This is a genomic window from Streptomyces sp. NBC_00667 (assembly GCF_036226825.1).
GTDB lineage: Bacteria > Actinomycetota > Actinomycetes > Streptomycetales > Streptomycetaceae > Streptomyces.
Genome location: NZ_CP109023.1, coordinates 226,636 through 284,306, shown reverse-complemented (window position 1 = coordinate 284,306; position 57,671 = coordinate 226,636). Strand labels below are relative to the sequence as shown.

Sequence of the window (57,671 nt, the reverse complement as noted above, 5' to 3'; positions counted from 1 at the left end):
GGCTTGGACCAGGTCGAACGCCTGGTAGCGGGTGCCGGGGTGGTCGGCGGCGACGGTGTCCGGGTCGCGGACGTCGGCCTTGCCCAGTTCGAGGAAGTGGCCGCCGCGGGGCAGCAGCCGCAGGGAGGCGTCGACGTATTCGCCGGCGAGGGAGTTGAGGACGATGTCGACGCCCCGGCCGCCGGTCGCGGCGAGGAACTCGTCGGCGAAGGCGGTGGTGCGGGAGTTGGCGATGGCGCCGTCGGTGAGGCCGAGGCCGCGCAGGGTGTCCCACTTGCCGGTGGAGGCGGTGGCGTACACGGTGAGGCCGTGGTGGCGGGCCAGTTGCAGGGCGGCCATGCCGACGCCGCCGGCGGCCGCGTGGATCAGCAGGGACTGGCCGGGGGTGGCCCGGGCCAGGCGGGTCAGGGCGTACTGGGCGGTGAGGAACACGGCGGGGACGGAGGCCGCTTCGGCGTAGGTCCAGCCTGCCGGTATCGGGACGACCATGCGGTGGTCGGCGACGGCGTAGGGGCCGAAGCCGCCCGTCCACATGCCCAGGACCCGGTCGCCGGGGGAGACGGAGGTGACGCCGGGGCCGGTCTCGGTGACGACGCCCGCGCCCTCGGCGCCCATGACGCCTTCGCCGGGGTACATGCCCAGCGCGATGAGGGTGTCGCGGAAGTTGACTCCGGCGGCCCGGACGGCGATGCGGACCTGGCCCTCCTCCAGGGGTGCCAGGGTGTCGGGGGCGGGGGCGAGGCGCAGACCCTCCAGGGTGCCGGTGCCGCTGGTGGCGAGCCGCCAGGCGGGGGTCGCGGCGGGCGGTACGAGGAGGTCGCCGCGCGGGTCGGTGTCGCCGGCACGGGCCAGGCGGGGGACGCGGACGGCGCCGCCCCGGACGGCGAGCTGCGGTTCCCCGGAGGCGAGGGCGGCGGTGAGGGCGGCGGCGTCCCAGGCGCCCGGGTCGAGGTCGAGGAGGGTGAAGCGGCCGGGCTCCTCCGACTGGGCGGAGCGGATCAGGCCCCACACGGTGGCGGCGGCCGGATCGGCGGTGTCCTCGTCGGGGGTGGTGGAGACGGCGCCCCGGGTGAGGAGGGTGAGGGTGGTGCCGTCGAGCCGGTCCCCGGCGTCGAGCCAGGCCTGGGCGAGGTCCAGGGCCCGGTGGGCGACGGTGTGGGCGGTGCGCGCGTCGGGGCGGGGGTGGTGCGGGAAGGACACGGCGACGGTGTCGGGGGCCCGGCCGGTGGCGGTCGCGTCGAGCAGCGCGGGCAGGTCGGGGTACCAGTCGCAGGCGCCGCCGGTGGCTTCGAGGGCGGCGATGACCTTGGCGTGGTCCTCGCCGACGACGGCGACCCGGCGTACCGGCAGGGTGTCGGCGGCGGGCAGCTGCGGCCAGGTGACCTCGTACAGGGCGCCCCCGAGGCGGGCGCGGCCGCCGGTGGCGGCGAGCTGTTCGGGGGAGACGGTGCGCACGAGGAGTTCGGCGATGTCGAGTACGGGGCGGCCGGCTTCGTCGGTGCAGGTCAGCCGGACGGCTTCGGCGCTGACGGGGTGGATGGTGACGCGCAGCCGGCCGGCGCCTTCGGCGTGCAGGCGGACGCCGCGTACGGCGAACGGCATGCGGGCCTGGCCGTCGTCGGGGAAGAACGCGCCGAGGCTCATGGCCTGGAGGGCGGCGTCCAGGAGCGCGGGGTGGATGCCGTAGCCGGCGGACGTGTCGGCGGTGCGTTCGGGCAGGGCGACTTCGGCGTGGACGGCGGCGCCGTCGAGCCAGCCGTCGCGGTAGCCCCGGAAGTGGGGGCCGTAGTCGTAGCCGCGTGCGGTGAACTCCGCGTAGAAGGCGTCGGGTTCGCGGCGTCCGGCGGGCCGGGCCGCGGCGGGGGGCCAGGGCGCGGCGGCCGGGGCGGGCGGCTCTTCTGCGGCGGGGGCGAGTACGGCTTCGGCGTGGCGGTGCCAGGGCGCGCCGGGGTCGGCGTCCGCCTCGCGCGAGTGGACGGTGAGGGTGCGCCGGCCGTCCTCGGCGGCGGCGCCGACGAGCAGCCGCAGTTCGACGGCGCCGTCGTCGGGCAGGACGACGGGGGCCTGGAGGATCAGCTCGTCCAGGCTGCCGCAGCCGGATTGCCGGCCCGCCCACAGGGCGAGGTCGACGAGTGCGGCGCCGGGCAGCAGGACGGTGCCGAGCAGGGTGTGGTCGGCGAGCCACGGCTCGGTGTCGGCGCCGAGGCGGGCGGTGTAGACGACGGAGCCGGATTCGGGCAGTTCCACTCCCCCGCCGAGCAGGGGGTGGCCGGCTTCGCGCAGGCCGATGGAGGCGGCGTCGCCGCGCCGGGCGGGGGCGTTGTACCAGTAGCGCTCGCGCTGGAAGGGGTAGGTGGGCAGGTCGACGCGGCGGGAGCCGGCGCCGAACAGGGCGTCGGCGTCGATCTCGACGCCGGCGACGTGGGCGGCGGCGAGGGCCGTGGCGAACCAGCGGGCGCCGCCCTTGTCACGGCGCAGGGTGCCGAGGACGGAGGCCCGTGCGCCGGTGTCTGCGACGGTCTCCTGGAGGGAGGTCGCGAGCATGGGGTGCGGAGCGGGTTCGAGGAAGACTTCGTGGCCGTCGGCGAGGAGTGCGCGGGTGGCCTGTTCGAACTCGACGGGTTCGCGCATGTTGCGGTACCAGTACGCGGAGTCGAGGGCGGCGGTGTCGAGGAGGCCGCCGGTGACGGTGGAGTAGAACGGGATGTCGCCGCTGCGCGGGGCCACCGGCGCCAGGACCTCCAGGAGGTGCTCCTTGAGGGCGTCGACCTGCGCGGAGTGCCCGGCGGTGTCGACGCCGGGGATGGCCCGGGCGTGGACGCCATCGGCGGTCAGCTCTTCCAGCAGTTCGTGCAGGGCCTGCGGTTCACCGGCGACGGCGGCGGTGCCGGGGCTGTTGACGGCGGCGATGGACAGCCGGTCGCCGAACCGCTCCAGGCGCGGGCGCAGCGCCTCGGGGCCCAGGGACACGGCGATCATGCCGCCCTTGCCGGCGAGGGTGAGCCAGGCCTGGCTGCGCAGGGCGACGATGCGCGCGGCGTCGTCCAGGCTCAGGCCTCCGGCCACGTACGCGGCGGCGATCTCGCCCTGGGAGTGGCCGACCACGGCCGACGGGTGGACGCCGAGGGAACGCCAGGTGGCGGCTAGCGACACCATCATGGTGAACAGCACGGGCTGGACGACGTCGACGCGGCTGAGCGAGGGTGCGCCGGGCACCTGGCGCAGGACGTCCATGACGGACCAGTCGAGGTGGGCGGAGAGCGCCGTGTCACAGGCGAGCGCGGTGTCGCGGAAAGCCGGTGAGCGGTCGAGGAGCCCTTCGGCCATGGCGGGCCACTGGGAGCCCTGGCCGGGGAAGACGAACGCGACGCGGTCGCCGGGTCCGGCGGTGCCGCGGAGCGCGGCGGGGTGCGGCCGGTCCTGGGCGAGGGAGGCCAGGGCGTCGAGGAGTTCCTCGCGGCTCTCGCCGATGACGGCGGCCCGCTGGTCGAAGCGGGAGCGGGCCGTCAGCAGGGTGTACCCGGCGTCGGCGGGGTGGAGCGCGGGATTGTCGACGAGTCCCGTGCGCAGGCGGGCCGCCTGCGCACGCAGCGCGGGTTCGGAGCGGGCGGACAGCAGCAGCGGGACGGTGACCTCCGCCCACGGGTCGCTCTGCTCGCCGGGGTCCGTGGCGGGGGAGGCGGCCGGGCGGGGGGCCTCCTCCAGGATGACGTGGGCGTTGGTGCCGCTGATGCCGAAGGCGGAGACGGCGGCGCGGCGCGGGGTTTCCCGCTGCGGCCAGGGGAGGTCGTCGGTGAGCAGCGCCACCGCGCCGGAGGACCAGTCCACGCGGGGGGTGGGCTCGTCGACGTGCAGGGTGCGGGGCAGGGTGTCGCCGCGCAGCGCCAGCACCATCTTGATGACGCCCGCGACTCCGGCGGCGGCCTGGGTGTGGCCGATGTTGGACTTCACGGAGCCGAGCCACAGGGGGGTGTCGGCGGGGCGCCCTTCGCCGTAGGTGGCGAGGACGGCCTGCGCTTCGATGGGGTCGCCGAGTTCGGTGCCGGTGCCGTGGGCCTCGACGGCGTCCACGTCGTGCGGTTCGAGGCCGGCGTCGGCGAGGGCCTGGCGGATGACGCGCTGCTGGGAGGGGCCGTTGGGGGCGGTGAGGCCGTTGCTGGCGCCGTCCTGGTTGACGGCGGAGCCACGGATGACGGCGAGGACGGGGTGTCCGTTGGCTTCGGCGTCGCTGAGCCGCTCCACGACCAGCATGCCGGCGCCTTCGCCGAGGGCCACGCCGTCGGCGGACGCCGCGAAGGCGCGGGAGCGGCCGGTGGGCGACATGACGCGCTGGCGGGAGAACTCGACCAGCATCTCGGGGGTGGACATGACGGTGGCGCCGCCGACGAGGGCCATCGCGCATTCGCCGCGCCGCAGGGACTGGACGGCGAGGTGCAGGGCGACCAGGGACGCCGAGCAGGCGGTGTCGACGGTGACGGCCGGGCCTTCGAGGCCGAAGACGTACGAGAGCCGCCCGGACATGACGCTGGCGGAGTTGCCGGTGCCGAGGTAGCCGTCGAAGTCCTCGTCGCCGTTCTGCAGGAGCGGCATGTAGTGCTGGCCGTTGGTGCCGACGAACACGCCGGTGCGGCTGCCGCGCAGCACGTCCGGGTCGATGCCGGCCCGTTCCAGGGCCTCCCAGGAGGTCTCCAGCAGCAGCCGCTGCTGCGGGTCCATGGCGAGGGCCTCGCGGGGGGAGATGCCGAAGAACTCGGGGTCGAAGTCGGGGGCCTCGTGCAGGAACCCGCCCTCGCGGACGTACGTACGGCCCTTCGCCTCCGGGTCGGGATCGTAGAGGCCGTCGAGGTCCCAGCCGCGGTTGGCCGGGAACGGGGTGATGGCGTCACCGCCGTCGCGCACCAGCCGCCACAGCTCGTCGGGGGTGTTGATGCCGCCGGGGAAACGGCAGGCCATGGCGACGACGGCGACGGGCTCGCCGTCCCCTCCGGCGGGGGCGGTGGTGAACGGGCCGGCCGTGACGGGCTCGGGGTCGGCGCCGGCCGCCAGCTCGTGGAGGTGACGGGCGAGGGCCGCGCTGGTCGGGTGGTCGAAGACGAGGGACGCGGGCAGGCTCAGCCCGGTGGCCTCGCGGAGCCGGTTGCGCAGTTCGACGGCGGTCACGGAGTTCACGCCGAGGTCCTTGAACGCCCGGTCGGGGGCGATGTCCTCGGGCGAGGTGTGGCCCAGCGCGGCGGCCACCTGCGCGCGCACCAGTCGCAGCAGTTCCCGTCGCTGTTCCTCGGCGGGCCTGCCCCGCAGGCCCGCCGCGATCTTGGTGTCGGCGGCGGTCCGGGCCGCGGCGGCTTCCCGCTCGGCCGCGCGCAGCGCCCGTACGGCGGGCAGTTCGTCGAGGAGCGCGGAGGGCCGGGCGGCGGTGTACGCGGCGGCGAACCGCTCCCAGTCGACGTCGGCGACGGCGAGGCCGCTCTCGCGGCGCGCGAGGGCCGAGTCCAGGACGTCCAGGGCCCGCTCGGGATCGAGGAACGACAGGCCGGCACCGCGGATCCGGTCGGCGGCGGGCCCGGTGAGGGCCCCCCGCCAGGGGGTCCAGGCGACGGACGCGGCGGGCAGGCCGCGGCCGCGCAGTACGTCGGCGAGCGCGTCGAGGTGGGCCGTGCCGGCCGCGTAGCCGCCCTGGCCGGCCCCGCCCCACACCCCGGCGACGGAGGAGAAGAGGACGAACGCGTCCGGTGCGGAGCCGCTGTCCGCCAGGATCTCCGCCAGGCGGACGGCCAGGTCGGTCTTGGCGGCGACGGCGGCGGCGAAGCCCTCCGTCGTGGTCCCGGTGAGGGTGGCGGGCGAGGCGGGCGGCGGGACGACGTACAGGGCCGAAGGGGCGTACCGGCCGAGCAGTTCCCGCAGTTCCCGGTCCGAGGCGGGGTCACAGGGCGCGAGGGTCACGCGGGCCGCGAGGGAGCCGTCGAGTTCCCGGGGGAGGCCGTCGGCCGGTCCGGCGAGGACGACCCGGTCGGCGCCGGCGGCGAGCAGCCGGCCGGCCAGGGGGGCGGCCACGGCCGCGAGGTCACCGATGACGAGTACGGTGCCGCGCGCGGCGGTGGGCGCGGAGGAGCGGCCGGCGTCGGCCTGGACGAGGCGGCGCCCGTAGGTGCCGGAGGGCCGCACGGCGACCTGGTCCTCGGCGCCCGGGGCGGCGAGGACGGCGGCGATCTGCTGCCAGGAGCGCGCGTCGGGCCGGGCGGGCAGGTCGAGGAGACCGCCCCACAGGGCGGGCAGTTCGAGGGCGGCGACCCGTCCGAAGCCCCAGAGCTGGGCCTGCGCGGGGGACGGGGTCTCGGCGGGCGACACGGCGACCGAGCAGGAGGTCACCGCCCAGAGCCGGGCCGTGGTACCCGCGTCGGCGGCGGCCTGGGTGAGGGCGAGGGTGGCGGCGACGCCGAGCGGCAGGCCCGCGTGTTCGGGGTGCGGGCCGTCGGCGAGGGCCAGCAGCGACAGGATCCCGGCGAGCGGGGGGCCGTCCGGGCGGTCGGCGGCTTCGGCGAGCCGGGCGCGCAGGAGGGACCGGTCGGCATGGGCCGGGTCGAGGGTGAGCGTCTCCACGGTGGCGCCGAGGGCGGCGAGGGCCTGGCGGGCGGCGTCGGCGTGGTCGGCGGCGGCCGGGGAGTCGGGGGCGGCCGGGGAGTCGGGGGCGACGAGCAGCCAGCGCCCGTGCAGGCGGGCGGCCGGGTCGTCGGTGCGCAGGCTCTTCCACTGGACGCGGTACGCGAGGGAGTCCCGCGGGGCGACCGCCGCCGCCTGGGTGGCGGGGGCCGGGGGAAGCCAGTAGTGGGTGCGCTGGAAGGCGTAGGTGGGCAGGTCGACGGGCCGGGCGCCGGTGCCCTCGAAGAGGGTGGCCCAGTCGATGTCGACGCCGCGGACGAAGAGTTCGGCGGCGGAGGTCAGCAGCCGCTGGAGCCCGCCCTCGTCGCGGCGCAGCGACCCGGCGGCGAGGACCTCGGCTCCGGTGGCCTCTGCGGTCTCCTGGATGCCCATCGTCAGGACGGGGTGGGCACTGGACTCCACGAAGGTGGTGAAGCCCTTGGCGGCCAGGGAGCGGATCGTTTCCTCGAAGCGGACGGGGTTGCGCAGGTTGCGGTACCAGTAGGCGGCGTCGAGGGTGGTGGTGTCGGCGAGTTCGGCGGTGACGGTGGAGTAGAACGGGACGTCGGCCCGGCGCGGGGTGATCGGGCCGAGGACGTCGAGGAGTTCCGCTTCGATCCGCTCCACATGTGCGGAGTGGGAGGCGTAGTCGACCGGTACCTGACGGGCCCGGATGTCCTCCGCCTGCGCGGCAGCGACGAACTCCACGATGGCATCGGCGTCACCCGCGACGACCGTGCTGGAGGGGCCGTTGACGGCGGCGATACCCAGCCGCCCCGACCACGCCTCCAGCCGTGCCTCCACCTCAACCAGAGGCAGAGGAATCGACGCCATGCCGCCCAGCCCGGCCAGTTCCCGGCCGATCACTGCGGCACGGAGGGCCACCACCCGGGCCGCGTCCTCCAGTGACAGCGCGCCGGAGACGGCGGCAGCGGCGATCTCGCCCTGCGAATGCCCCACGACCGCATCCGGCACCACACCCAGGGAGCGCCACAGCGCGGCCAGCGACACCATCACCGCCCACGTCACCGGCTGGACCACATCCACCCGGTCCAGCGAACGGCCCTCCCGCACCACCTGGACCACGTCGAAGTCCACGAACGGCGCCAGCGCGTCCGCGCACTCCCGCAACCGCGCCGCGAACACCGGCGAGGACTCCAACAGCCCCGCACCCATCCCCACCCACTGCGTCCCCTGCCCCGGGAACACCAACACCCGACGGCCCGGGGTGCCTGCGACGCCCTCCACGACCGTCGGTCCCAGGGTGACCGAGCGGTGTTCCAGCATCGAGCGGCCGGTCGCGAGGCTCAGGGCCACGTCCAGGGGACGGAGGGCGGGGTTCTGCTCCAGGTGCGCGTCCAGGCGGGCGCTCTGGGCGCGCAGTGCGGTCTCGGACTTGGCGGTGAGGACGAGGGGAACGACCGGCAGTTCCCGCTCAGCGGACTCCACCACCGACTCCACCACCGGAGCCTGCTCCAGGATCACGTGCGCGTTCGTCCCGCTCACCCCGAACGACGACACACCCGCACGACGCGGACGCCCCACCTCCGGCCACGCCCGCTCCTCCGTCAAGAGAGAGACAGCACCCGCCTCCCAATCCACCTGCGACGACGGCACATCCACATGCAGGGACTTCGGCAGCCTCCCGTGCTCCAGCGCCATCACCATCTTGATGACACCACCCACACCCGCAGCAGCCTGCGCATGCCCGATGTTCGACTTCAACGACCCCAACCACAACGGCTCACCGTCCACCGGCCGCTGCCCATACGTCGCCAACAACGCCTGCGCCTCGATCGGATCCCCCAACCGGGTCCCCGTACCATGCGCCTCCACCACATCCACATCAGCCACACCCAGACCGGCACTCTCCAACGCCGCCCGGATCACCCGCTGCTGCGACGGACCGTTCGGCGCCGTCAACCCATTGCTCGCACCGTCCTGGTTCACCGCCGAACCCCGCACCACCGCCCACACCCGATGACCCCCGGCCACCGCGTCAGACAGCCGCATCACCAGCAGCATCCCCACACCCTCGGCCCAGCCCGTACCGTCCGCCGCATCCGAGAACGCCTTCACCCGGCCATCCCCCGCAAGCCCCCGCTGCTGCGAGAACTCCACGAAGGTGGAGGGCGTGGCCATGACGGTGACGCCGCCGGCGAGTGCGAGGTCGCACTCCCCCGCCCGCAGCGACTGGGCGGCCAGGTGCAGGGCGACGAGGGAGGAGGAGCAGGCCGTGTCGACGGTGACCGCCGGGCCTTCCAGGCCCAGAGCGAAGGAAATGCGGCCGGAGACCACGCTGCCGGAGGTGCCGGTGCCGCCGTAGCCGCCGGCGTCGTCGCGTGCGGCGGGGCGGTCGGTGCCGTAGTCGTGGTACATGGCGCCGACGAAGACGCCCGCGCGGGATCCCCGCAACGACGAAGCCGGAATACCCGCCCGCTCCAACGCCTCCCACGACGTCTCCAACAGCAACCGCTGCTGCGGATCCATCGCCACCGCCTCACGCGGCGAAATACCGAAGAAGTCCGCATCGAACTCCCCCGCCTCATGCAGGAAACCACCCTCCCGCACATACGAACGCCCCGGAACACCAGGCTCCGGATCAAAGAACGACTCCACGTCCCACCCACGGTCACCCGGGAACGGAGACACCGCATCCACACCCGACGACACCAGATCCCACAAACCCTCCGGCGAGCCCACCCCACCCGGGAAACGACACGCCATCCCCACGATCGCCAGGGGTTCGGTGCTCCGCTCCTCGGCCTCGCGGAGGCGTGCTTGCGTCTCGTGCAGCTCGGTCATGGCGCGGCGGAGGTACTCGCGGAGCCTGGCCTCGTTGCCCGTGGTGGAGTCCTGGCTGGTGGCGTCGTGAGCGGACACGGCTCTCCCCTGGAGGTGTTCGGTGCAGGGCTTCAAATGGCGCGGAAGCCGCTGTCGAGCAGCTGGAACAGTTCGTCGTCGGAGGCGGAATGGAGTAGTTCGGTGACGGTGCCGGCAGCAGGGCCGGCGGGGGTTTCGGTGTCGGTGCGGGTGTCGGAAGCAGCGGCTTCCGGCGGGGCGGTGGTGGTCGCCACGCCGAGCCCGGCCAGCAGGGCGGACAGCCGGTCGGCGACCTTCCCGCGGGCGTCGTCGTCCAGGTCGGCCCGGGCGGTCTCCTCGCCGAGCCTGCCGATGAGGGCGAGCAGGGAGGCTTCCGCTCCGGGCAGTTCCCCGTCGATGTGCTCGGCGAGGGCCAGGGGCGTCGGGTGGTCGAAGACGAGGGTCGCCGTGAGCCGCAGGCCGGTCTCGGCGCCGAGCCGGTTGCGCAGTTCGACGGCGGTGAGCGAGTCGAAGCCGGCTTCCCGGAAGCTGCGGTGGACGCCGACCTCGGTCGGGCCCGCGTAGCCGAGTACGACCGCGACCTCGGTCCGTACGAGGTCCAGGACGAGCGCGGAGCGTTCGGCCCGGGGCAGACCGGCGACCCGGTCGGCGAGTGTCGGCCGGGGCTGCTCCGGCCCGCGGTCCGCGGCCGGCGAACCGGCTCGGACCGTGCCCGCCGCGCGGCGGGTCGCCTGCTCGGCGAGCGTGCGCAGGACGGGCGGCAGGGCGGTGCGGTCGGCGGCGGGGTCGATGCGCAGGGGCAGCAGGACGGCGTCCGGGCGGGTGCAGGCGGCGTCGAACAGGTCGAGGGCCTCGGCTTGCGGGAGGGCGGTGATGCCACTGCGGCGCAGTCGGGCCGCGTCGGTCTCGCCGAGGGTGCCTGCCATGCCGGCGCCCGCCCAGGGGCCCCAGCCGAGGGAGACGGCGGGCAGGCCCTGGCCGTGGCGCCAGGAGGCGAACGCGTCGAGGTAGGCGTTGGCGGCGGCGTAGGTGGACTGTCCGGCGCTGCCGAGGAGTCCGGCGGCCGAGGAGAACAGGACGAACGCGTCGAGTTCCAGGCCCCGGGTCAGGTCGTGGAGGGCGAGGGCCGCGTCGGCCTTGGGCCGCAGGACGGCTTCGAGGCGCGCGGGATCCTGCGCGGTGAGCAGACCGTCGTCGAGGACGCCGGCCGTGTGGACGACCGCGGTGAGCGGGCGCTCGGCGGGGATCCGTGCGAGGAGCGCCGCGAGGGCGGTGCGGTCGGCGGCGTCGCAGGCGGCGAGTTCCACGGTGTGGGCGCCGGCTTCGGTGAGCGCGGCGGCCAGTGCGGCGGCGCCCGGGGCGTCGGGGCCGCGCCGGCTGGTCAGCAGCAGGTGGCGTACGCCGTGTGCGGTGACCAGCCTGCGGGCCACGGCGGAGCCCAGGCCGCCGGTGCCGCCGGTGATGAGGACGGTGCCGTCGGGGTTCCAGGCGGCGGCGCCGGGCGCCGTGGTGACGCGGGCGACGCCGGGGGCGTGGGGGGTGCCGGCGCGGAGGGCGAGCTGGTCGGCGCCGTCGGCGCGGGTCAGGGCGGCGGGCAGGGCCGCGTACGAGGCGGGCTGCTCGTCGGTGTCCACGAGGGCGAACCGGCCGGGGTGTTCGGTCTGGGCCGAGCGGATCAGGCCCCAGGCGACGGCGGCGGCGGGGTCGGTGACGGGCTGTCCGGGGCCGGTGGTGACCGCCTGGTGGGTGAGGACGGTCAGCCGGGATCCGGTCGGGCGGTCCGCGGCGAGCCACTGCCGGGCGAGGGCGAGGACGCGGCGGCCCACGGCCTGCGGGCCGTCTCCGCGCTCTTCACCCTCTTCGCCGTCTGCGCCGTCTGCGCGGGCGTCTCCGCGCAGGTCGGCCACGGCGTGGACGGGCCCCGCCGGTACGTCGGCGAAGGGTGCGTCGGGATCGGCCGCGGTCCGGACGTCCGCTCCGGCGGCGGTCAGGGCGTCGGCCAGCGCCGGGGCGGGGTCGCCGAGGAGCAGCCACGTGGTCCCGCCGGGCTGTCCGGGGTCGGTGGCCAGCGGGGTCCAGGTGGGCCGCAGCAGCGGCGCGGAACCGGTGCCGGCAGCGGCGGCGGCGGCGATCCGGTCGGCCCGGACCCGGCGCAGGGCCAGGGAGGCGGCGGCGAAGACGGGCCGGCCCTCGGGGTCGGCGGCGCTCACGGCGTAGGCGTCGGGCCCGGCCGGGGCGATCCGTACCCGCAGGGCGTCGGCGCCGTGGGCGTGCAGGGCGGCTCCGGTCCAGGAGAACGGTACGAGCCCGTGGGCGTCGGGCCGGGCGGCGGTGACGGCGTGCAGGGCGGCGTCGAGGAGGGCGGGGTGCAGGCCGTAGCCGGCGGCGTCGGCGCTCTCCTCGGGGCGCAGGGCGGCGTACGCGAAGACTTCGTCGCCCCTTCGCCAGGCGGCCCGCAGGCCCTGGAACGCGGGTCCGTAGCCGATCCCGGCGGCGGCGAACCGCTCGTACTCGGCCTCGACGGCGACGGGTTCGGCGCCCTCGGGCGGCCAGGTGCCGGTGAGCGGGGCGAAGGTGTCGTCCGGGGCCGCGGCCGGGCCGGGTGCGGTGCGGCCGGTGGCGTGCGGGGTCCAGTCGTCGGCGCTCGACCCGGTGCCGGAACCGGCTGCGGCGGAGTGGATCCGCAGGGGGCGCGTCCCGTCGGCGTCGGCGGCGCCGAGGTGGACGCGCAGCCGTACGGGCGCTTCGTCGGGCAGCACGAGCGGGCCGTCGAAGGTGAGTTCCGCGACCCGGTCCCCGGTCGTGGAGGTGGCCTTGAGGGCGACTTCGAGGAGGGCCGTGCCGGGGACGACGACGCGTCCGGCGACGGTGTGCCCGGCGAGCCAGGGGTGGGTGCGGGTGGACAGGGTCGTCGTCCACACCGTGCCCTGGCCGTCGGGGAGTTCGACGCGGGCGGCGAGCAGCGGGTGTCCGGCGGTGTCGACCCCGGCGGCGGCCAGGCCGTCCCCCTGCGCGGGGGCGGGGGCGTCGAGCCAGTAGCGGGAGCGCTGGAAGGCGTAGGTCGGCAGTTGTGCGGTGAGCTCCGCGTCGGCGGCGGGGTGGGGGGCGGGGGCGGTCCGGGCGCCGAGTCCGTGGACGTGGGCGGCGGCCATGGCCTCGGCGAAGGCCCGCGCCCCGGGCTTGCGGCGGCGCTGCACGGCGATCGTGCGCACGGGGGCGGTGTCCCGGTCGTGGTCGCGGCCGAGGCTCTCGTCATGGCCGTGGCCGAGGTCGTCGTCGTGGTCGAGGATCGTGCGGGTCATGGCGGTGAGGACCGCGTCGGGGCCCAGTTCCAGGAAGCTGTCGACGCCTTCGGCGCGCAGGGCGCGGACGCCGTCGAGGAAGCGCACCGGACGGCGCGCGTGGCGGACCCAGTGGTCCGCGGTGCGCAGGTCCTCGCCGGTGGCGAGCCGTCCGGTCAGGTTCGACATGACAGGAATCTTGGGCGGGTGGTATTCGAGACCGCGAGCGATCGTTTCGAACTGTGTCAACATGCCGTCCATGTGCGGCGAGTGGAAGGCGTGGCTGACGGTCAGCCGCCTGGCGGCGCGGCCGCGGCTCTTCCAGTACTCGACCAGTTCCGCCACGTCCGGCTCGTCGCCCGCGACCACCACGGCGGCCGGCCCGTTCACCGCGGCGAGGTCGATCCGCGCCTCCCGGCCCGCGAGCTGCGGCCGTACCTCGTCCTCTCCGGCCTGGAGCGCGGCCATCGCCCCGCCGCCGGGCAGTTCGCCCATCAGCCGGCCGCGTGCGGCGACGAGCCGGGCCGCGTCCGGCAGGCTGAACACGCCGGCCACGTAGGCGGCGGTGAGCTCGCCGACCGAGTGGCCGGCGACGGCGTCGGGGCGGACGCCGCGCGAGGTGACGAGCGCGTGGAGGGCCGCTTCGAGGGCGAACAGGGCGGGCTGCGTGTACTCGGTGCGGTCGAGCAGTCCGGCGTCCGGCGTCCCGGGTGCGGCGAACATGACCGTGCGCAGGGGGCGTTCCAGGTGGGGGTCGAAGGCGGCGCACAGCTCGTCGAGGGCGGCCGCGAACACCGGCTCGGCGGCGTACAGCTCGCGGCCCATCCCGGGACGCTGGCTGCCCTGGCCGGTGAAGAGGAAGGCGGTACGCCGGCTGCCGGTGGCGGCCCGGCCGGTCACCACCAGGCCCGTGTCCGGGCGGGCGTCGTCGGCGAGGGACTCCAGACCGCGCAGCAGGGTCCCGGCGTCCTCGCCGAGGACGACCGCGCGCTCGGGGAAGGCGGTGCGGCGGTGGGCCAGTACGGAGGCCACGGCGGCGGGGTCCGCGGGCCGGGCGGCCAGGTGGTCGGCGAGCCGGCGGGCCTGGGCGCGCAGGGCGGGCACGTCCCGGGCGGAGAGCGCCCAGGCGATGGGGACGGGCGCGGCCGACGCGTCGGACGCTGCGGCTCCGTCTTCGGCTCGGGCTGCGGCTCCGGCTCCGTCTTCGGCTCGGGCTCCGGCTCCGGCTCCGTCTTCGGCTCGGGCTCCGGCTCCGGCTCCCGCTCCCGCGGGCTGCTCGGCGGCTTCGAGGATGACGTGGGCGTTGGTGCCGCTCGCGCCGAACGCGGAGACCCCGGCGCGGCGGGGGCCGTCGGCGCGCCGGGGCCAGGGGGTGGTCTCGGTGAGCAGGGTGACCGCGCCGGCCGTCCAGTCGATCTGCCGCGACGGCTCCTCGGCGTGCAGGGTCTTGGGCAGGACGCCGTGGCGCAGGGCCAGGACGGTCTTGATCACCCCGGCCACCCCGGCGGCGGCCTGGGCGTGCCCGATGTTGGACTTGAGGGAGCCGAGCAGCAGGGGCGCTCCGGCCGGGCGGGCCTGGCCGTACGTGGCGAGCAGGGCGTGCGCCTCGATGGGGTCGCCGAGGCCGGTGCCGGTGCCGTGCGCTTCCACGGCGTCGACCTGGTCGGCGGTGAGCCCCGCGTTCTCCAGGGCGGCGCGGATGACGCGCTGCTGGGCGGGCCCGTTGGGGGCGGTGAGGCCGGCGCCGGTGCCGTCCTGGTTGACGGCGGAGCCGCGGAGGACGGCCAGTACGGTACGGCCTTCACGGCGGGCGTCGGACAGCCGCTGGAGCAGCAGCATTCCGGCGCCCTCGCCGAAACCGGTGCCGTCGGCCGAGTCGGAGAAGGCCTTGCAGCGGCCGTCGGGGGCGAGCCCGCGCTGACGGGAGAAGTCGATGAACATGGTGGGCGTGGACAGCACGGTCGCTCCGCCCGCGAGCGCCAGGTCGCACTCTCCGGCCCGCAGGGCCTGCGCGGCGAGGTGCAGGGCGACGAGCGAGGACGAGCAGGCGGTGTCGACGGTGACGGCCGGTCCGCGCAGGCCGAAGGTGTAGGAGACGCGGCCCGAGGCGACGCTGCCCGCGCTGCCGTTGACGAGGTAGCCCTCCAGGCCTTCGGGGATGCGGGCGCCGGGGGTGTGCGGGACGCGGGAGCCGTAGTCGTCGTACATGACCCCGGCGTAGACGCCGGTGCGGCTGTCACGGACGTCGTCCCGGGTGAGGCCGGCGCGTTCGAAGGCCTCCCAGGCGGTCTCCAGCAGCAGCCGCTGCTGGGGGTCCATGGCGAGGGCCTCGCGGGGGGAGATGCCGAAGAACTCCGGGTCGAAGTCGGCGCAGTCGTAGAGGAAGCCGCCTTCCCGGGCGTAGCTGGTCCCGGGGGCCCCGGGGTCGGGGTCGTAGAGCGCCTCCAGGTCCCAGCCGCGGTCCACGGGCAGGCCGGAGATCGCGTCGGTGCCCGACCGCAGGAGCTCCCAGAGGGCCTCGGGGGTACGGACCCCGCCGGGGAGGCGGCAGCTCATGGAGACGATCGCGATGGGCTCGCGGGCGGCTTCCTCGACGGTGCGCAGCCGTTCCCGGGTGCTGACGAGTTCGGCGGTGACCCGCTTGAGGTAGTCCCTGATCTTCGCCGAGTTGTCGGCGGGGGCGGGGGTGTCGGCGTGGGAGAGGGGGGTGCCCGTCACAGCTGCTCCTCGATGAAGGCGAAAAGTTCGTCGTCGTCGGCCGAGTCCAGCCGCGCTCCGGCGGCGGCCTGGTACGGGTCCGCGGTGGCGGCGGGATGCGCCGCCGGGAGGCCGCCGACGGCGGCGACGAGTGCGGCGAGCCGCCGCCGGAGGGTCTCGCGGCGGATGTCGTCGCCGGCCATGCCCGCGACGGCCGCCTCCAGGGCGTCGAGCCCGGCCAGGGCCGCCTCGCCCGCCTCCTTGCCGCCGTCGGCCGCGGCGCGCAGTTCCGCGTCGATGTGCTCGGCGGTGGCCTGGGCGGTGGGGTGGTCGAAGACGACCGCGGCGGCCAGCCGCAGTCCGGTGGCGGCGTTGAGGCGGTTGCGCAGCTCGACGGCGGTGAGTGAGTCGAAGCCGATCTCGCGGAAGGCGCGGGCGGGTTCGACCGCCTCGGGGCCGGTGAAGCCGAGTACGGCGGCGACCTCCGTCCGTACAAGGGCGAGCAGTTCCCGGCCGCGGGCGGCGGCGTCGAGTCCGGCGAGGCGCCGGGCCAGTGCCTGCGCCGCGCCGCCGTCGCCGCCCGGTCCGGTCGCGCCGGCGGGCGGCGCGGTGGCGGCCGCGCGCGGCGTCCCGGCGGCGGCCGGGACCAGGGCCCGCAGCAGGGCCGGTACGGCGTCGGGCCCGTGGGCGGCCCGCTCGCGGCGCAGGGCCGGGACGTCCAGGCGCAGCGGTACGAGAAGGGCGTCGGGGGCGGCGAGGGCCCGGTCGAAGAGGGCGAGGCCCTGCGCGTTGTCCATGGGCGCGATGCCGGAGCGCCGCATGCGGCGCAGGTCGGTGTCGGAGAGGTGCCCGGTCATTCCGCTGGCCTCGCCCCACAGTCCCCAGGCGAGGGATACGGCGGGCAGCCCGGCGGCCCGGCGGTGCTGGGCCAGGGCGTCCACGAAGGTGTTCGCGGCGGCGTAGTTGGCCTGCCCGGGGCGGCCGAGGAGTCCGGCGGCGCCGGAGAACAGCACGAACGCGGACAGGGGCAGGTGGGCGGTGAGTTCGTGCAGGTGCAGGGCCGCGTCCGCCTTGGGCCGCAGTACGGTGTCCAGCCGCTGCGGGGTGAGCGTGGTGACCGCGCCGTCGTCCAGGACTCCCGCGGCGTGGATCACCGCGGTCAGCGGGTGGGCGGCGGGGATCCCCGAGAGCAGCGCCGCCACCGCGGAGCGGTCGCCCGTGTCGAGGGCGCTGATCTCCACCCGGGCGCCGAGCGCCGTCAGTTCCGCTTCGAGGGCGGCGGCCCCTTCGGCGGCGGGTCCGCTGCGGCTGGCGAGCAGCAGGCGCCGGGCCCCGTACGAGGTGACGAGGTGGCGGGCGACGAGCCGGCCGAGCGTGCCGGTGGCGCCGGTGACCAGGACGGTCCCCTCGGGGTCGAACGGCCGCGCGGCCCCGGCGGTCACCGCTTCGGCCCGGCCCAGGGCGGGCGCGTACGCCTGCCCGTCGCGCAGCGCGAGCTGCGGCTCCCCGGTGGCGAGCGCGCCGGCCAGCGCCGCCGCCGATGAGGGGGCGCCGTCCGTGTCCACGAGGGTGAACCGGTCCGGGTGCTCGCTCTGCGCGGACCGTACGAGGCCCCACAGTGCGGCGGCCGCGAGCCCGGCCGGGGACTCCCCGGGCGTGGTGGCGACGGCCCGTTCGGTCAGCACGACCAGCCGGGTCGCGGCGAACCGCTCGTCCTGCCCGAGCCACTCCTGGACCAGGGCCAGGCCCCGCGCGGTGAGTTCGCGTACCTCACCGGGCGCGGGCAGAGGTGCCTGCGCACCGGCGGCGGCCCCGGCCAGGGCCGGGAAGGTGACGACGACGGCGTCCGGCGCGGGGGCGCCCGCGTCCATCGAGGCCACCAGCGCCGCCAGGTCGGGGTGCGCGGCTTCGGGCCCCCCGATCCCCAGGGGGTCCGGGCCGACCACGGCGGTGCGGACGGCCGGCTCCCGGCCGACGGCGGCGGGCCGCCAGTCGACCCGGTACAGGGGCAGGTCCGCGTCGGCCGCACCGAGCAGCGCGTCCAGCCGTTCCCGGGGGACGGGCCGCATCACGAGCGCGTCGAGCGTCAGCACGGGCGCACCGGTCAGGTCTACGGCCTCCAGCGAGACGGCGCCCTCGCCGGTCCGCGCGAGGCGCACGCGCAGCGCGTCGGCGCCGGTCGCGTGCAGGGTCGCGCCCTGCCAGGCGAACGGGAGCAGTACGGAACCGGCGGGCACGGCGAGGAGGTCACCGGCCAGCCAGGGCTGGAGCGCGGCGTCCAGGAGTGCCGGGTGGATACCGAAGTGGGCGGCGTCGGCCCGGGCGCGGTCGGGGAGACGGACTTCGGCGAAGACCTCGCCGGGACGCCGCCACAGCGAGGCGACTCCGGCGAAGACCTCCCCGTACTCGTAGCCGAGGTCGGAGAACCGCGTGTAGACCTCGTCCGGCTCCACGCGCTCGGCACCGGCCGGCGGCCAGGCCTCCGCCGCGGCCCATTCGGCCGGGACGGCCCGGGCCGGGACGGCGGGAGCGGCGTCGGCCGGGCGGAGAACGCCGTCGGCGTGCCGCGTCCACTCGGCATCGTCGTCCTCGGGGCGGGAGTGCAGGGTCACCCGGCGGCGCCCGCTCTCGTCGGGGACCGCGACCCGTACCTGGATGCGGACCCCGCCGCGGCCCGGCAAGACCAGCGGGGCTTCGAGCCCGAGTTCCTCCAGTCCGGCCGAACCCGTCGCGGCGGCCGCGTGCAGAGCCAGCTCGGCGAAGGCGGTGCCGGGCAGCAGGGTCCGGCCGGAGACGGCGTGATCGGCGGTCCACGGCTGCTCGGCACGCGAGATCCGCCCGGCGAACAGCACCTCCCCGCCGGCGGCGAGCGGCAGGGCGCCACCCAGCAGCGGGTGCGTCTCCCAGTCCATCCCGAACCGCGCGGCGGCGGCGTCGCCGACACCGGCGGGGGAGGTCGGCGCCCAGTAGTGGGAGCGCTGGAAGGCGTACGTCGGCAGGTCGGCCAGACGGGCGCCGGTGCCCTCGAAGAGTGCGGCCCAGTCGATGTCGACGCCGCGCACGAACAGCTCGGCGGCGGAGGTGAGGAACCGCTCCAGGCCGCCTTCGTCGCGTCGCAGCGAACCGACGGCGAGTACGTCGGCGGTCTCCTGGATGCCGATGGTCAGGACGGGGTGGGCGCTGGACTCCACGTAGGTCCCGAAGCCGTCGGTGACCAGTGCGCGGACGGTCTCCTCGAAGCGGACGGGCTGGCGCAGGTTCCGGTACCAGTACCCGGCGTCCAGCACCGGTTCGGTCAGCAGTCCGCCCGTCACCGTCGAGTAGAAGGGGACCTCGGGCCGGCGGGGGGTGATCGGGCCGAGGACGTCGAGGAGTTCCGCTTCGATCCGCTCCACGTGCGCGGAGTGCGAGGCGTAGTCCACCGGCACCTGACGGGCCCGGATGTCCTCCGCCTGCGCGGCGGCCACGAACTCCACGATGGCATCGGCGTCACCCGCCACGACCGTGCTGGAGGGGCCGTTGACGGCGGCGATACCGAGCCGCCCCGCCCATCCCGCAAGCCGTGCCTCCACCTCAACCTGAGGCAGAGGAACGGACGCCATGCCGCCCAGCCCGGCCAGCTCCCGCCCGATCACCGCCGCACGGAGGGCCACCACCCGGGCGGCATCCTCCAGTGACAGCGCACCCGACACGGCGGCAGCAGCGATCTCGCCCTGCGAGTGACCGACGACCGCATCCGGGACGACACCCAGCGACCGCCACAACGCGGCCAGGGACACCATCACCGCCCACGTCACCGGCTGGACCACATCCACCCGGTCCAGCGAACGGCCCTCACGCACCACCTCGACCACGTCGAAGTCCACGAACGGCGCCAACGCCTCCGCACACTCCCGCAACCGATCGGCGAACACCGGCGAGGACTCCAACAGCCCCGCACCCATCCCCACCCACTGCGTCCCCTGCCCCGGGAACACCAACACCCGACGGCCGGTCTCACCGGCCACCCCGTCGACCGTCGTGTCCCCGAGGACCACCCGCCGGTGCTCGAACACCGACCGGCCCGCGGCGAGGGTGAACCCGGCGTCGAGCAGCCGTACGTCCTCGCGCCCCAGGCGCTCGCGCAGCCGTTCGGCCTGCTCGTGCAGACCGGCGGCCGTCCTCGCCGACACCACCAGCGGCACGACCGGCATCTCGCGCACCGCCGCTTCGGCCGGTGCTTCGGGCGCCGCTTCGGCGGTGGGTTCGGCGGCCGGTTCCGTGGTCGGTTCGGCGGCCGGTTCGGTGGTCGGGGCCTGCTCCAGGATCACGTGGGCGTTGGTCCCGCTGACGCCGAACGCCGAGACGCCCGCACGCCGGGGCCGGTCGCCCTCGGGCCACTTCCGCGTCTCGGTGAGCAGCGATACGGTGCCCGCGCTCCAGTCCACCTTCGAGGACGGCGCGTCGACGTGCAGGGTCTTCGGCAGCATCCCGTGCCTGAGCGCCATCACCATCTTGATGACGCCGCCCACCCCGGCGGCCGCCTGCGGGTGACCGATGTTGGACTTGAGCGACCCGAGCCACAGCGGCCGTTCGGCGGGCCGCCGGCCGTAGGTCGCGAGCAGCGCCTGCGCCTCGATGGGGTCGCCGAGGCGCGTGCCCGTACCGTGCGCCTCCACGACGTCGACGTCCTCGGCCCCGAGACCGGCGTGTGCCAGTGCCTGGGCGATGACGCGTTCCTGGGAGGGGCCGTTGGGGGCGGTGAGGCCGTTGCTGGCGCCGTCCTGGTTGACGGCGTCGCCACGGATGACGGCGAGTACGGGGTGGCCGTTGCGCCGGGCGTCCGAGAGCCGCTCCACGAGGACCATGCCGGCGCCCTCGGCCCAGCTGGTGCCGTCGGCGGCGTCGGCGAAGGCCTTGCTGCGGCCGTCGGCGGCGAGGCCGCGCTGGCGGGAGAACTCCACGAAGAGTCCGGGCGCCGCCATGACGGTGACACCGCCGGCCAGGGCCAGGTCGCATTCACCGGCCCTGACCGCCTGGGCGGCCAGGTGCAGGGCGACCAGCGAGGAGGAGCAGGCCGTGTCGACGGAAAGGGAGGGGCCTTCCAGGCCCAGTACGTAGGAGATGCGGCCGGACACGACGCTCGCGGACTTCCCGGTGAGCAGGTGCCCCTCGTGTTCCTCCGAGGCCTCGTGGAGCCTGGAGGCGTACTCCTGGTGGGTGAGGCCCGCGTAGACGCCGGTGCGGGTTCCGCGCAGCGACCGGGGGTCGATGCCCGCCCGTTCGAGGGCCTCCCAGGAGGTTTCCAGGAGGAGCCGCTGCTGCGGGTCCATGACCAGGGCCTCGCGGGGGGAGATCCCGAAGAAGTCGGCGTCGAACTCGGCGGCGTCGTACAGGAAACCGCCTTCGCGGACGTACGTCGTACCGCGTCGGCCGGCCTCGGGGTCGGGTTCGTAGACGTCGTCCAGGTTCCAGCCGCGGTCCAGGGGCGCGGCCCCGATCACGTCCCGCTCGTCCATGACCAGGTCCCACAGCGCCTCCGGGCTGTCGGCGCCGCCGGGGAAGCGGCAGGCCATGCCGACGATGACGACGGGGTCGTCCTCGCCGCCGGAAGCGACGGCGGCAGCCGCGGCGGGGGCCGTAAGCGGCGCGGCCGCGGCGTCGGCGCCCAGGAGCGTGCCGAGCAGGTGGGCGGCGAGGACGGACGGGTTGGGCCGGTCGAAGACGACGGTGGCGGGCAGGTTGAGCCCGGTGGCCCGGGTGAGGCGGTTGCGCAGCTCGAGGGCGGTGAGGGAGTCGAACCCGGCGTCCTTGAAGGCCCGGTCGGGCCGGATGGCGTCGGTGCCGGGGTGCCGCAGCACCGCGGCGGCCTCGGTCCGGACCAGTTCCACGAGGACGCGGCTGCGTTCGGCTTCCGGGAGCCCGGCGAGCCGCCGGGCCAATCCGTCGGCGGGTCCGGCGGCGGAGTCCGCGGCGGCACGCCCCCGCTCCTCCTCCAGGGCGCGCCGGGCCTCGTGCACCGTGTCGAAGAGGTGACCGGGGCGGAGGGCAGCGGTGCGGGGGGCGAACTCCGCCCAGTCGACGTCGACCACGGTGACGCAGACGTCCCCTTGGTCGAGGGCGCGGTGCAGGGCTTCGATGCCTTCCTCGGGGTCCATCGCCCGGATGCCCCGGCGTCCCAGGCTCTCCTCCCCCGCGCCTTCGGCCATGCCGCGCCCGCCCCACAGGCCCCAGGCGACGGAGGTCGCGGGCAGGCCTTGGGCGCGGCGCTGTTCGGCGAGTACGTCGAGCGAGGCGTTGGCGGCGGCGTAGGCGGCCTGGCCGCCGTTGCCCCAGGTGCCGGTGACGGAGGAGAAGAGGACGAACGCGTCGAGTTCGAGCCCCCGCGCACGGGTGAGTTCGTGCAGGTGGCGGGCCGCGTCGGCCTTGGGAGCGGCGATCTCGCGGAAGCTGTCGCCGGAGATCGTGCCGATCACACCGTCGTTGAGGACGCCGGCGGTGTGGAAGACGGCGGTCGGCGGGTGGGCCTCCAGGAGCGCGTCGAGCGCGGTGCGGTCTGAGACGTCGCAGGCCGCGAGGGTGACGTCGGCGCCCAGGGCGCGCAGTTCGGCGGCCAGTTCCAGGGCCCCGGGCGCGTCGGGACCGCGCCGGCTGGTGAGGACGAGGTGCTCGGCCCCGTTGCGCACGAGCCAGCGCGCGACGTGGGCGCCGAGCGCGCCGGTGCCGCCGGTGACCAGGACGGTGCCACGGGCGCGCCAGCGGCCGCCGTCCGTCGCGGCGGCGACGGCAGTGGCGGCGGCGACACGGCTGATGCGGCGCCCGTACGTGCCGGAGGCGCGGACGGCCACCTGGTCCTCGCCATCGGTACGGGCGAGGGCCGCGGCCAGCCGGTCCCAGGCGCGGGCGTCGGGCTGAGCGGGGAGGTCGACGACGCCGCCCCAGAGGGCGGGCAGTTCGAGGGCGGCGACCCGGGCGAAGGCCCACACCTGGGCGCCGATGTCAGCCGGAAGCTCACCGGGGGACACGGCGACGGCCTCGCGGGTCAGGGCCCATACGCGGGCGGAGCCGGGGGCGGCGTCCTGAGCGGCCTGGACGAGCGCGAGGGTCGCCGGGAGCACCTCGGGCGAAGACAGGAGGGAGAAGAGGGAGAGGATGCCGGTGGGGGCGTCGTCGCCGTGGGTGGTGAGGGCGGTGAATCGCGCGGCCAGCGCGGTACGGGTGGCGGTGGCCGGGTCGACGGCCAGCCGCTCGGCGCGGGCACCGTGACGGGCCAGCGCCGCCTCCACCGCCTCGACCAGCTCGGCGTCCAGACCGTGCGGGACGACGAGCAGCCACCGGCCGTCGAGCCGGGACGCCGAACCACCGGACAGGCCCTTCCACGTGGCACGATAACGCCACGCATCGACACCATCAGCAGCAGAAGAAGCAGGCGCGTGGGCCGGGGCGGAAGGCTCCAGCCAGTAATGCGCACGCTGGAACGGATACGTCGGCAGATCCACCCGACGGGCACCCGTCCCCTCGAACACAGCCGCCCAGTCGACCTCCACACCACGCACGAACAGCTCGGCGACAGAAACAAGGAACCGCTCCAGGCCGCCCTCGTCACGGCGCAGCGAACCACCCGCCACGACATCGGCCGTCTCCTGGATCCCCATCGTCAGCACCGGGTGGGCACTCGACTCGATGAACGTCCCGAAACCCTTCGCCACCAACGAACGGATCGTTTCCTCAAAACGCACGGGCTGGCGCAGGTTCCGGTACCAGTAGGCGGCGTCGAGGGTGGTGGTGTCGGCGAGTTCGGCGGTGACGGTGGAGTAGAACGGGACGTCGGCCCGGCGCGGGGTGATCGGGCCCAGCACCTCCAGCAGCTCGGCTTCGATCCGCTCCACATGTGCGGAGTGCGAGGCGTAGTCGACCGGCACCTGACGGGCCCGGATGTCCTCCGCCTGCGCGGCAGCGACGAACTCCACGATGGCATCCGCGTCACCCGCCACGACCGTGCTGGAGGGGCCGTTGACGGCGGCGATACCCAGCCGCCCCGCCCATCCCGCAAGCCGTGCCTCCACCTCAACCAGAGGCAGAGGAATCGACGCCATGCCGCCCAGCCCGGCCAGTTCCCGGCCGATCACGGCGGCACGGAGGGCCACCACCCGGGCGGCGTCCTCCAGTGACAGCGCGCCGGAGACGGCGGCAGCGGCGATCTCGCCCTGCGAATGCCCCACGACCGCATCCGGCACCACACCCAGGGAGCGCCACAGCGCGGCCAGCGACACCATCACCGCCCACGTCACCGGCTGGACCACATCCACCCGGTCCAGCGAACGGCCCTCCCGCACCACCTGGACCACGTCGAAGTCCACGAACGGCGCCAGCGCGTCCGCGCACTCCCGCAACCGCGCCGCGAACACCGGCGAGGACTCCAACAGCCCCGCACCCATCCCCACCCACTGCGTCCCCTGCCCCGGGAACACCAACACCCGACGGCCCGGGGTGCCTGCGACGCCCTCCACGACCGTCGGTCCCAGGGTGACCGAGCGGTGTTCCAGCATCGAGCGGCCGGTCGCGAGGCTCAGGGCCACGTCCAGGGGACGGAGGGCGGGGTTCTGCTCCAGGTGCGCGTCCAGGCGGGCGCTCTGGGCGCGCAGTGCGGTCTCGGACTTGGCGGTGAGGACGAGGGGAACGACCGGCAGTTCCCGCTCAGCGGACTCCACCACCGACTCCACCACCGGAGCCTGCTCCAGGATCACGTGCGCGTTCGTCCCGCTCACCCCGAACGACGACACACCCGCACGACGCGGACGCCCCACCTCCGGCCACGCCCGCTCCTCCGTCAAGAGAGAGACAGCACCCGCCTCCCAATCCACCTGCGACGACGGCACATCCACATGCAGGGACTTCGGAAGCCTCCCGTGCTCCAGCGCCATCACCATCTTGATGACACCACCCACACCCGCAGCAGCCTGCGCATGCCCGATGTTCGACTTCAACGACCCCAACCACAACGGCTCACCGTCCACCGGCCGCTGCCCGTACGTCGCCAACAACGCCTGCGCCTCGATCGGATCCCCCAACCGGGTCCCCGTACCATGCGCCTCCACCACATCCACATCAGCCACACCCAGACCGGCACTCTCCAACGCCGCCCGGATCACCCGCTGCTGCGACGGACCGTTCGGCGCCGTCAACCCATTGCTCGCACCGTCCTGGTTCACCGCCGAACCCCGCACCACCGCCCACACCCGATGACCCCCGGCCACCGCGTCAGACAGCCGCATCACCAGCAGCATCCCCACACCCTCGGCCCAGCCCGTACCGTCCGCCGCATCCGAGAACGCCTTCACCCGGCCATCCCCCGCAAGCCCCCGCTGCTGCGAGAACTCCACGAACAGACCGGGTGCGGCCATCACCGAGACGCCGCCCGCGAAGGCGAGGTCGCATTCGCCGGAGCGCAGGGACTGGGCGGCCAGGTGGAGGGCGACGAGGGAGGAGGAGCAGGCCGTGTCGACGGTGACCGCCGGGCCTTCCAGGCCCAGGGCATACGCGATGCGGCCGGACATGACGCTGGCCGTGTTGCCCGTGAGGAGGTAGCCCTCGTAGCCCTGGGCGGGCTCGTACAGCCGGGGGCCGTACTCCTGCGACATAGCACCGACGAAGACGCCCGCGCGGGATCCCCGCAACGACGAAGCCGGAATACCCGCCCGCTCCAACGCCTCCCACGACGTCTCCAACAGCAACCGCTGCTGCGGATCCATCGCCACCGCCTCACGCGGCGAAATACCGAAGAAGTCCGCATCGAACTCCCCCGCCTCATGCAGGAAACCACCCTCCCGCACATACGAACGCCCCGGAACACCAGGCTCCGGATCAAACAACGACTCCACGTCCCACCCACGGTCACCCGGGAACGGAGACACCGCATCCACACCCGACGACACCAGATCCCACAAACCCTCCGGCGAGCCCACCCCACCCGGGAAACGACACGCCATCCCCACGATCGCCAGGGCGTCCCCGTCCTCCACCGGCCGGCGCTCGCGACGCTGCTCGGGGGCGGCGGCGGGCTCACTGCCGGCCTCGGCGGCGGCCGCGTCCCGGATCATGCGGGCGACGGCGAGCGGGGTCGGGGCGTCGTAGATGAGGGTGGTGGGCAGGCGCAGTCCGGTCGCGGCCCGGAGCCGGTTGCGCAGCTCGATGCCCTGGACGGACTCGAAGCCCTGCTCCTTGAAGGTGTGCTCGGCGGTGACGGATTCGGCGGTGGGGTAGCCGAGCACTCCGGCCGCGTGGACGCGCACCAGGTCCAGGACGTGGTCCAGTTGCTCGTCGGCGGACCGGCCGCGCAGCTCGCGGCTGAGCAGGGTCTCGGCGGTGTCGGCGGCGGGCGTGGCCGGCTTTTCGTCGTCGGCGCCGGAGGTGAGCCAGTGGTGGGTGCGCTGGAAGGCGTACGTCGGCAGGTCGGTCAGACGGGCGCCGGTGCCCTCGAAGAGGGCGGCCCAGTCGATGTCGACGCCGCGTACGAACAGCTCGGCGGCGGATGTCAGCACGCGCTCCAGACCACCGTCGTCGCGGCGCAGCGAGCCGGCCGCCAGGACGTCGACGCCCGCCGCCTCCGCGGTCTCCTGGATGCCGATCGTCAGGACGGGGTGGGCGCTGGACTCCACGTAGGTACCGAAGCCGTCGGCGAGCAGCGTGCGGAGGGTTTCCTCGAAGCGGACGGGGTTGCGCAGGTTCCGGTACCAGTACGCGGCGTCCAGCACCGGCTCGGTCAGCAGTCCGCCCGTCACCGTCGAGTAGAAGGGGACCTCGGGCCGCTGCGGCCGGATCGGGCCGAGGACGTCGAGGAGTTCGGTTTCGATCCGCTCGACGTGCGCGGAGTGGGAGGCGTAGTCGACCGGCACCTGACGGGCCCGGATGTCCTCCGCCTGCGCGGCGGCGACGAACTCCACGATGGCATCGGCGTCACCCGCCACGACCGTGCTGGAGGGACCGTTGACGGCCGCGATACCCAGCCGCCCGTCCCATCCCGCAAGCCGTGCCTCGACCTCAACCAGAGGCAGAGGAATCGACGCCATCCCGCCCAGCCCGGCCAGCTCCCGCCCGATCACCGCCGCACGGAGGGCCACCACCCGGGCCGCATCCTCCAACGACAACGCGCCGGAGACGGCGGCAGCAGCGATCTCGCCCTGCGAATGCCCCACCACCGCATCCGGCACCACACCCAGCGACCGCCACAGCGCGGCCAGGGACACCATCACCGCCCACGTCACCGGCTGGACCACATCCACCCGGTCCAGCGAACGGCCCTCCCGGACCACTTCGACCACGTCGAAGTCCACGAACGGCGCCAACGCCTCCGCACACTCCCGCAACCGCGCCGCGAACACCGGCGAGGACTCCAACAGCCCCGCACCCATCCCCACCCACTGCGTCCCCTGCCCCGGGAACACCAACACCCGACGCCCGGTCTCACCGGCCACCCCGTGGACGGCGGACCGCTCCAGCCGGGTCAGGAATTCCTCCCGGTCGGCCGCCAGGACCACCGCGCGGTGGCCGAAGGTCGTGCGGGCGGCGGCGAGGGTCCAGGCCACGTCGGCAAGTTCCAGCTCCGGGCCGTGCTCGACGCATGCGCTGAGCCGTGCGGCCTGGTCCCGGAGACCTTCGGCGGTGCGGCCGGAGACGACGAAGGGAAGCACGGCCAGCCGTCGGCCGGACACGGCGGCCGTTTCTGCCGTCGGGGCCTCTTCGAGGACGAGGTGGGCGTTGGTGCCGCCCATGCCGAAGGAGGAGACGCCGGCGAGGCGGCGCCGCCCGGGCTCCTCGGTCCACGGTTCCAGCTCGGTCTGGACGCTCAGGTTCAGCTCGTCGAGCGGGATGTCCGGGTGGGCGCTGGTGTAGTTGAGGCTCGGCGGGAGTTCGCCTTCGCGGACGGCGAGCACGGCCTTGAGCAGGCCGACGAGTCCGGCGGCGCTTTCGAGGTGGCCGACGTTGGTCTTGGCGGAGCCGACGGCGAGGGGGGACCCGGTGCGGGCCGTGCCGAGGACGGCGCCGAGGGCCGCGGCTTCGACGGGGTCGCCCGCGCGGGTGCCGGTGCCGTGGAGCTCCACGAAGCGGACGTCGCCGGGCCGGACACCGGCCCGTTCGTAGGCTTCGCGGAGCACCGCTTCCTGGGCGGCCCGGTCGGGGGTGGTCAGGCTCGGGCCGCCGCCGTCGTTGTTGACGGCGCCGCCCTTGATGACGGCGTGCACGGGGTCGCCGTCGGCCAGCGCCCGGCGCAGCGGCTTCAGTACGACGGCGGCACCGCCCTCGCCGCGTACGTAGCCGTTGGCGCGGGCGTCGAAGGTGTGGCAGCGGCCGTCGGGGGAGAGCGCCCCCATGCTCTCCATGAGGGAGGTGCTCTCGTCGGCCAGGATGAGGTTGACGCCGCCGACGACGGCGAGTTCCGTCTCGCCGCGGCGCAGGCTTTCGCAGGCGAGGTGTACGGCGACGAGCGAGGAGGACTGGGCGGTGTCGACGGCCATGCTGGGGCCGCGCAGTCCGAGGAGGTAGGAGAGGCGGTTGGCGGCCATGGCGCGGTACCGGCCGGCCGCGCTGTAGCCGCCGGCGGGGGCTTCGGTGCGCTGGGCGAGGGTGGCGTAGTCGTCGGAGGCGATGGCGACGTACACGCCGGTGCGGGTGCCGGAGAGCCGGGCGGGGACGATGCCGGCGTGTTCCAGGGCCTCCCAGCCGAGTTCGAGTACGAGTCGCTGCTGGGGGTCGGTGGCGGCCGCCTGGGCCGCGCTCATCGCGAAGAATTCGGAGTCGAATTCGCCGTGGCCGTCCAGGGCCGCGCGCCAGGTGCCGTCTTCCTGCCGGGTGACGGACTGGCGGCCGTTGCGCAGGAGTTCCCAGAATTCCGCCGGGTTCGCCGCTCCGGGCAGTCGGCAGGACATCCCCACGACGGCTATGTCGTTTTCACCCACGTGCTGCTCACCGGTCTTGGGGGTCATTGGTTCTCCATGGCCAGGGACGAGACGAAATTCGAGGAATTCGCGAGAGCGGGAAGGGCCGGGCGTGCCGCGGGCGTGGTCACCAGGCGACGGGGAGTTCCACGGGTCCGCGGACGAGCATTCCCTCGTGCCAGGCGAGTTCGTCGGCGGGGACGGCGAGCCGCAGGCCGGGGAGCCGGGTGATGAGGGCTTCGAGGGCGCACTGGAGTTCGGCGCGGGCCAGTGGTGCGCCGAGGCAGTAGTGGGGGCCCTGGCCGAAGGCGATGTGCGGGTTGTTCGTGCGGTCGAGGACGAGGTCGGAGGCGTTCTCGAAGACGCTTTCGTCGCGGTTGGCGGAGGCCAGGGAGTAGACGACGGCTTCGCCGGCGCGGAGGGTGACGCCGCCGATCTCCACGTCTTCGGTGACGATCCGGGTGGGGCCGACGCTGGCCCACAGGGGGACGACGCGCAGGAGTTCCTCGACTGCGGTGGGTACCAGTTCGGGACGGGCGCGGAGTTCCTCGTAGCGGCTGCGGTCGCGCAGCAGGAGGGCGACGTGGCCGGCGAGCTGTCCGGCGGTGGTTTCGTGCCCGCCGATGAGCATGCCGCCGACGAGCATGAGCAGCTCGTTCCCGCTGAGCTGCCCGCCTTCGTCGTGGGCTTCGACGAGGGCGCTGAGCAGGTCGTCTTCGGGCTGGGCACGCCGTTTGGCTACGTATCCCCGCAGGTAGTCGGCGTACTGTTCGGCGGCTTCGGCGACTTCCTGTTCGGTGTAGCGGCTGCTGGACATGAGGGCTTCGGTGAAGGCGCGGAAGACGTGCCGGTCCTCGTGGGGGATGCCGAGCATTTCGCAGATCACGGCGGTGGGCAGCGGCAGGGCGAGGCGCTGGACGAGGTCGGCGGGACCGCCGTCGGCGATGAGTCCGTCGATGAGGCCGTGGGTGATCTCGGCGATACGGGGGCGCAGCTCGGCGACGCGGCGGGCGGTGAAGGCGCGGGAGACCAGGCGGCGCAGTCGGGCGTGGCTCTCGGGGGGCATGCCCATGAGGCCGACGGAGTCGAGGCCGCGGGGGGCGGCGCGGGGGACGTCGCGGTCGGCGCCGGCGTGCATGCTCAGGCGCGGGTCGGCGGAGGCCTTCTTGATGTCGGCGTGGCGGGTGAGGAGCCAGGCTTCGCCGCCGTAGGGCATGCGGACCCGGACCACGGGTTCGCCGGCCCGCAGTTCGGCGTAGGCCGGGTCGAGTTCGAGGTCGACGCGGTCACCGAAGGGGTACGTCCGGACGGATCCGGCGGCGGCATGAGGGCAGGTCATGGCTGAATCTCCTCTGTACGCGGACCTTTGCCACCCAACAACAGCGCGCCGTCGTCCCCGCGAGGATGAATTGGATTATGTCAACTCGGCCCTATTCACCTCGGACGTTCGAGCGCCGGTCGAGTTGAATTCCATGGTGATTTGAGGAGACCGGCGCAGGGTCGGGCCACGAGGTTGAGCCGTCGGACACTGTGTCAAGTCCGCACTTGCGCCGTCCGACCGGTCCCCGTAATTTCCGTTGCATCGACAAGCCATATCCATTTTTGCTTCGAAAGGCTGGCTCGATGGCGCATATCGCCTTCTTCATTCTCCCTGCGGCGGGTCATGTGAATCCGACGCTGTCCGTGGCGCGGGAGCTCGTCGCGCGCGGCCACCGGGTCAGCTACGCCCTGTCGGAGAACTACGCCGAGCGGGTGCTCGCGACGGGCGCGGAGTTCCTCCCGTACCCGATGGACCAGGACCGGTTCCTGGCCACGATGGTGCCGCAGCAGGACTCGGCCGCGTACACGGACCAACAGGAGTTCGTGAACATGATGAAGTGGATGCTGGAGCTGACGCGGCAGACGCTTCCGGGTTTCGAGGCGCACTTCGAGGACGCGCGTCCGGACGTGTTCGTGTGCGATCCGTCCTCGTTCTGGAGCGGGCACATCCTCGCCGCGAAGTGGGGCGTACCCGTCATCCGCAGTACGCCGACGTACGTGGCGAACGAGCACTGGTCGCTGCACCCGCCGGTGGACACGGCCGAGGAGCAGCAGGAGAACCCGGAGACGGGCGAGCTGTTCGGGGTGATCGCGGAGCTGCTGGCCGAGCACGGTGTGGACAAGAGCATCGGCGCGTTCGCGGACGAGGTCCACTCGGGGCCGGCGCTGGTGTACCTGCCGCGGGCGTTCCAGTACGCGGGGGACACGTTCGGCGAGGAGGTCGGCTTCGTCGGCCCCTGTACGAGCGCGAACAGTTTCCACGGCGCGTGGGAGGCACCGGCCACGGGCCGGCCGCTGGCGCTGATCAGTCTGGGCACGCTGTACAACAAGCAGCCCGCCTTCTTCCGCGCGTGCGTCGAGGCGTTCGCGGACCTCGCCTGGGACGTGGTGATCGCGCACGCCGGCGGGGTGGATCCCGCTGAGCTGGGTGAGGTTCCGGCGCACGTGCAGGTGCACGAGTTCGTTCCGCAGGGCGAGGTGCTGCGGCACGCCACCTTGATGATCAACCACGGCGGTACGAGCACCGTGCTCCAGGCCGTCTCCGAGGGTGTGCCGGTGATCTGCGTTCCGCAGATGGCCGAGCTGCACGCGACCGCGACGCGGGTCGAGCAGCTCGGTGTGGGCGCCAAGATCCTGCGCAAGGACATCTCGCCGGAGCGGATCCGCGAGACCGTGCTGGCGGTCGCCGGTGACGGGAAGGTGCGCGACGCGGTGGCGCGGCTGCGCCACGAGATCGAGTCGGCGGGCGGTCCCGCGGCCGCCGCGGACGCGATCGAGCGGCTGGTGGCGCCCGTTCCCGCCGGGGCCTGACCCCGCGCCCGACCCCTCCTCCCCTCCCCCCCCCACTTCTGCCGTACCAGAGCTGAGGAAGCCTTCATGACGACACAGACCACGGACCTCGCCGCCCAGGACGAGGCGGCCTCGGAAGCGGCCGCCTCGGACGGGGCGGCCCAGGAAGGGGCGCCGGCCGCCGAGGCGCCGCACCCGCTGGCCCAGCCGGAGGGCGCGAACGCAGAGCAGCTGCTGGAGTGGTTCGCGCGCGCCCGTGCCGAGGCGCCCGTCTTCTACGACTCGACGCGCTTCGCGTGGCAGGTGTTCTCGTACGAGGACTACAACACCGTCTCCACGAACCCGCAGATCTTCTCCTCGGACTTCTCCCCGGTCTTTCCCGTCCCGGAGGAGCTGGCGCTCCTGATGGGCCCGGGAACCTTCGGCGGCATCGACCCGCCCAAGCACGGCCCCCTGCGCCGCCTGGTCAGCCAGGCGTTCACGCCGCGCCGGATGGCGGCGCTGGAGCCGCGGATCGAGGAGATCACCCGGGAGCTGCTCGCGGGCCTGGAGGGGCGGACGGAGATCGACGCGGTCACGGACCTCGCGTACCCGCTGCCGGTGACGGTGATCGCGGAGCTGCTGGGGGTGCCGGCGGCGGACCAGGACCTGTTCCGCGAGTGGGTCGACGTCATCCTCAACAACGAGGGGATGGAGTACCCGAACCTCCCGGACGACTTCGCGGAGACGATGGGTCCGGCCATCAAGGAGTGGGCCGCGTACCTGTACGCGAAGATCGCCGAGAAGCGGGCGGAGCCGACCGACGACCTGATGAGCGGACTCATCGAGTCCGAGGTCGAGGGGCGGCGGCTGACGGACGAGGAGATCGTCAACATCGTGGCGCTGCTGCTGACGGCGGGCCACATCTCCAGCGCCACGCTGCTGGCCAACCTGCTCATCGTCCTGGACCGGCATCCGCAGGCGCAGGCCGAGCTGCGGGCCGACCGCTCGCTGATCCCGGGCGCCATCGAGGAGACGCTGCGTTTCCGCGGCCCGTTCAACAACATCTTCCGGCTGCTGACGCAGGACACCGACATCCTGGGCGTGCCGATGAAGGCCGGCCAGATGGTGACGGCGTGGAGCGCCTCGGCCAACCGTGACGGCGCGCAGTTCCCGGACCCGGACACCTTCGACATCCGCCGGTCCGCGAACAAGCACATGGCGTTCGGGCACGGCATCCACCACTGTCTGGGCGCGTTCCTCGCGCGGATCGAGGCGAAGGTGTTCCTGAACCTGTTCTTCGACACGTTCTCCTCGTTCTCGGTCGGCCACGACCGGGCGGAGTTCTACGAGGCCGACGAGCTGACCGCCCGCCACCTGCCGGTCTCCGTCGTCCGCGGCTGAGGCGTCCGCGCCCAGGAACCCGACCGGGTCCGGACCAGGCAACGAGGGAGCGCGATCGCATGGCCGTGGGCATCACCACAGAAGCGAAGGTGGGCAGGGTCAAACCTTGTGCCTTCATCGACTTGGAGCAGCACAACGACGAGCGGGGCAACCTGTCGGTCGTCGAGTCCGAATGGACGGCGGGCTTCCCGATCCGGCGGGTGTACTACCTGCACGACCCGGACCCGGGTTCCTCGCGGGGCGGCCACGCGCACCGCGCGCTGGAGCAGTTGATCATCGCCGTGCACGGCAGTTTCACGATCACCGTGGACGACGGGGAGCGGCGGGCGCGGTACGCGCTGGACGACGCCGGCCGGGGCCTGTACGTCGGCCCGATGGTGTGGCGGGACCTGAGCGACTTCTCCGAGGGCGCGGTCGCCCTGGTCCTGGCCTCGCTGCACTACGACGAGGCGGACTACTACCGCGACTACGAGGAGTTCCTGGCCGACGTGAGGAGGCCGCGATGACTTCGGCGACGGTGACTTCGGCGACGGTGACCTCGGCTGCGGTGGCTCCGGCCGCGGTGACGGAGCAGGCGCTCGTCCCCTTCCACGACCTGCGGGACCTGCACGCGCTGGACGGGGTGCAGGAGGAACTCGACGCGGCGGTGCTGCGGGTGACCCGCTCCGGCCGGTACCTGCTGGGCGCGGAACTGGCGGCCTTCGAAGAGGAGTTCGCCCGCTACTGCGAGAACGCGCACTGCGTGGGACTGGGCAGCGGCCTGGACGCCCTGGAGCTGACGCTGCGGGCGCTGGGGATCGGGGAGGGCGACGAGGTCGTCGTCCCCGGGCACACCTTCATCGCGACGTGGCTCGCGGTGTCCGCCACCGGCGCCCGTCCGGTACCGGTGGAGCCGGAGCCGGACTCGTTCCTGATCGACCCCGGGCGGCTGGAAGCCGCGATCACCCCGCGCACCAAGGCGGTGATGCCGGTGCACACGTACGGGCACCCGGTGGACCTGGACGCGATCGACGCCGTCACCGCGCCCCGGGGCATCCCGGTCGTGGAGGACGCGGCGCAGGCGCACGGGGCCCGCTACCGGGGCCGGCGCATCGGCTCCCGCTACGCGGCGGCGTTCAGCTTCTACCCGGGCAAGAACCTGGGCGCGCTGGGCGACGGCGGCGCCGTCGTCACCGCCGACCGGGAGCTGGCGGAGCGGATCCGGCTGCTGCGCAACTACGGCTCGCGCGAGAAGTACCGGCACGAGGCGCGCGGCACCAACTCCCGTCTGGACGAGATCCAGGCGGCGGCGCTGCGCGTGAAGCTGTCCCGGCTCGACGCGTGGAACGCCCGCCGGGACGCCGTCGCCACCCGGTACTCGCAGGGCCTGGCGGGCCTGCCGGGGGTGAGTGTTCCGGCGGTCCGCTCCTGGGCGGCGCCGGTCTGGCACCAGTACGTACTGCGCACGCCGCACCGCGACCGGCTGCGGCGGGCGCTGACCGGAGCCGGGGTGGAGAGCCTGGTCCACTACCCGGTCGCCGTCCACCGGTCGGATGCCTACGCGGGCACCGTTGCCGGCGAGCTGCCCCACTCCGAGCGTCTGGCCGCCGAGGTGCTGAGCCTGCCCATGGGGCCGCAGCTGACCGCGAAGGACGTAGAGACCGTCATCACGGCGGTCCGTGACGCCACGGAGAGCAGCCATGATTGAGGTTCCGTCCCTTCCCTCCCTCCCCTCCCTCCCGCCCGTGTCGACGCTGGGCGGCAGCGGCCCGCGCCGTCCGCTCAAGGGCATCATCCTGGCGGGCGGGAGCGGCACCCGGCTGCGGCCGCTGACCGGGACGCTGTCGAAGCAGCTCCTGCCGGTGTACGACAAGCCGATGATCTACTACCCGTTGTCGGTGCTGATGCTGGCCGGCATCCGGGACATCCAGATCATCTCGGCCAAGAACCACCTGGACATGTTCCGGGCCCTGCTGGGCGACGGCTCCCAGCTCGGCCTGGAGCTGAACTACGCCGAGCAGGACGAGCCGCGCGGCATCGCGGAGGCCTTCCTCATCGGCGAGGAGCACATCGGCGACAGCCCGGTGGCGCTGATCCTGGGGGACAACGTCTTCCACGGCCCCGGTTTCTCCTCGTTGATCTCGCAGGCCGCGCGCCGCCTGGACGGCTGTGAACTGTTCGGCTACCCCGTCCAGGACCCGCAGCGCTACGGGGTCGGCGAGGTGGACTCCGAAGGGCGGCTGCTGTCGCTGGTGGAGAAGCCGGTCAAGCCGCGCTCCAACCTGGCGGTCACCGGCCTCTACCTGTACGACAACGACGTGGTGGAGATCGCCCGCGGGCTGACCCCGTCCGCCCGCGGCGAGCTGGAGATCACCGACGTCAACCGGGTCTACCTCGCGCAGGGCCGGGCCCGCCTCAACGAGCTGGGCCGCGGCTTCGCCTGGCTGGACATGGGCACGCACGACTCGCTCCTCCAGGCCGGCCAGTACGTCCAGCTGCTGGAGCAGCGCCAGGGCGAGCGGATCGCGTGCGTCGAGGAGATCGCCCTGCGGATGGGGTTCATCAGCCACGAGCAGTGCTTCGCGCTGGGCCGCGAACTCGGCGACTCCAGCTACGGAAACTACGTGCGCCAGCTCGCCGGGCGGGCCGGTGCGGGCAAGGGGGCCGACTCCCCCGCCGCCTGAGCGACCCCTCCCCCACCGCTCCATCCCCGTTTGCGGAAAGGCCTCTTTCACATGCGTGTCCTGGTGACCGGAGGTGCGGGCTTCATCGGCTCCCACTTCGTCAGAGAGCTGCTGGCCGGGTCCTACCCGGACCTCGGCGAGGGCGAGGTGGTGGTGCTGGACGCCCTCACCTACGCCGGGAACCTCGCCAGTCTCGACCCGGTGCGCGACCACCCCCGGCTCAGGTTCGTCCACGGCGACATCTGCGACGCCGGCCTGGTCGCGCAGCTGATGACGGGCACCGCGGTGGTGGTGCACTTCGCCGCCGAGTCGCATGTGGACCGTTCGATCGCCGACGCCTCCGCGTTCGTACGGACCAACGTGCTCGGCACGCAGACGCTGCTCCAGGCCGCCGTCGCCGCCGGCGTGGGCCGTTTCGTGCACGTCTCCACCGACGAGGTGTACGGGTCGATCGAGACGGGGTCGTGGCCGGAGGAGCACCCGCTGGCGCCCAACTCCCCGTACGCGGCCTCCAAGGCCGCCTCCGACCTCCTCGCGCTGGCCTGCCACCGCACGCACGGGCTGGAGGTGTGCGTGACGCGCTGCTCCAACAACTACGGCCCGTACCAGTTCCCCGAGAAGGCCATCCCGCTGTTCACCACCAACCTGGTCGACGGGCTCGACGTCCCGCTGTACGGGGACGGCGGCAACAGCCGCGACTGGCTGCACGTGGACGACCACTGCCGGGGCATCGCGCTCGTCGCGGTCAAGGGCCGGCCCGGGGAGGTGTACAACATCGGCGGCGGCACCGAGCTGACCAACCTGGAACTGACGCAGCGGCTGCTGGAGCTGTGCGGGCGCGACGCCGGCGCGGTGCGGCGGGTCGCGGACCGGGCCGCGCACGACCGCCGGTACTCGGTGGACACGGCGAAGATCTCGGCGGAGCTCGGGTACGCGCCGCGCGTCCCGTTCGCCCGCGGGCTGGCCGACACGGTGGCCTGGTACCGGGAGAACCGGGCCTGGTGGGAACCGCTGAAAGCGCGCGCCGCGCTGCCCGCGGCGCCCGGTGGGCGGCGGGCGGGTTCCGATGCGGATCGATGAAACCGTCCTGCCCGGCGCCTACCGGATCGTCCCCGACCGGATCGAGGACGAGCGGGGCCACTTCTACGAGGCCGCCCGCCACAGCCTGCTGACGCGCGCGACGGGCATGGAGTTCACCGTCCGGCAGGTCAACAACTCCGTCTCGCGGCGGGGCACGCTGCGCGGCGTGCACTGCAACGACGTGCCGCCGGACGCGAGCAAGCTCGTCACCTGCGTGCGCGGTTCGATCCTGGACTTCATGGTCGACCTTCGCGTCGGCTCGCCGTCCTTCGGCCGGCACGTCATGACCCGGCTGGACGCCGCCGACGGCACCGCCCTGTACCTGCCCGGCGGCATCGGCCACGCCTTCCTCGCCCTGGAGGACGGCGCCTGCGTGAACTACCTGCTGTCCGCCGAGTACGTGCCGGGCGCGATGGTCGACGTCGACGCCCTGGACCCGGAACTCGCCCTGCCGTGGGGGCTGACCGAGCCTCCCGTCCGGTCCGCCAAGGATGCTGCGGCGCCCTCGCTCGCCGAGGCCGTGGCGTCCGGCCGGCTGCCCCGCTACACGCCCCCCGAGGAGCTGAACCGACCGTGACCCTGCCCACCGCCACGCGCGCCCCGGCCGTCACCCGCGACGCGTGGCTGCGCCGCTTCCGCCCCCTCGACACCGCGGCCGTGCGGCTGGTGTGCTTCCCGCACGCGGGCGGCTCGGCCAGCTCCTACCTCCGCTTCGCCACCGCGCTCGCGCCCGGCGGGATCGAGGTGCTGGCCGTGCAGTACCCGGGCCGCCAGGAGCGTCGCTCCGAGCCCTTCGCGCGGAGCGTGGAGGAGCTGGTCGAGGCGCTGCTGCCGGAACTGCGGCAGTGGACCGGCCGGCCGTTCGCCCTGTTCGGGCACAGTCTGGGCGCCACGCTCGCGTACGAGACCGCCCGGCGGCTGGCCGCGTACGGCGAGGCGCCCGTGCACCTGTTCCTGTCGGGGCGCCGGGCGCCGACGGTGCCGCGCCGGGACACCGGACACCTGCTGGACGACGCGGAGCTGATCGCCATGATCTCCCGGCTCCAGGGCACCGATCCGGCGCTGCTCCAGGACGAGGAGCTGCTGCGCATGGTGCTGCCGGCGATCCGCAGCGACTACGAGATGGCGGGCGCGTACGTCCACCGGCCGGGGGCGGCGCTGCGGATGCCGGTCACGGTCCTGACCGGCGACAGCGACCCGAACGTCTGCGTCCAGGACGCGCAGCGCTGGTCGGAGGTGGCGGCCGGGGACTTCCGCCTGTGGGTGATGCCCGGCGGCCACTTCTTCCTCAACGACCGTACGCGATCCGTCTGCACCATCATCGAGGAGGCGCTGGAGCATGCTCACTGACACGGCGGCCCGGGCCGCCGACCGCGTGGAGACCGCACGCCGCCTGCTCGTCTCGGCCCGTACCCCCGACAGCCCGGCCATGCCGGTCGCCCAGGTGCCGTCGTGGCTGGCGGAGCGGGCCCGCGCGGGCGAGTTCCGGGTCACGCGGGTGCCGTTCGCGCAGCTGCGCGGCTGGTACTTCGAGGAGGGGACCGGGGACCTGCGGCACGAGTCGGGCCGCTTCTTCGCCGTCGAGGGACTCCACGTCCACGCCGACGCCCTGCCCGCCGGGGGCTGGAGGCAGCCGATCATCGTGCAGCCGGAGGTGGGTCTGCTGGGCATCGTCGCCCGGGAGATCGACGGCGTGCTGCACTTCCTGATGCAGGCCAAGATGGAGCCGGGCAACATCAACACGCTCCAGCTCTCGCCGACCGTCCAGGCCACGCGCAGCAACTTCACCGGCGTGCACAAGGGCCGCCCCATCCCCCACCTCGACCTGTTCCTGCGGCGCGGGCGGGCCCGCGTGCTGGTGGACGTGCTCCAGTCCGAGCAGGCCGACTGGTTCCTCGCCAAACGCAACCGCAACATGATCATCGAGGTGGACGAGGACATCGAGACGGGGCCCGAGTTCCGCTGGCTGACCTTCGGCCAGCTGCTGCGGCTGCTGCACCTGGACAACGTCGTCAACATGGACACCCGCTCCATCCTCGCCTGCCTGCCCACGGCCGGCGCCGGCGACGGCGCGTCCGCCGGCCCGGTGCTGCGCTCCTTCCACGACCCGTCGGCGGCCTCCCGGCACACCATGCCGGAGATCCTCAGCTGGCTCACCGGCATCCGGGCGCTGCGCGAACTGGTCCAGCGCCGGATCCCGCTCGACGCGGTCGCCGAGGACGGCTGGCGGCGCACCGGTGAGGAGATCGGCCACGACAGCGGCCGCCGCTTCCGCGTCATCGGCGCCGACATCCGCGCCAGCAACCGCGAGGTGGCGTCCTGGTCGCAGCCGCTGATCCAGCCGCAGGTGCCGGGGCTGATGGCGCTGGTCGTCAAGCGGATCGGCGGCACCCTGCACGCGCTGGTGCAGGCCCGCGTCGACGTCGGCCACCTCAACGTCGCCGAACTCGCGCCGACCGTCCACTGCCGCCCCGCCGACCACACCGGCCCGGGTACGCAGCCCTTCCCGCCGTTCCTCGCGGACGTCCTGGCCGCTCCGGCCGGCCGGGTCCGCTACGACGCGGTGCAGTCCGAGGAGGGCGGCCGCTTCTACCACGCGGAGAACCGGTACGTGATCGTCGAGGCGCCCGACGCGTTCACCGAGGACGTGCCCGACGACTACGCCTGGCTGACGTTCGCCCAGCTCACGGAGTTGCTGGCGTACGGCAACCAGCTCAACGTCGAACTGCGCACCCTGGTGGTCTGCGCCCACACGCTGTACTGAGGGACACGCCCATGCCCACGCCCGTGCCCGCCCCCGCGCAGACCCCCGGGCCGGCCCCGCTGCGCCTCGGCGTCCTCGGCTGCGGTGACATCGCCGCCCGCCGGACACTGCCCGCGCTGCTGCGCACCCCGCAGCTCACCCTGGCCGGCGTCGCCGCGCGCGACCCCGCGCGGGCCGCCGCGTTCGCGCGGCGGTTCGGCGGGACACCCGCCGCCTCCTACGAGGCGCTGCTGGAGCGAGCCGACGTGGAGGCCGTCTACCTGTGCCTGCCGACGCTGCTGCACGCGCGGTGGGCCGAGCGGGCGCTGCGCGCGGGCAAGCACGTGCTCGTGGAGAAGCCGCTGGCCACGAACGGGGCGGATGCCGAGCGGCTGTTCCGCCTCGCCGGGGAGCGTTCGCTGGTCCTGCTGGAGAACTTCATGTTCCTCCACCACGCCACCCAGCGGACGGTGTCGGGGCTGCTGGCGGCCGGCACGCTCGGCACGGTCCGCGCCGTGTCGGCGGCGTTCACCATCCCGCCCCGTCCGCAGGGCGACACCCGCCTCGATGCGGCGGTCGGCGGCGGGGCGCTGCTCGACAACGGCGTCTACCCGCTGCGGGCCGCCCTGCGCTTCCTCGGCGGGGACCTGTCCGTCGCCGGGGCGGTGCTGCGCCACAGCGAGCGGCACGGCGTGGACCTCTCCGGCTCCGTGCTGCTGGCCGCGCCCGACGGGGCCGCGGCGCACGTCCGGTTCGGGATGGAGCACCACTACCGGTCCTGGTACGAGATCCAGGGCAGCGCGGGCACCCTGTCCGTCGACCACGTGTACACGACGGCCCCCGACCACGCGCCGGTCGTCCGCCTCAGCGTCGGGACGGACCACACCGAGGTGCGCGTGCCCGCCGAGGACCACTTCGAGGCCGTGCTGCGGTACTTCGCCGGCGCCGTGCGGGAGCCGCGGCGCGCCGCGCCGGGCCTGCAGCTGCTCGGTGAGGAGTCGCGGCGGCAGGCCGCCCTGCTGGATGCGGTCCGCGGGGCGGCCCACCTCGTCGCCGTGTGATGCGGCGCGGGGTGCAGCGTCACGGTGTGACGCGGCGCGGCGCGCCGCACCGGGGGTGTCACCCCGTGTACGGCGCTCCGTCGCGCAGCTCCAGGTGGGTCCCCTCGAAGCCGCGCCGCATCCGCCGGTCGTGCGTGACGGTGACCACCGCGCCCGTGTACTGCGCGAGGGCCTCCTCCAGCTCCTCCACCAGCAGCGGGGACAGGTGGTTGGTGGGCTCGTCCAGCAGCAGCAGGTCCACCGGCCGGGTCACCAGGCGCGCCACGTCGATGCGGCGGCGCTGGCCCACCGACAGCGAGCCGACGGGCAGCTCCAGCTCGGACGCGCGGAACAGGCCGAGCGCCAGCAGCTGTTCGGCGTACTCGTCGGGGTGACCGGGCCGGCCCTCGGCGAACTCGGCCAGCACCGAGCGGCGGGGGTGCTTGGGGGCCTCGTCCTGACGCAGCCAGCCGGTGTGCGCGGCCCGGCGTACGGTCCCGCGGTCGGGGGTCAGGTCCCCGGCGAGCACCCGCAGCAGGGTGCTCTTGCCCGCGCCGTTGGGCCCGGTGACCAGGAGCCGTTCGCCGGGTGCGATGGCCAGCGCGTCGATCCGCAGCCGGCCGGCGACCTCGACGCCCGAGATTTCGGTCAGGGGGCCGTCCGTTCCGGTCGGCGCCTCCTCGTTCCCGACGGCGAGGGATGCGGTGAAGCGCAGCGGCTCGGGCGGGGCGGGCACGGGGTTCTCCCGCAACCTGCGCAGCCGTTCGTTGGCGTTGCGGGCCTTGCCGGAGGTGGCCGTGGAGGAGGACCTGGCGCGGTGGTGCTCGGAGCCGCTGAACGCCCAGGGGCCCTTGGAGGCGATCGAGGCGAGCATCCGGCCGGCGTTCTCGGCGAGCTTCTCCTGGCGGGCGATCTCCTGGAGGTGGTCCTCGTACTCCTGCTCCCAGCGGGCGCGGGCGGCGGCCTTGGCCGTGAGGTAGCCCTGGTAGCCGTTGCCGTAGCGGTTGACGGTGCGCCGGTCCGGGTCGACCTCCAAGATGGCGGAGGTGACGGCTTCCAGGAACGCCCGGTCGTGGGTGATGACGACGACGGTGCCCCGGTGGTCGCGCAGCCGCTTCTCCAGCCAGTCGACGGCCTGGTCGTCCAGGTCGTTCGTCGGCTCGTCCAGCAGCAGCAGTTCGGGGGCGGCGGCCAGGGTCGCGGCCAGCGCCAGCCGTGAACGCTCCCCGCCGGAGAGGGTGTCGACGGCCCGGGCCCGGTCGAGGCCGGGCAGGCCCAGGCCGTGCAGGGCGGCGTCGGCGCGGGCGTCCGCCTCGTAGCCGCCGCGCGCCTCGAACTCGGCGAGCAGGTCGCCGTAGGTCTCCAGGAGCCGGGGGTCGTCGTCGACGAGCGCGTCCTCCGCCTCGTGCAGCTTGCGCTCGACCTCACGCAGGTCGGCGAACGCCCGGTCCAGTACGTCCTTGACGGTGGCGCCGGCGGGCAGTTCCAGCCGCTGGGGCAGGTAGCCGGTCCCGCCGGGGGCGGCGACGGTCACGTCACCGTTGTCGGCGCTCTCGACGCCGGCGATCAGCCGCAGCAGCGTCGACTTGCCCGATCCGTTGTCCCCGATGACGCCGGCCTTCTCGCCCGGCTTGACCGTCAGCGACACCCGGTCCAGCACCACGTGGTCGTCGTAGCGTTTGGTGACCTCGTCCAGCGAGAGCTGGGAGTGAGCCAGGGACGCGGTGGGTGAGGACATTCGCATAGACATGCTCCTGGTCGTGCGGGTCGGTCCACGGTCGACCCTGCCCCGGGACGCTCGAGCCGTACTGGACCGGCGCTGGAAGGCTCGTACAGCCGGTGCGGGGGCCGGCGGGCGGCTCAGGCGACGGCCGCCTCGCCCGCGACCGCCTCGTACAGGCCCGGTTCGGGCGCGGCGAGTTCGGCCAGTTCCTCGCTCAGCCTGCGGTAGCCGTCCTCGGCGACGGCGGCCCGGTGCGCGTCGGCGTCCTTCCAGACGGACAGTTCCACGAACACGTCCGCGGCGCCGACGAGGCGCAGCGTCTGGTGGCTGACGCAGCCGGGCTGGGCACTGAGGAAGCGCGTGAGACGGTTCCTGGCCGCGAGGAACCGGCGGAGGTCGCCGTGGACGCTGAGCTTGTTGACGAAGGTCACCATGGTGGTCGCTCCTGTCGGGGTGCGGTGCGCTGCGGGCGCGGGCGGTGGGGGCGGGTCATCTCCCCGGGGTGAGGACGCGGACGGCGGATTCCGCGTACCGGCGGGCACGGTGCAGCGTGGCGGTGCTCGCGGCGCCCAGGGTGCTGCGTACGTGGTCGCGGGCCTGGGCGAGGTCGACGCCGGGGCCGAGGAGCTCCTCGACGTCCTCCTCGCGCAGGACGACGCTGTGGCGGGCGACGGCGGTCAGCCCGTTCTCGTCGGGCACCAGCGACCATTCGCCGGTGTGCGCGGCGAGCGGCAGGGGGCCGCGGGTCTCCTTGAAGACGATCCGCCCGGCGTGCGGGAAGCAGACCCGCACGGATTCGGCGGTGTGGGTGCGGCCGTCCGCCGCGCGGGTGTCCAGGCTCAGCAGCTGCACCCCGGTGCGGTCCTCGCGGACGTCGGCGCGGGTGACGTCGGGCAGGTGGGCGGGCCAGTCCTCGGCCCCGTAGAGGAACGCGTAGACGAGTTCGGCGGGGCCCTGGACGCGCACGGAGTCCTCGAAGGTGAGCAGGAGGTCGTCCAGGCGCGTCCAGCGCTCGGCGGTTTCCTTGAGCCGGGCCAGTTCCGCGCCGCTGTTGGCGTCGGTGGCGCGGGTGACCCACTCGGCGTCGGCCCGGTTGTCGTCCGCGACGGTGAAGTGGTGCAGCAGGGTCAGCCGGGACCGCCCCGGTCCCCGCTCCTCGACGGCCCAGCGGCCTCCCATGGAGGTCGCGGGCGGCGCGGGGACCTCCTGGTGGAAGTCGATGGTGCGGGCGGCGCTGTCCAGGGACCGGCGGGAGATCCAGGACGTGACGGTGCCGCCGGCGGTGGCCCACATGCCGAAGCGGTCGTGGGTCCCGTCGAAGTCCAGCCGTTCGACGTGGATGCTCGGCGGGATGAACAGCGGCCACTGGGTGGTGTCCGCGAGCAGCGCGTAGACCACTCCTGCGGGCGCCGCCACGTCCACCGCGTACGACGTGTGACGCACACGTTCACCTGACATCGGCTCACACCTCTCTCGACCCCCGGCCTCCGACCATCGCGCCGGGTGCCGGAGAGCCGGTCGACGGTGCCTCGAACCGCGGTCGGGCGCCGGCTCGCCGGGCCTACGCGGCGAAGAGGTCGAAGGTGGAGGAGCGGCGCGGGCCGGCGACGACGTCGAGGGCGGGGTCCACGGTCAGCATCGCCTGGTGCAGGCGCTGGAGCTGCGGGCTCGGTTCGACGCCGAGCTCCTCGACGAGGCGGGCGCGCAGCCGGCGGTACACGTCGAGGGCGGTGGCCTGGCGGCCGGAGCGGTAGAGGGCGACCATCGCCTGGGAGTGCAGGCCCTCGTGCTGCGGGTGACGGGCGATCAGCCCGGTCAGCTCCACGATGAGTTCGGCGTGCCGGCCCAGGCGCAGGTCGACGTCGATGCGCCGCTCCAGCGTGACGAGCCGGCTCTCTTCCAGCCGCAGCACCTCGATGCCGAGGATGGGGCCCACGTGTACGTCGACCAGCGCCGGGCCCTGCCACAGGGCGAGGGCCTCGCGCAGCCGGGCAGCGGCGGCCGCGTCGTCACCGGCGTCGAAGGCCTGCTGGCCGGCGCGCACGAGGCTCTCGTAGGTGTGGACGTCGACGGCCTCGGGGGCGATCTGGAGCAGGTACCCGCCGTGCCGGGTGGCGATGACGTCCTTCGCGCCGGTGCCGGCGCCCGGACCCATGGCCGTGCCCAGGCGCCGGCGCAGCTGGAGGATGTACGTCTGCAGGGTGGTCAGGGCGCTCTGCGGGAGTTCCGTCCGCCAGAGCTCCTCCATGAGGGTGGGGACGGGGACCACCCGTCCCGGATACAGGGACAGGAGCGCCAGTATCTGGCGTGGTTTTCCGGCCGTCGGAACGATCGAGCCCCCGTTGACCTCCGCACTCAACGGACCCAGAACCTGAATCTTCACGGTTGCCTCCGCAGCTGGTCGTATTCCGTCGGTTTTCGGCCTTGACAGTCGAACGGTAGCGAAGCGTGGGGCCGCTTCCCCGAATGGTCCAGCACCTTTCCAGGGATTCTCGACCCCGACCTCGGTAAGCGATCACACCAGCTATGACCTGCGAGATCATCGAGTGTTTCCTCAGGTGTTCCGCTCCACCGGGGAACCGGCCGACGGGCATGTCAATTCTTCCGCCGGTTTTCTCCGGGTTGTGAAAAGTGACCGGCGGGGGGTCCGGAAACGCCCTTACCCTGTCCGGAACCGTCCCCTCTATTTCGCAAGGGAATTCACGTGGACGAGATCGTCAATGCCCTGCTCTCCGAGACCGCGACGCCGGCCGACTTCGCCGCGCTGGCGCTGCCGGACTCGTACCGCGGGAACGTCGTGCGCCGGGACGAGACGGACATGTTCGAGGGGATGGCCTCGGCTGACAAGGATCCGCGCAAGTCCCTGCGGCTCCAGGACGTCCCGACGCCGCAGCCCGGGCCGGGCGAGGCGCTGGTCGCGGTGATGGCCAGTGCCGTCAACTACAACACGGTGTGGTCCTCGATCTTCGAGCCGTTGCCGACGTTCGGGTTCCTGGAGCGCTACGGGCGCCTGTCGGAGCTGACCAGGCGCCATGACCTGCCCTACCACGTGCTCGGTTCGGACCTGGCGGGCGTGGTGCTGCGTACGGGCCCGGGCGTCAACCGGTGGAAGGCGGGCGACCGCGTCGTGGCGCACTGCCTGTCGGTGGAGCTGGAGTCCGCCGACGGGCACGGTGACACGATGCTCGATCCGGAGCAGCGGATCTGGGGCTTCGAGACGAACTTCGGCGGTCTGGCGGAGCTGGCGCTCGTCAAGTCGAACCAGCTGATGCCCAAGCCCGAGCACCTGACGTGGGAGGAGGCCGCAGCTCCCGGTCTGGTGAACTCCACCGCCTACCGCCAGCTGGTCTCGCGCAACGGCGCCGGCATGAAGCAGGGTGACAACGTCCTGATCTGGGGCGCCAGCGGCGGCCTCGGCTCGTACGCCACCCAGCTGGCGCTGGCCGGGGGCGCCAACCCGATCTGCGTGGTGTCCAGCCCGGAGAAGGCGGACATCTGCCGTGCCATGGGGGCGGAGGCGGTCATCGACCGCAGCGCGGAGGGCTACACGTTCTGGAAGGACGAGCAGACGCAGGATCCGCGGGAGTGGAAGCGCTTCGGCAAGCGCATCCGCGAGCTGACCGGCGGCGAGGACGTGGACATCGTCTTCGAGCACCCGGGCCGCGAGACCTTCGGCGCCTCGGTGTACGTGACCCGCAAGGGCGGCACCATCGTCACCTGCGCCTCCACCTCCGGGTTCCGGCACGAGTACGACAACCGCTACCTGTGGATGTCCCTCAAGCGCATCATCGGCTCGCACTTCGCGAACTACCGCGAGGCCTGGGAAGCCAACCGCCTCATCATCAAGGGAAAGATCCACCCCACCCTTTCGAAGGTGTACGCGCTGGAGGACACCGGCCAGGCCGCCTACGACGTCCACCGCAACCTCCACCAGGGCAAGGTCGGCGTCCTCGCCCTGGCCCCGGAAGAAGGCCTGGGCGTACGCGACCACGAGATGCGGGCCAAGCACCTGGACGCCATCAACCGCTTCCGCCCGCAACCGGCTTAGCGGCCGCCCCGGTTCAGCCGACGCGGACGAGCCGCTCGTCGGGGTTCTGGACGGCCGCCGCGGACACGGCGGATGCCGCGGGCTGGGCGGCCGCCGCGGCGCCGGCCGCGGCCTCCGGGCCGGCCATGAGGATCGAGCGCTGGAGCCTGCGCAGCGCCACCGACGGCTCGATGCCCAGTTCGCGCACCAGGGTGCCCCGCAAGCGCTGGTACACGTCGAGGGCCTCACCGCGGCGTCCGGAGCGGTGCAGGGCCAGCATGAACTGGCCGTGGAGGTTCTCGTGGGTGCGGTAGCGGCTGGCGAGGACGGTGAGTTCGGCGAGCAGCTCCCGGTGGCGGCCGAGCCGCAGGTCGGCGTCGATGCGCTGGTCGAGCGCGCACAGCCGGGTCTCCTCCAGGCGGCGGCACTCCATGTCCAGTTGCACGCCGCCCGCCACGTCGGCGAACGCGGGCCCGGACCACAGGGCCAGCGCCTCGCGCAGCAGACGGGCTGCGCCGGGGTGGTCACCGGCGTCCATGGCGCGGTAGCCGAGGCCCGCGAGCCGGTCGAACTCGCGGACGTCGCTGGTGCCGCCGTTGCTGTCGAGCAGGTAGCCGCCGGGCAGGGTGACGAGGACGTCCTTGGCCGTGCGCGTGCCGTCGCCGCCCTGTTCGAGGGCGGTGGTGATGAGCGAGCGGAGCTGGAGCACGTACGTCTGCAGGGTGGTACGGGCGCTGCGCGGCGGTTCACCGGCCCACAGCTCCTCGATGAGGGCCGACACGGGCACGACCTGGTCGGCGTGCAGGGCCAGGAGCGCCAGGACCTGCCGCGGCTTGAGGGCGGTCGGCGTGATGGAGACTCCGTGCTCCCGCACCGCCAGTGTGCCAAGTACTTCGATGTCCACGCGTACTCCCCTGTCCGTGGATGAGCCTGCCTCAGTAAAAAACAGGCCCCACGGTTTGTCAATATCAAACCAACTGCGCCGTTTTCATCAGGGGTAACCTCACGGAACGCCGCCCCACACTCGCCGTCCACCCGTACCGCGCTCCACAACGGCCCCAACCTGTACCCGGATCCGACCTGACGCCCACTCAAAAACAGACCAAGGAGTCTGTATTCTGGGGTGTTCCTGGCACGCGAAAGGGCGACGGGGCACCCCCGCCGCCCTTTTCCGGCACCTCACCCGCCGCCGGTCACGGCCGGTCGGCGGCCTCCTTCGCGACCGGCGCGTCCGCGGGGGCGGGGCGTGTGCCGCGCGTCCGGGAGACCGCCACACCGCCGAGGCAGATGGCACCGCCCAGCAGGGTCAGCCAGCCGGGCACCTCGTCCAGGAGGATCCAGGCGATCAGCACCACCACGGCGGGCACCGCGTACGTGGTCGCGCCCATCTTCCCGGCCGTGGTGCGCGACAGCGCGTACGTCCAGGTGGTGAAGGCCAGGGCGGTCGGGAAGAGGCCCAGGTAGACCATGTTGAGCGTGGCGCCCAGCGGCGCCTCGGGCAGCTGCGCGAACAGCTGCCCGGCGAACGGCAGGGTGACCGCCGTACCGACGAAACAGCCGTACGTGGTCACCTGGAGCGGACTCGCGTGCCGCAGCGCCGGCTTCTGCGAGACCACCCCGGCCCCGTAGGTGAGCGCCGCCAGCAGGCAGAGCAGCACACCGGTCAGGGAGGAGCCGCCGCCCTTGGAGGTGGACAGCCCCACGACGGCCGCGCCCACGAAGGAGACGGCCATGCCCGCCAGCAGCATCGGCGGGAAACCCTCCTTGAGGATCCAGCCGCTCAGTAGGGCGATGACGATGGGACCGATGTTGACGACCATCGCCGCGGTGCCGGCGTCGACGCCCTGCTCCCCCCAGTTCAGGGCCACCATGTAGAGCCCGAACCACAGCACACCGGAGGCGAGGATCCCCGGCCAGGCCTGCCGCGACGGCGGCGGCACCCGCTTGACCAGCAGCACCACGCCGAGTGCGAGCGAAGCGGTCAGGAGCCGGCCCAGAGCCAGGGCGCCGGGCCCGAAGTGCTGGGCCGACGCGCGGATGGAGACGAATGCGGAGGCCCACATGACGACGGTGACTGAGGCCGCTAAGAGGGCACGGTGATCGGTTCTGGGAGCGCCAGCCGTTTGATCCATGCGAGCAACGTACCCACGCCCGTCCGCCCTGCCCAGATCGTTGCTCCCGATCCGGCCACCCGCCTACCGCCCCGGCCGCCCGGGTCAACCGGCCGGTGCGGGACGGCCCGTGAAGGCCGCCAGGTCCTCGATGACGGCCCGGGTCACCGCCTCGCGCTGCTCATTGAGGTAGAAGTGCCCGCCGGGGAAGGAGCGGAAGGTGAACGCTCCCCCGGTCAGCTCCCGCCAGGCCATGGCCTCGGGCACGCCGACGCGCGGGTCCGACTCCCCGGTCAGCACGCTGACGGGCGTGCGCAGCGCAGGGCCCGGTCGGTGCCGGTAGGTCTCGACCGCCTTGTAGTCGCCGCGCAGCGCCGGGAGGATCAGCTCCCGCAACGCCGGGTCGGCCAGCAGCCGGGCGTCGGTCCCGGCGAGGGCGGTCAGCGTCGCGATCAGCGCGTCGTCGCCCTGGAGGTGGACGTCCTCCTCCCGGTCCAGGAGCGCCGAGCGGCGCCCGGAGACGATCAGCCCGCGCGGGGGTACGCCGGCGCGCTCCAGGCTGCGCGTCAGCTCGTAGCCGACCAGCGCGCCCATGCTGTGCCCGAACACGGTCAACGGCCGCCCCCGCCAGGGCCGCAGCGCCTCTTCCACGCCGTCGGCCAGGGCGGCGATGCTCCCCGGGACCGGCTCGTCGATCCGCTCCTGACGCCCGGGGTACTGGGCGATGAGCACCTCGGCGTGGGCGGACAGCGCCGGGGAGAACGGGCGGTAGTAGGCGGCGCTGCCGCCCGCGTGCGGGAGCACCAGCAGGACGGGTGCGTCCGGTGAGTGCGGTCCGGCGTCGAAGCGGCGCAGCCAGGGACTGCCGGTGGTGCGCATGGCGCGGTCGAGCCCGTTCACCGCCGCTCCCCCGTGAGGCCGTCGGGTCCGTCCGTGAGCAGCAGCCTCTTCTGCGGCTTGCCCATGGCGTTGCGCGGCAGCGACGCGACGAAGCGCACCTCGCGGGGGCGCTTGTGCACCGACAGGTGCGAGGCGACGAAGTCGGTGAGTTCGGCGCCGGTGACGCCCTCGGCCACGACGAACGCCACGATGCGCTGCCCGAGGTCGGTGTCCGGGACGCCGACCACGGCCGCCTCGCTGACCTTGGGATGGTCGAGCAGGGCGTTCTCGATCTCGCCCGCGCCGATCCGGTAGCCACCCGACTTGATCATGTCGATGGAGGCCCGGCCCACGATGCGGTGCACGCCGTCCTCGTCGACGGCGGCGATGTCACCCGTACGGAACCACCCGTCCTCGGTGTACGCGGCCGCGCTGGCCTCCGGCCGGCCCAGGTATCCGGCGAACAGGGTCGGCCCGGTGAGCTGGAGTTCGCCGATCTCCGCGCCGGGTTCGGCGGCGATACGGGTCCGTACGCCGCGCAGCGGGGTGCCGACCGTACCGGGGTGGACCTCGCCGCCCGCGCGGCCGCTGACGGTGATCAGGGTCTCGGTCATGCCGTACCGCTCGACGGGCCGGTGGCCGGTCAGGGCTTCCAGGTCCCGGAACACGGGCGCGGGCAGGGCGGCGCTGCCCGAGACGAGCAGCCGGGCCCCGGAGAGGGCGGCGGCCGCCCGGGGTTCGGCGGCGACGCGGGACCAGACGGTCGGCACCCCGAAGTACAGGCTGCCGCCGGCCGCGGCGTACGCCTCGGGAGTGGGCCGGCCGGTGTGCACGAGGCGGCTGCCGGTGCGCAGGGCGCCGAGCACGCCGAGGACGAGGCCGTGTACGTGGAACAGGGGCAGGCCGTGTACGAGGGTGTCCTCGGCGGTCCACTGCCAGGCCTCGGCGAGGGCGTCGAGGTCGGCGGCGATGGCGGCCGCCGTGAGCACCACCCCCTTGGGCGGACCGGTGGTCCCGGAGGTGTAGAGGATCAGCGCGGGTTCCCCGTCGGCGGCGGGCCGGTGTCCGCGGTCGGGGCCCTTGCGCGCGAAGTCGACGTCGATCTCGACCGCCCCGGAGTCGCGCAGGATGTGCTCCCGCTCGGCCGGCCCGGCGTCGGGCGGCAGCGGTACCAGCGGCACCCCGGCCAGCAGCGCGCCGACGGCGGCGGCGACGGTCTCCAGCGACGCGGTCGCGGTGACGGCGAAGGCGGGGGCCCCGGTGTCGGTGGCATCGGCCGCCACCGCCCTGGCGGCGCCCAGCAGTTGCTCGTACGAGCAGACCCGTCCGGCGACGCTGACCGCGTCGGCCCGATCCCCGTACACCCCGTTCAGTGCGGTAAGCACGCGCGACTCCTCGTTAGTGGTCCCCCCAGGCTACGACCCGGCCCCGACCCCACCCCCCGGAGCCGGCCCCCGCCGGCGTTCGAGGCGTGCGGGGCGGAGCCACGCACAGCAGCAGTGACCGGGCGACCCGACGTGATCTTGCTCGGGAGATCGTTCTGTCGGAGGCTGAGGCATGCAGAATTCACCGACGTTCATATTCGTGCACGGGGCCTTCGCGAACTCGTTCTCGTTCGCTCCGCTACAGGCCGAACTCGCCCTGCACGGGCACCGCTCGCTCGCCGTCGACCTCCCGGGGCACGGTTTCGAGGCCACTTTCCCCGCGGCCTACCAGGCTCCCCAGGACCCGGACGCACTCGCCGCGGAACCGGGCGGCATCAAAGGGGTCGCGCTCGCCGACAACGCGGCCCGCGTGATCGAGGTCCTCGAACGGGCCAAGCGGAACGGGCCCACCGTCCTCGTCGCGCACAGCAGGGGCGGCGTCACGGCCACCGCCGTCGCCAACGCCCGGCCCGAGCTGATCGACCGGATCGTCTACGTCTCCGCCTGGTGCCCCGTCGATCTGGCGGTGGGCGACTACTACGCCCAACCGGAGATGGCGGACGTCGACGCGACGGCCTTCGCCTCCACGTTGGTCGGCAACCCGGCCGAACTCGGTCTGCTGCGGGTCAACTTCCGTACCGCCGACCCGGCGGCGCTCGCCGCGTTCAAGGCGGCGTTCGCCGCCGACCTCACCGATGACGAGTTCCGGACCGTCCTGAACACCTTTCAGCCCGACGAGAACCTCGACGTCGGTACGTCCGCCGACCGCGCGCGGGCCGCGACCTGGGGCCGGGTTCCCAAGACCTATGTGCGCCTGGCCGACGACGCCAGCATCCCGCCCGCCGCCCAGGACCGCATGATCCGCGAAGCCGACGCGCTCACCCCCGACAACCCCTTCGAGGTCCGGACGCTCCCGGGGAGCCACCTGAGCTGGCTCGTCCACCCGGAGCCCGCGGCGAAGCTGCTCGCCGACCTCGTGGCGCACTGACACCCGCCCGCCCCGCAACCCCCGGACGGTCCGGAGGTGCCCGGGGTGGGCGCCCCGGCCGGGCCCGCGCGTCGGACGGCGTCGCGAACGGGCCCGGCCGGGCGCTCAAGGCCTGCGGGCGAGGGTCAGATCACGCCCTGCGCCAGCATCGCGTCGGCGACCCGCTCGAAGCCGGCGATGTTCGCGCCCGTCACGTAGTCCCCCGGCGCTCCGTACCGCTCGGCGGTCTCGTACGACACGGCGTGGATCGACCGCATGATGCCGGCCAGTTCCTCCTCCACCCGCTCGCGCCCCCACGCCACGCGCCCCGCGTTCTGCGCCATCTCCAGCGCGCTGACCGCGACACCGCCCGCGTTCGCCGCCTTGCCGGGGCCGAACGCGACGCCCGCCTCCTGCAGCACCCGTACCGCCTCCGGCGTCGTCGGCATGTTCGCGCCCTCCGACACCGCCTTGACCCCGCCCGCGACCAGCGTCCGCGCGTCCTGCGCGCCGAGCTCGTTCTGCGTGGCCGACGGGAAGGCCACGTCCGCCGGGACCTCCCAGACCCGTCCGCCCTGCACGAAGCGGGCCGACGACCCGCGCCGGGCGGCGTACTCGCTGATGCGGCCGCGCTCGACCTCCTTGATCTGCTTCAGCAGCGCGAGGTCGATGCCCTTGTCGTCGACCACGTAGCCGGAGGAGTCGGAGGCCGTCAGCGGGTTGGCGCCCAGCTGCTGGAGCTTCTCGATCGTGTAGAGGGCGACGTTGCCGGAGCCCGAGACCACCGCGCTCAGGCCGTCCAGGGACTCGCCCCGCACCGCCAGCATCTCCGCGGCGAACAGCACCGAGCCGTAGCCGGTGGCCTCCGGGCGGATCGCGGAACCGCCCCAGCCCTGGCCCTTGCCGGTGAGGACGCCGGCCTCCCAGCGGTTGGTGATGCGCCGGTACTGGCCGAACAGGTAGCCGATCTCACGTCCGCCGACGCCGATGTCACCGGCCGGGACGTCGGTGTGCTCGCCGATGTGCCGCGACAGCTCCGTCATGAACGACTGGCAGAAGCGCATGACCTCGGCGTCGGACTTGCCGTGCGGGTCGAAGTCGCTGCCGCCCTTGCCGCCGCCGATACCGAGGCCGGTGAGGGCGTTCTTGAAGATCTGCTCGAAGCCGAGGAACTTCACCACGCCGATGTCCACGGACGGGTGGAAACGCAGGCCGCCCTTGTACGGGCCGAGCGCGCTGTTGAACTCGACCCGGTAGCCGCGGTTGACCTGCACCCGGCCCCGGTCGTCGGTCCACGGCACGCGGAAGAGGATCTGCCGCTCCGGCTCGGTGATCCGCTCGACCAGCGCCACGGCCGGGTCGGCGTACTCGGGGCGGGCGGCGAACACCGGGGCGAGGCTGTCCAGGACTTCCCTTACCGCCTGGTGGAACTCCGGCTGCGCGGGGTTGCGGCGCTCGATGTCGGCCCGGAGGGCGTCCAGCCTGTCCTTGGGGTCCTTCACGGTGTGTTTCCTCTCGGAGGGTGGCAGGCGGGCGTGCGGGCCCAGGCGGGAGAGTACCGTGCGCCGCCACGACCGGGAGAGGGCTTCCGTCCCCTGGACCGCCCCTACACCGACCCCAGGAACCATTCCTCGAACCTGCCCTGAGTCCCGCTGGAGCCGTGCGCTCCGGCGTGCGTTCGCCGCCTGCCGCGGCGCGAGGGGCCCGTAGGATCGGCGGGACGCAAGGGGCCGGTCGACCGGGGGAGAGCACCCGTATGGAAATGGCACGTTCGGCGTCACTCGTCGCCGCGACGATCACGATGGGTCTGGTCAGCGGCCTCTTCTACGGCTTCGCCGTGTCGGTGATGCCCGCCCTGCGGCGCACCGACGACCGGACCGTCATCGAGGTGATGCAGCGCATCAACGTCGCCATCCTCAACGGCTGGTTCGTCCTCGGCTACATCGGCGCCCTGCTCTTCACCGGCCTCGCGCTGGTCCTGCACGCCTTGTCCGCCCGCACCGCCGTGCTCGGGCCGCTGGCGGGGGCGTTCGTGTGCTACCTCGTCGCGATGGGTGTCACGGCCCGCGTCAACATCCCGCTGAACAACGCCCTGGAGAAGGCCGGTCCGCCCGCCCGGATCGCCGACGCGGCCGCAGTCCGCCGCGGCTTCGAGGGGCCGTGGGTACGGGCCAACGTCTGGCGCACGCTGCTGTGCACGGCGGCCACCGGTCTGCTCGCCTGGGCGCTGGTCCTGACGCCCTGAGCCGGCCCGCGCGGTGCCGCCGCGCGCGGCTCGGGCGTGGACGTGCAGCGGCTCCGCGGCCGGAGCGTGGACGACGTGCCCGCGCTCCACGGCGCCGCCGGTCTCCTCGTATCCGAGGCGGGTGGGGACCAGTCCGGGAACCGGGCGTGATCGCAGGAGAGGACGCGGTCGCCATCGACGGCCGGGCCGGGCAGCGACCGGCTGCGCGCTAGGCGCGCGAGGGACTCACCCCGGTCGAGGGCGGGAGTCTCGTCTCTCCCACCTTCGTCGAAGTCGCCGGGGTGCGGGGTGGCACGAGGGCCGGCGCATCGCCCTCCCGACGGGCGTGCCCGGGACCCCGCGGTACGCGTCCGCCTCGGCGGCGTCCTCGCCCCCGGAGATCGCCTTCGCGCCGAAGGGCCCGCCGTGGCACGGCGCGTCGGCCGTCTCGCCCGCGGGCAGCAGGGGCCTCCCCGTCGGTACGCGGCCGTAGCGCAGGCAGGTGCCGCCCGGCTCGGCCTTCTCGACGGTCCTCGTGTCCCGGGGCCCCCGGACGGTCTTCGGGGCCCCCGGGTCCGTCACCAGGCGGCCGTCAGGCGGCGCGTACCACCACGGCCGCGTTGAAGCCGCCGCGGCCGCGGGCCAGGACCAGGGCGGTACGCAGCCGGTCGGGCCGGCGTACCTCGGTGACCAGGTCGACCGGGCAGTCCGCGGCCGGCGGCCCCGCGTTGACGGTCGGCGGGATCACCCCGTCCCGCAGGCAGAGCAGGGCGGCCGCCAGGTCCAGGGAGGCGCCGCCCGCGGCGAGCCGGCCCGTCATGGTCTTCGGCGCGGTCACGGGGACGCCGTACGCGCCGAACAGGGCGGCGAGGGCGCCGGCCTCCTCGCGGTCGGCGGTGCGCCGGCCGGCGGCGTCGGCGAAGACCACGTCGACGTCGGCGGCCTCCAGCCCGGCGTCCCGCAGGGCGAGCCGGGCGGCGGCGCCCAGGCGCGGGGTGCCGCCCGAGCCGGGCGGCGGGTCGAAGGTGGCGGCGTACCCGGCGACGGCCCCGTACAGGGCGGCGCCCCGCTCGCGTGCGTGGTCCGCGTCCTCCAGGACGAGCAGGGCGCCGCCCTCGCCCGCGACGTGGCCGTCCGCGTCGGCGGAGAACGGCAGGTACGCCCGGTCCGGGTCCTCGGCGGTGCTCAGTTCGCCTCCGGCGAGGTGCGCCGCCCAGCCCCACGGGCACAGGGAGGAGTCCACCCCGCCGGTCACCAGCAGCCGTACGCCGCTCTTGCGGAGCTGGCGGCGGGCGTGGGCGACCGCGTCGAGGCCGCCGGCCTGCTCGGTGACCAGGACGCCGCTGGGGCCGCGCAGCCCGTTCCTGATGGAGATCTGGCCGGTGTTGACGGCGTAGAACCAGGCGAAGGACTGGTAGGCGCTGACGTACTGGCCGCCCTTGCTCCACAGTTCCTGGAGTTCCTTCTGGCCGAACGCGTAGCCGCCCGCGGAGGCCGCGGTGATGACCCCGGCGCAGAAGTCGGGCAGGGCGGACACGTCGACGGCCGCGTCGGCGAGGGCCTCGTCGGCGGCGGTGAGGGCGAGCCGGGTCATGTGGTCGGTCTGGGGCAGCAGCCGGCTCGGGATGTGGTCGGCCGCGTCGAAGCCCGGCACCTCCCCGGCGAGGCGGGCGGGGTACTGCCCGGCGTCGAACCGGCCGACCGGGCGGATGCCGCTCTCGCCGCGCAGCACGGCCCCCCACCACGCTTCGGTGCCCAGGCCGTTCGGCGCGGCCACGCCGATGCCGGTGACGACCGGCGCGGTGGAACCGGTGGCGGGGCGGGCGGAGTCGGGGGCGGGGGCGGTGGTCATGCGGCATCTCCCAGGCGCGGGCGGGTCAGGACGATGGCGCTCTGGAAGCCGCCGAAACCGCTGCCGACGCTGAGCACGGTGTCGGTGCGCTGCTCGCGCGCGACGAGCGGGGTGTAGTCCAGGTCGCAGGTGGGGTCGGGGGTGTGCAGGTTCGCGGTGGGCGGCACGGTGTTGTGCTCGATGGCCAGGGCGCAGGCGGCCACCTCCAGCGAGCCGATCGCTCCGAGCGAGTGCCCGATCATCGACTTGATGGAGCTGACGGGCACCTCGTAGGCGTGCTGCCCGAGGCTCCGCTTGAAGGCGGCGGTCTCGTGGCGGTCGTTCTGCTTGGTGCCGGAGCCGTGGGCGTTGATGTAGTCGACGGCGCCGGCGTCCAGCCGGGCCTCGTCCAGGGCGCTGTCGATGGCGGCGGCCATCTCCGCGCCGTCGGAGCGCAGTCCGGTCATGTGGTACGCGTTGCAGCGGCCGGCGAACCCGGCGATCTCGGCGTAGACGTGGGCGCCGCGGCGGCGGGCGCTCTCCAGCTCCTCCAGGACCAGCACGGCCGAGCCCTCGCCGAGGACGAAGCCGTTGCGGGTGGCGTCGAAGGGCCGCGAGGCGGTCCGCGGGTCGTCGTTGCGCGGCGAGGTCGCCTTGATGGCGTCGAAGCAGGCCACGCTGATCGGGGAGATGGGTGCCTCCGTGGCGCCGGTGACCATCACGTCGGCGCTGCCCTCGCGGATCAGCTCGGCGGCGTGGCCGATGGAGTCCAGGCCCGAGGTGCAGCCGGTGGAGACCATGGACACGGGTCCCTGGGCGCCGACCCGCCAGGCCACTTCGGCCGCCATCGAGCTGGGGACGAAGTAGTCGAACAGGTGCGGGGCGGCCAGGGTGTGGTCCACCTGCCAGGTGCTGCCGCCCAGGCTCACCGCGTTGTACTGGTCGTCGAGGCCCATGGTGCAGCCGACCGCGCTGCCTAGGGTGACCCCGGTGCGCTCCGGATCCGCGTCCGCCCCGTCCAGGCCGCTGTCGCGCAGCGCCTCGCCGGCCGCGACCAGCGCGAACTGCGCCGCCCGGTCGAGGCGGTGGGCCTCTTCGGCGGTGAATCCGTGGGCGAGGGGGTCGAAGTCGACCTCGGCGGCGATGCGGGAGCGGTACCCGGTGGCGTCGAAGAGGCTGATGGGCCGGGTGGCGGTCGTCCCGGAAGTGAGCAGGGACCAGTACTCCTTGGTGCCCACTCCCCCGGGCGCGACCACGCCGATTCCGGTGATGACGACGCGTCGGCTCATTGGGTGTTCCTTCACGGGTGAGTCCTATGGGTGGTGAGCTTGGCCAGCTCCGCTCGACGGCAGGTCGAGCGCGGGTGGTGGGCGCACCCGCAGGCGCCCGTGGCCCCCGGCGTGCGGGGGCCACGGACGGCTCGCCACGGACTCGGCGCTCCCCGTGCTGCTCAGCGCGGGGCGGCGAGCAGGGGCCGGGCGGCGGCGCTCGGCGAGCCGAGGATGTTGCGGTGGATCTCCAGGGTCGCCGTGGAGCGGTTGAGGGTGATGTAGTGCAGGCCGGGGGCTCCTTCCGCCAGCAGCCGCTGCGCCATGGCGGTGGCGTACTCCACGCCGATGCGGTGCCCTTCCTCCGGGTCGTCGCGCGCTGCTTCCAGGCGCTGCGCGAGGGACGGCGGGAACGCGGCGCTGCTGAGCTCGGCGAAGCGCCGGATCTGGCGCACGTCGGTGGCGGGCATGATCTCCGGGATGATCGGGGTGTCGCAGCCCGCCGCGGTGACCCGGTCGCGCAGCCGCAGGTAGTCCTCGGCGTGGAAGAACATCTGCGTGACGGCGTAGTCGGCGCCGGCCCGGCACTTGGCCACGAAGTGCCGGATGTCGCTGTCCCAGTCCGGCGAGCGGGGGTGCCGCTCCGGGAAGGCCGCGACGCCCACGCTGAACTCCCCGGCCCTCCGGACCAGCGAGACCAGCTCGTGGGCGTGGTGGAAGCCCTCCGGGTGCGCTGTCCAGGGCGCGTTCGGATCGCCCGGCGGGTCGCCGCGCAGGGCCAGGACGTCGAGGACGCCCGCGTCCGCGTACTGGCCGAGGATGTGGCGCAGTTCGGCGACGGAGTGGCCGACGGCGGTGAGGTGGGCGACGGGCCGCAGGGTCGTCTCTGCGGCGATCCGCTTGGTGACCTCGACCGTCCGGTCCCGGGAGGAGCCGCCGGCCCCGTAGGTGACCGATACGAAGGACGGTGAGAGGGGTTCGATCCGACGGATCGCGTCCCACAGCACGCGGGTTCCCGCGTCGGTCTTCGGCGGGAAGAACTCGAAGGAGTACGAGGGCCTCCCGCTGCGCAGCATCTCGCGCAGTACGGTCATCTGCGCCCTCCCGCCCGGCCCGGCGTCCCGCCCG

At 73.9% G+C, this 57,671-nt stretch carries 28 protein-coding genes and 1 pseudogene (1 of these 29 running past the window's edge); 13 read left to right on the top strand and 16 right to left on the bottom strand.

Annotation, left to right across the window (positions count from 1 at the left end; all coding sequences use genetic code 11):
- The 4 genes and pseudogenes from OHA81_RS33805 to OHA81_RS33790 form a co-directional block, all read right to left on the bottom strand.
- Nucleotides 1–9,519, bottom strand: partial view of an SDR family NAD(P)-dependent oxidoreductase gene (locus tag OHA81_RS33805; RefSeq protein WP_329203122.1) — the 5' portion only. The gene continues 1,587 nt to the left of window position 1, outside the view; 9,519 of the gene's 11,106 nt are visible here — the first part of the coding sequence; it begins with the start codon at nt 9,517–9,519; its stop codon lies off the left edge, out of view.
- Nucleotides 9,520–9,551: 32 nt separating this feature from the next.
- Nucleotides 9,552–15,371 (bottom strand): annotated as a pseudogene (locus tag OHA81_RS33800) (SDR family NAD(P)-dependent oxidoreductase); the annotation flags it as partial.
- An 83-nt stretch (nt 15,372–15,454) separates the two neighbouring features.
- Nucleotides 15,455–28,399, bottom strand: a complete 12,945-nt coding sequence (locus OHA81_RS33795) for an SDR family NAD(P)-dependent oxidoreductase (RefSeq protein WP_329203118.1) — start codon at nt 28,397–28,399, stop codon at nt 15,455–15,457.
- Nucleotides 28,400–28,478: 79 nt separating this feature from the next.
- Nucleotides 28,479–29,690: a cytochrome P450 gene (locus OHA81_RS33790; RefSeq protein WP_329203116.1), complete on the bottom strand. Its 1,212-nt coding sequence runs from the start codon at nt 29,688–29,690 to the stop codon at nt 28,479–28,481.
- A gap of 284 nt (nt 29,691–29,974) precedes the next feature.
- On the opposite strand from OHA81_RS33790, the gene OHA81_RS33785 reads away from it, so the two are divergent.
- From OHA81_RS33785 to OHA81_RS33740, 10 genes are all read left to right on the top strand, one after another.
- On the top strand, nt 29,975–31,201 hold the full coding sequence (locus tag OHA81_RS33785) for a macrolide family glycosyltransferase (protein ID WP_329203115.1): 1,227 nt from the start codon (nt 29,975–29,977) through the stop codon (nt 31,199–31,201).
- A gap of 66 nt (nt 31,202–31,267) precedes the next feature.
- A complete protein-coding gene (locus tag OHA81_RS33780) occupies nt 31,268–32,563 on the top strand; it encodes a cytochrome P450 (protein WP_329203114.1) in 1,296 nt (431 codons plus the stop codon).
- Between the two features lie 59 nt (nt 32,564–32,622).
- A complete protein-coding gene (locus tag OHA81_RS33775) occupies nt 32,623–33,069 on the top strand; it encodes a sugar 3,4-ketoisomerase (RefSeq protein WP_329203112.1) in 447 nt (148 codons plus the stop codon).
- A complete protein-coding gene (locus OHA81_RS33770; protein ID WP_329203110.1) occupies nt 33,066–34,250 on the top strand; it encodes a DegT/DnrJ/EryC1/StrS family aminotransferase in 1,185 nt (394 codons plus the stop codon). The genes OHA81_RS33775 and OHA81_RS33770 overlap by 4 nt, the downstream gene beginning before the upstream one ends.
- Nucleotides 34,243–35,226, top strand: coding sequence for a glucose-1-phosphate thymidylyltransferase RfbA (rfbA, locus tag OHA81_RS33765; RefSeq protein ID WP_329203108.1), 984 nt, complete (start codon nt 34,243–34,245; stop codon nt 35,224–35,226). The genes OHA81_RS33770 and rfbA overlap by 8 nt, the downstream gene beginning before the upstream one ends.
- 51 nt (nt 35,227–35,277) lie before the next feature.
- Complete coding sequence (rfbB, locus tag OHA81_RS33760) at nt 35,278–36,306, top strand: dTDP-glucose 4,6-dehydratase (protein ID WP_329203105.1); 1,029 nt, start codon at nt 35,278–35,280, stop codon at nt 36,304–36,306.
- Nucleotides 36,293–36,883 carry a dTDP-4-dehydrorhamnose 3,5-epimerase family protein gene (locus tag OHA81_RS33755; protein ID WP_329203103.1) on the top strand — a complete coding sequence of 197 codons (591 nt, stop codon included), beginning with the start codon at nt 36,293–36,295 and terminating at the stop codon, nt 36,881–36,883. Before rfbB ends, OHA81_RS33755 begins: the two co-directional genes overlap by 14 nt.
- Complete coding sequence (locus tag OHA81_RS33750; RefSeq protein ID WP_329203101.1) at nt 36,880–37,656, top strand: thioesterase II family protein; 777 nt, start codon at nt 36,880–36,882, stop codon at nt 37,654–37,656. The genes OHA81_RS33755 and OHA81_RS33750 overlap by 4 nt, the downstream gene beginning before the upstream one ends.
- The gene (locus OHA81_RS33745; protein ID WP_329203099.1) at nt 37,646–39,070 is read left to right on the top strand and encodes an NDP-hexose 2,3-dehydratase family protein; all 1,425 of its coding nucleotides are present in this window, start codon (nt 37,646–37,648) and stop codon (nt 39,068–39,070) included. Before OHA81_RS33750 ends, OHA81_RS33745 begins: the two co-directional genes overlap by 11 nt.
- Nucleotides 39,071–39,081: 11 nt before the next feature.
- On the top strand, nt 39,082–40,110 hold the full coding sequence (locus tag OHA81_RS33740) for a Gfo/Idh/MocA family protein (RefSeq protein WP_329203097.1): 1,029 nt from the start codon (nt 39,082–39,084) through the stop codon (nt 40,108–40,110).
- 58 nt (nt 40,111–40,168) lie between these two features.
- On the opposite strand, the gene abc-f is transcribed toward OHA81_RS33740, so the two are convergent.
- From abc-f to OHA81_RS33720, 4 genes are all read right to left on the bottom strand, one after another.
- Entirely contained in the window at nt 40,169–41,806 is a 1,638-nt protein-coding gene (gene abc-f / locus OHA81_RS33735) for a ribosomal protection-like ABC-F family protein (protein WP_443056826.1), read from the bottom strand.
- A gap of 143 nt (nt 41,807–41,949) precedes the next feature.
- Nucleotides 41,950–42,246 carry an antibiotic biosynthesis monooxygenase family protein gene (locus tag OHA81_RS33730; protein ID WP_329203095.1) on the bottom strand — a complete coding sequence of 99 codons (297 nt, stop codon included), beginning with the start codon at nt 42,244–42,246 and terminating at the stop codon, nt 41,950–41,952.
- 55 nt (nt 42,247–42,301) lie between these two features.
- Nucleotides 42,302–43,270, bottom strand: a complete 969-nt coding sequence (locus OHA81_RS33725) for an aromatase/cyclase (protein ID WP_329203093.1) — start codon at nt 43,268–43,270, stop codon at nt 42,302–42,304.
- Nucleotides 43,271–43,373: 103 nt separating this feature from the next.
- Nucleotides 43,374–44,195 (bottom strand): AfsR/SARP family transcriptional regulator, encoded by an 822-nt coding sequence (locus OHA81_RS33720; RefSeq protein ID WP_329203091.1) that lies wholly within the window; start codon nt 44,193–44,195, stop codon nt 43,374–43,376.
- Between the two features lie 321 nt (nt 44,196–44,516).
- Here OHA81_RS33720 and ccrA point away from each other — a divergent pair, with 321 nt between their 5' ends.
- Nucleotides 44,517–45,860, top strand: coding sequence for a crotonyl-CoA carboxylase/reductase (gene ccrA, locus OHA81_RS33715; RefSeq protein ID WP_443056818.1), 1,344 nt, complete (start codon nt 44,517–44,519; stop codon nt 45,858–45,860).
- A gap of 13 nt (nt 45,861–45,873) precedes the next feature.
- Here the strand turns inward: ccrA and OHA81_RS33710 are convergent, their stop codons facing one another.
- The 4 genes from OHA81_RS33710 to OHA81_RS33695 form a co-directional block, all read right to left on the bottom strand.
- Nucleotides 45,874–46,743 (bottom strand): AfsR/SARP family transcriptional regulator, encoded by an 870-nt coding sequence (locus OHA81_RS33710; RefSeq protein ID WP_329203089.1) that lies wholly within the window; start codon nt 46,741–46,743, stop codon nt 45,874–45,876.
- A gap of 289 nt (nt 46,744–47,032) precedes the next feature.
- Nucleotides 47,033–47,971, bottom strand: coding sequence for a DMT family transporter (locus tag OHA81_RS33705; protein WP_329203087.1), 939 nt, complete (start codon nt 47,969–47,971; stop codon nt 47,033–47,035).
- 84 nt (nt 47,972–48,055) lie between these two features.
- A complete protein-coding gene (locus tag OHA81_RS33700) occupies nt 48,056–48,850 on the bottom strand; it encodes a thioesterase II family protein (RefSeq protein WP_329203085.1) in 795 nt (264 codons plus the stop codon).
- Nucleotides 48,847–50,214, bottom strand: coding sequence for an AMP-binding protein (locus OHA81_RS33695; protein ID WP_329203083.1), 1,368 nt, complete (start codon nt 50,212–50,214; stop codon nt 48,847–48,849). Before OHA81_RS33695 ends, OHA81_RS33700 begins: the two co-directional genes overlap by 4 nt.
- 172 nt (nt 50,215–50,386) lie before the next feature.
- Here OHA81_RS33695 and OHA81_RS33690 point away from each other — a divergent pair, with 172 nt between their 5' ends.
- A complete protein-coding gene (locus OHA81_RS33690; RefSeq protein WP_329203081.1) occupies nt 50,387–51,241 on the top strand; it encodes an alpha/beta fold hydrolase in 855 nt (284 codons plus the stop codon).
- Nucleotides 51,242–51,366: 125 nt separating this feature from the next.
- Here OHA81_RS33690 and gdhA read toward each other — a convergent pair whose 3' ends face one another.
- Nucleotides 51,367–52,722: an NADP-specific glutamate dehydrogenase gene (gene gdhA / locus OHA81_RS33685; protein WP_329203079.1), complete on the bottom strand. Its 1,356-nt coding sequence runs from the start codon at nt 52,720–52,722 to the stop codon at nt 51,367–51,369.
- 254 nt (nt 52,723–52,976) lie between these two features.
- Here gdhA and OHA81_RS33680 point away from each other — a divergent pair, with 254 nt between their 5' ends.
- Nucleotides 52,977–53,465, top strand: a complete 489-nt coding sequence (locus OHA81_RS33680) for an anthrone oxygenase family protein (RefSeq protein ID WP_329203077.1) — start codon at nt 52,977–52,979, stop codon at nt 53,463–53,465.
- A gap of 571 nt (nt 53,466–54,036) precedes the next feature.
- Here the strand turns inward: OHA81_RS33680 and OHA81_RS33675 are convergent.
- From OHA81_RS33675 to metF, 3 genes are all read right to left on the bottom strand, one after another.
- Nucleotides 54,037–55,296, bottom strand: a complete 1,260-nt coding sequence (locus OHA81_RS33675) for a ketosynthase chain-length factor (RefSeq protein ID WP_329203075.1) — start codon at nt 55,294–55,296, stop codon at nt 54,037–54,039.
- The gene (locus OHA81_RS33670; RefSeq protein WP_329203073.1) at nt 55,293–56,564 is read right to left on the bottom strand and encodes a beta-ketoacyl-[acyl-carrier-protein] synthase family protein; all 1,272 of its coding nucleotides are present in this window, start codon (nt 56,562–56,564) and stop codon (nt 55,293–55,295) included. Before OHA81_RS33670 ends, OHA81_RS33675 begins: the two co-directional genes overlap by 4 nt.
- Before the next feature lie 161 nt (nt 56,565–56,725).
- Complete coding sequence (gene metF, locus OHA81_RS33665) at nt 56,726–57,637, bottom strand: methylenetetrahydrofolate reductase [NAD(P)H] (RefSeq protein WP_329203071.1); 912 nt, start codon at nt 57,635–57,637, stop codon at nt 56,726–56,728.
- Nucleotides 57,638–57,671: the final 34 nt, after the last annotated feature.

Bases quoted from the DNA above. Each gene is read 5' to 3' on its own strand.
- OHA81_RS33795 (WP_329203118.1), bottom strand. From the start codon at position 28,399: ATGACCCCCAAGACCGGTGAGCAGCACGTGGGTGAAAACGACATAGCC.
- OHA81_RS33790 (WP_329203116.1), bottom strand. From the start codon at position 29,690: ATGACCTGCCCTCATGCCGCCGCCGGATCCGTCCGGACGTACCCCTTC.
- OHA81_RS33785 (WP_329203115.1), top strand. From the start codon at position 29,975: ATGGCGCATATCGCCTTCTTCATTCTCCCTGCGGCGGGTCATGTGAAT.
- OHA81_RS33780 (WP_329203114.1), top strand. From the start codon at position 31,268: ATGACGACACAGACCACGGACCTCGCCGCCCAGGACGAGGCGGCCTCG.
- OHA81_RS33775 (WP_329203112.1), top strand. From the start codon at position 32,623: ATGGCCGTGGGCATCACCACAGAAGCGAAGGTGGGCAGGGTCAAACCT.
- OHA81_RS33770 (WP_329203110.1), top strand. From the start codon at position 33,066: ATGACTTCGGCGACGGTGACTTCGGCGACGGTGACCTCGGCTGCGGTG.
- rfbA (WP_329203108.1), top strand. From the start codon at position 34,243: ATGATTGAGGTTCCGTCCCTTCCCTCCCTCCCCTCCCTCCCGCCCGTG.
- rfbB (WP_329203105.1), top strand. From the start codon at position 35,278: ATGCGTGTCCTGGTGACCGGAGGTGCGGGCTTCATCGGCTCCCACTTC.
- OHA81_RS33755 (WP_329203103.1), top strand. From the start codon at position 36,293: ATGCGGATCGATGAAACCGTCCTGCCCGGCGCCTACCGGATCGTCCCC.
- OHA81_RS33745 (WP_329203099.1), top strand. From the start codon at position 37,646: ATGCTCACTGACACGGCGGCCCGGGCCGCCGACCGCGTGGAGACCGCA.
- OHA81_RS33740 (WP_329203097.1), top strand. From the start codon at position 39,082: ATGCCCACGCCCGTGCCCGCCCCCGCGCAGACCCCCGGGCCGGCCCCG.
- OHA81_RS33730 (WP_329203095.1), bottom strand. From the start codon at position 42,246: ATGGTGACCTTCGTCAACAAGCTCAGCGTCCACGGCGACCTCCGCCGG.
- OHA81_RS33725 (WP_329203093.1), bottom strand. From the start codon at position 43,270: ATGTCAGGTGAACGTGTGCGTCACACGTCGTACGCGGTGGACGTGGCG.
- OHA81_RS33705 (WP_329203087.1), bottom strand. From the start codon at position 47,971: ATGGATCAAACGGCTGGCGCTCCCAGAACCGATCACCGTGCCCTCTTA.
- OHA81_RS33690 (WP_329203081.1), top strand. From the start codon at position 50,387: ATGCAGAATTCACCGACGTTCATATTCGTGCACGGGGCCTTCGCGAAC.
- OHA81_RS33680 (WP_329203077.1), top strand. From the start codon at position 52,977: ATGGAAATGGCACGTTCGGCGTCACTCGTCGCCGCGACGATCACGATG.
- OHA81_RS33675 (WP_329203075.1), bottom strand. From the start codon at position 55,296: ATGACCACCGCCCCCGCCCCCGACTCCGCCCGCCCCGCCACCGGTTCC.
- OHA81_RS33670 (WP_329203073.1), bottom strand. From the start codon at position 56,564: ATGAGCCGACGCGTCGTCATCACCGGAATCGGCGTGGTCGCGCCCGGG.
- metF (WP_329203071.1), bottom strand. From the start codon at position 57,637: ATGACCGTACTGCGCGAGATGCTGCGCAGCGGGAGGCCCTCGTACTCC.